At 70.3% G+C, this 45,625-nt stretch carries 50 protein-coding genes; 14 read left to right on the forward strand and 36 right to left on the reverse strand.

Features of this window, described 5'->3' with window-relative positions; genetic code table 11:
* Positions 1-42 precede the first annotated feature (42 nt).
* The 7 genes from AIIKEEIJ_RS19355 to AIIKEEIJ_RS19385 are packed head-to-tail and all read right to left on the reverse strand — an operon-like array spanning position 43 to position 6,438.
* Positions 43-861 carry a nitrilase-related carbon-nitrogen hydrolase gene (locus AIIKEEIJ_RS19355; RefSeq protein WP_161996375.1) on the reverse strand — a complete coding sequence of 273 codons (819 nt, stop codon included), beginning with the start codon at positions 859-861 and terminating at the stop codon, positions 43-45.
* Between the two features lie 10 nt (positions 862-871).
* Complete coding sequence (locus AIIKEEIJ_RS19360) at positions 872-2,128, reverse strand: MSMEG_0569 family flavin-dependent oxidoreductase (protein ID WP_029541279.1); 1,257 nt, start codon at positions 2,126-2,128, stop codon at positions 872-874.
* Positions 2,125-2,469: an MSMEG_0570 family nitrogen starvation response protein gene (locus AIIKEEIJ_RS19365; protein ID WP_044475640.1), complete on the reverse strand. Its 345-nt coding sequence runs from the start codon at positions 2,467-2,469 to the stop codon at positions 2,125-2,127. The genes AIIKEEIJ_RS19360 and AIIKEEIJ_RS19365 overlap by 4 nt, the downstream gene beginning before the upstream one ends.
* Positions 2,462-3,409, reverse strand: a complete 948-nt coding sequence (locus AIIKEEIJ_RS19370; protein ID WP_006931873.1) for a carbon-nitrogen hydrolase family protein — start codon at positions 3,407-3,409, stop codon at positions 2,462-2,464. Before AIIKEEIJ_RS19370 ends, AIIKEEIJ_RS19365 begins: the two co-directional genes overlap by 8 nt.
* Positions 3,406-4,839 (reverse strand): MSMEG_0567/sll0787 family protein, encoded by a 1,434-nt coding sequence (locus AIIKEEIJ_RS19375; protein WP_029541271.1) that lies wholly within the window; start codon positions 4,837-4,839, stop codon positions 3,406-3,408. The genes AIIKEEIJ_RS19370 and AIIKEEIJ_RS19375 overlap by 4 nt, the downstream gene beginning before the upstream one ends.
* 1 nt (position 4,840) lies before the next feature.
* Positions 4,841-5,902, reverse strand: coding sequence for an MSMEG_0568 family radical SAM protein (locus AIIKEEIJ_RS19380; protein ID WP_161996376.1), 1,062 nt, complete (start codon positions 5,900-5,902; stop codon positions 4,841-4,843).
* An 11-nt stretch (positions 5,903-5,913) separates the two neighbouring features.
* Positions 5,914-6,438, reverse strand: coding sequence for an MSMEG_0572/Sll0783 family nitrogen starvation response protein (locus tag AIIKEEIJ_RS19385; RefSeq protein WP_006931869.1), 525 nt, complete (start codon positions 6,436-6,438; stop codon positions 5,914-5,916).
* 245 nt (positions 6,439-6,683) lie between these two features.
* Here AIIKEEIJ_RS19385 and AIIKEEIJ_RS19390 point away from each other — a divergent pair, with 245 nt between their 5' ends.
* Both AIIKEEIJ_RS19390 and AIIKEEIJ_RS19395 read left to right on the forward strand, forming a co-directional pair.
* Entirely contained in the window at positions 6,684-7,190 is a 507-nt protein-coding gene (locus AIIKEEIJ_RS19390) for a MarR family winged helix-turn-helix transcriptional regulator (protein WP_029541264.1), read from the forward strand.
* Positions 7,191-7,439: 249 nt separating this feature from the next.
* A complete protein-coding gene (locus tag AIIKEEIJ_RS19395; protein WP_202917287.1) occupies positions 7,440-8,726 on the forward strand; it encodes an MFS transporter in 1,287 nt (428 codons plus the stop codon).
* Positions 8,727-8,798: 72 nt separating this feature from the next.
* Here AIIKEEIJ_RS19395 and AIIKEEIJ_RS19400 read toward each other — a convergent pair whose 3' ends face one another.
* Together AIIKEEIJ_RS19400 and AIIKEEIJ_RS33710 are read right to left on the reverse strand one after the other, a co-directional pair.
* On the reverse strand, positions 8,799-9,998 hold the full coding sequence (locus AIIKEEIJ_RS19400; protein WP_161996378.1) for a serine hydrolase domain-containing protein: 1,200 nt from the start codon (positions 9,996-9,998) through the stop codon (positions 8,799-8,801).
* Positions 9,999-10,057: 59 nt separating this feature from the next.
* Positions 10,058-10,384, reverse strand: coding sequence for an adenosine-specific kinase (locus AIIKEEIJ_RS33710; protein WP_338020987.1), 327 nt, complete (start codon positions 10,382-10,384; stop codon positions 10,058-10,060).
* Positions 10,385-10,420: 36 nt separating this feature from the next.
* Here AIIKEEIJ_RS33710 and AIIKEEIJ_RS19410 point away from each other — a divergent pair, with 36 nt between their 5' ends.
* Positions 10,421-10,609: a hypothetical protein gene (locus AIIKEEIJ_RS19410; protein ID WP_029541253.1), complete on the forward strand. Its 189-nt coding sequence runs from the start codon at positions 10,421-10,423 to the stop codon at positions 10,607-10,609.
* Between the two features lie 21 nt (positions 10,610-10,630).
* Here AIIKEEIJ_RS19410 and AIIKEEIJ_RS19415 read toward each other — a convergent pair whose 3' ends face one another.
* The 7 genes from AIIKEEIJ_RS19415 to AIIKEEIJ_RS19445 form a co-directional block, all read right to left on the reverse strand.
* On the reverse strand, positions 10,631-11,059 hold the full coding sequence (locus tag AIIKEEIJ_RS19415) for an HIT family protein (protein ID WP_006931860.1): 429 nt from the start codon (positions 11,057-11,059) through the stop codon (positions 10,631-10,633).
* Positions 11,056-11,634 carry a TetR/AcrR family transcriptional regulator gene (locus tag AIIKEEIJ_RS19420; protein WP_006931853.1) on the reverse strand — a complete coding sequence of 193 codons (579 nt, stop codon included), beginning with the start codon at positions 11,632-11,634 and terminating at the stop codon, positions 11,056-11,058. Before AIIKEEIJ_RS19420 ends, AIIKEEIJ_RS19415 begins: the two co-directional genes overlap by 4 nt.
* A 111-nt stretch (positions 11,635-11,745) precedes the next feature.
* Positions 11,746-13,167, reverse strand: a complete 1,422-nt coding sequence (gene purB / locus AIIKEEIJ_RS19425; protein ID WP_161996379.1) for an adenylosuccinate lyase — start codon at positions 13,165-13,167, stop codon at positions 11,746-11,748.
* A gap of 24 nt (positions 13,168-13,191) precedes the next feature.
* The gene (locus tag AIIKEEIJ_RS19430; protein WP_029541237.1) at positions 13,192-13,809 is read right to left on the reverse strand and encodes a TetR/AcrR family transcriptional regulator; all 618 of its coding nucleotides are present in this window, start codon (positions 13,807-13,809) and stop codon (positions 13,192-13,194) included.
* An 84-nt stretch (positions 13,810-13,893) separates the two neighbouring features.
* The gene (locus AIIKEEIJ_RS19435) at positions 13,894-15,072 is read right to left on the reverse strand and encodes an aminotransferase class I/II-fold pyridoxal phosphate-dependent enzyme (RefSeq protein ID WP_161996380.1); all 1,179 of its coding nucleotides are present in this window, start codon (positions 15,070-15,072) and stop codon (positions 13,894-13,896) included.
* Between the two features lie 50 nt (positions 15,073-15,122).
* Entirely contained in the window at positions 15,123-16,373 is a 1,251-nt protein-coding gene (purD, locus tag AIIKEEIJ_RS19440) for a phosphoribosylamine--glycine ligase (protein WP_029541231.1), read from the reverse strand.
* 10 nt (positions 16,374-16,383) lie between these two features.
* Complete coding sequence (locus tag AIIKEEIJ_RS19445; protein WP_050034606.1) at positions 16,384-17,124, reverse strand: nucleoside/nucleotide kinase family protein; 741 nt, start codon at positions 17,122-17,124, stop codon at positions 16,384-16,386.
* 53 nt (positions 17,125-17,177) lie between these two features.
* On the opposite strand from AIIKEEIJ_RS19445, the gene AIIKEEIJ_RS19450 reads away from it, so the two are divergent.
* A complete protein-coding gene (locus tag AIIKEEIJ_RS19450) occupies positions 17,178-17,603 on the forward strand; it encodes an HIT family protein (RefSeq protein WP_029541228.1) in 426 nt (141 codons plus the stop codon).
* On the opposite strand, the gene AIIKEEIJ_RS19455 is transcribed toward AIIKEEIJ_RS19450, so the two are convergent.
* Genes AIIKEEIJ_RS19455 through AIIKEEIJ_RS19465 form a run of 3 tightly spaced genes read right to left on the reverse strand, consistent with a single transcriptional unit; the run spans position 17,565 to position 20,865 of the window.
* Positions 17,565-18,668, reverse strand: coding sequence for an alpha/beta fold hydrolase (locus AIIKEEIJ_RS19455; RefSeq protein WP_161996381.1), 1,104 nt, complete (start codon positions 18,666-18,668; stop codon positions 17,565-17,567). The genes AIIKEEIJ_RS19450 and AIIKEEIJ_RS19455 overlap by 39 nt on opposite strands.
* 53 nt (positions 18,669-18,721) lie before the next feature.
* On the reverse strand, positions 18,722-20,131 hold the full coding sequence (locus tag AIIKEEIJ_RS19460; protein ID WP_161996382.1) for a sensor histidine kinase: 1,410 nt from the start codon (positions 20,129-20,131) through the stop codon (positions 18,722-18,724).
* Positions 20,128-20,865 carry a response regulator transcription factor gene (locus AIIKEEIJ_RS19465; protein WP_168579156.1) on the reverse strand — a complete coding sequence of 246 codons (738 nt, stop codon included), beginning with the start codon at positions 20,863-20,865 and terminating at the stop codon, positions 20,128-20,130. Before AIIKEEIJ_RS19465 ends, AIIKEEIJ_RS19460 begins: the two co-directional genes overlap by 4 nt.
* 109 nt (positions 20,866-20,974) lie before the next feature.
* Between AIIKEEIJ_RS19465 and AIIKEEIJ_RS19470 the strand changes: the two genes are divergently transcribed.
* The 3 genes from AIIKEEIJ_RS19470 to AIIKEEIJ_RS19480 all read left to right on the forward strand — a co-directional run bounded on the left by AIIKEEIJ_RS19470 (position 20,975) and on the right by AIIKEEIJ_RS19480 (position 23,373).
* Positions 20,975-22,159, forward strand: coding sequence for an Ig-like domain-containing protein (locus tag AIIKEEIJ_RS19470; RefSeq protein WP_006942990.1), 1,185 nt, complete (start codon positions 20,975-20,977; stop codon positions 22,157-22,159).
* 91 nt (positions 22,160-22,250) lie between these two features.
* On the forward strand, positions 22,251-22,457 hold the full coding sequence (locus AIIKEEIJ_RS19475; protein WP_006942989.1) for a hypothetical protein: 207 nt from the start codon (positions 22,251-22,253) through the stop codon (positions 22,455-22,457).
* A 61-nt stretch (positions 22,458-22,518) separates the two neighbouring features.
* A complete protein-coding gene (locus AIIKEEIJ_RS19480) occupies positions 22,519-23,373 on the forward strand; it encodes a hypothetical protein (RefSeq protein ID WP_029541220.1) in 855 nt (284 codons plus the stop codon).
* A 5-nt stretch (positions 23,374-23,378) separates the two neighbouring features.
* On the opposite strand, the gene AIIKEEIJ_RS19485 is transcribed toward AIIKEEIJ_RS19480, so the two are convergent.
* Positions 23,379-24,167: a nuclear transport factor 2 family protein gene (locus AIIKEEIJ_RS19485; protein WP_161996383.1), complete on the reverse strand. Its 789-nt coding sequence runs from the start codon at positions 24,165-24,167 to the stop codon at positions 23,379-23,381.
* 150 nt (positions 24,168-24,317) lie between these two features.
* On the opposite strand from AIIKEEIJ_RS19485, the gene AIIKEEIJ_RS19490 reads away from it, so the two are divergent.
* From AIIKEEIJ_RS19490 to AIIKEEIJ_RS19500, 3 genes are all read left to right on the forward strand, one after another.
* Positions 24,318-24,782, forward strand: a complete 465-nt coding sequence (locus tag AIIKEEIJ_RS19490) for a hypothetical protein (protein WP_050034604.1) — start codon at positions 24,318-24,320, stop codon at positions 24,780-24,782.
* Positions 24,783-24,826: 44 nt separating this feature from the next.
* On the forward strand, positions 24,827-26,431 hold the full coding sequence (locus AIIKEEIJ_RS19495) for a phytoene desaturase family protein (RefSeq protein WP_006942985.1): 1,605 nt from the start codon (positions 24,827-24,829) through the stop codon (positions 26,429-26,431).
* Between the two features lie 113 nt (positions 26,432-26,544).
* A complete protein-coding gene (locus tag AIIKEEIJ_RS19500) occupies positions 26,545-27,891 on the forward strand; it encodes a serine/threonine-protein kinase (RefSeq protein ID WP_050034603.1) in 1,347 nt (448 codons plus the stop codon).
* 98 nt (positions 27,892-27,989) lie between these two features.
* On the opposite strand, the gene AIIKEEIJ_RS19505 is transcribed toward AIIKEEIJ_RS19500, so the two are convergent.
* The 3 genes from AIIKEEIJ_RS19505 to AIIKEEIJ_RS19515 form a co-directional block, all read right to left on the reverse strand.
* The gene (locus tag AIIKEEIJ_RS19505) at positions 27,990-28,154 is read right to left on the reverse strand and encodes a hypothetical protein (RefSeq protein ID WP_238406470.1); all 165 of its coding nucleotides are present in this window, start codon (positions 28,152-28,154) and stop codon (positions 27,990-27,992) included.
* An 80-nt stretch (positions 28,155-28,234) separates the two neighbouring features.
* Complete coding sequence (locus AIIKEEIJ_RS19510) at positions 28,235-28,978, reverse strand: acyl-CoA thioesterase (RefSeq protein WP_050034601.1); 744 nt, start codon at positions 28,976-28,978, stop codon at positions 28,235-28,237.
* On the reverse strand, positions 28,975-30,369 hold the full coding sequence (locus AIIKEEIJ_RS19515; protein WP_029541203.1) for an MFS transporter: 1,395 nt from the start codon (positions 30,367-30,369) through the stop codon (positions 28,975-28,977). Before AIIKEEIJ_RS19515 ends, AIIKEEIJ_RS19510 begins: the two co-directional genes overlap by 4 nt.
* Before the next feature lie 55 nt (positions 30,370-30,424).
* On the opposite strand from AIIKEEIJ_RS19515, the gene AIIKEEIJ_RS19520 reads away from it, so the two are divergent.
* Both AIIKEEIJ_RS19520 and AIIKEEIJ_RS19525 read left to right on the forward strand, forming a co-directional pair.
* Complete coding sequence (locus tag AIIKEEIJ_RS19520) at positions 30,425-30,949, forward strand: winged helix-turn-helix transcriptional regulator (protein ID WP_006942980.1); 525 nt, start codon at positions 30,425-30,427, stop codon at positions 30,947-30,949.
* A gap of 62 nt (positions 30,950-31,011) precedes the next feature.
* On the forward strand, positions 31,012-31,257 hold the full coding sequence (locus AIIKEEIJ_RS19525) for a hypothetical protein (RefSeq protein WP_006942979.1): 246 nt from the start codon (positions 31,012-31,014) through the stop codon (positions 31,255-31,257).
* Positions 31,258-31,565: 308 nt separating this feature from the next.
* Here AIIKEEIJ_RS19525 and AIIKEEIJ_RS19530 read toward each other — a convergent pair whose 3' ends face one another.
* The 9 genes from AIIKEEIJ_RS19530 to camK all read right to left on the reverse strand — a co-directional run bounded on the left by AIIKEEIJ_RS19530 (position 31,566) and on the right by camK (position 39,617).
* A complete protein-coding gene (locus tag AIIKEEIJ_RS19530; protein WP_161996384.1) occupies positions 31,566-32,186 on the reverse strand; it encodes a TetR/AcrR family transcriptional regulator in 621 nt (206 codons plus the stop codon).
* A gap of 121 nt (positions 32,187-32,307) precedes the next feature.
* Positions 32,308-32,913 (reverse strand): TetR/AcrR family transcriptional regulator, encoded by a 606-nt coding sequence (locus tag AIIKEEIJ_RS19535; RefSeq protein WP_006942975.1) that lies wholly within the window; start codon positions 32,911-32,913, stop codon positions 32,308-32,310.
* A 20-nt stretch (positions 32,914-32,933) separates the two neighbouring features.
* Entirely contained in the window at positions 32,934-33,806 is an 873-nt protein-coding gene (locus tag AIIKEEIJ_RS19540) for an enoyl-CoA hydratase/isomerase family protein (RefSeq protein ID WP_065923017.1), read from the reverse strand.
* 41 nt (positions 33,807-33,847) lie between these two features.
* A complete protein-coding gene (locus AIIKEEIJ_RS34075) occupies positions 33,848-35,017 on the reverse strand; it encodes a thiolase family protein (protein WP_006942971.1) in 1,170 nt (389 codons plus the stop codon).
* 81 nt (positions 35,018-35,098) lie between these two features.
* Entirely contained in the window at positions 35,099-36,706 is a 1,608-nt protein-coding gene (locus AIIKEEIJ_RS19550) for an AMP-binding protein (protein WP_161996385.1), read from the reverse strand.
* A gap of 12 nt (positions 36,707-36,718) precedes the next feature.
* On the reverse strand, positions 36,719-37,105 hold the full coding sequence (locus tag AIIKEEIJ_RS19555) for a Zn-ribbon domain-containing OB-fold protein (protein ID WP_006942967.1): 387 nt from the start codon (positions 37,103-37,105) through the stop codon (positions 36,719-36,721).
* Between the two features lie 8 nt (positions 37,106-37,113).
* The gene (locus AIIKEEIJ_RS19560) at positions 37,114-38,340 is read right to left on the reverse strand and encodes a thiolase family protein (RefSeq protein WP_065923018.1); all 1,227 of its coding nucleotides are present in this window, start codon (positions 38,338-38,340) and stop codon (positions 37,114-37,116) included.
* 3 nt (positions 38,341-38,343) lie between these two features.
* A complete protein-coding gene (locus AIIKEEIJ_RS19565) occupies positions 38,344-38,847 on the reverse strand; it encodes a MaoC/PaaZ C-terminal domain-containing protein (protein WP_006942965.1) in 504 nt (167 codons plus the stop codon).
* Complete coding sequence (gene camK, locus AIIKEEIJ_RS19570) at positions 38,844-39,617, reverse strand: 6-oxocamphor hydrolase (protein ID WP_006942964.1); 774 nt, start codon at positions 39,615-39,617, stop codon at positions 38,844-38,846. The genes AIIKEEIJ_RS19565 and camK overlap by 4 nt, the downstream gene beginning before the upstream one ends.
* A 176-nt stretch (positions 39,618-39,793) precedes the next feature.
* Here camK and AIIKEEIJ_RS19575 point away from each other — a divergent pair, with 176 nt between their 5' ends.
* Positions 39,794-40,414, forward strand: a complete 621-nt coding sequence (locus AIIKEEIJ_RS19575; RefSeq protein WP_006942961.1) for a TetR/AcrR family transcriptional regulator — start codon at positions 39,794-39,796, stop codon at positions 40,412-40,414.
* On the opposite strand, the gene AIIKEEIJ_RS19580 is transcribed toward AIIKEEIJ_RS19575, so the two are convergent.
* Genes AIIKEEIJ_RS19580 through AIIKEEIJ_RS19595 form a run of 4 tightly spaced genes read right to left on the reverse strand, consistent with a single transcriptional unit; the run spans position 40,411 to position 45,006 of the window.
* Positions 40,411-40,863: a nuclear transport factor 2 family protein gene (locus tag AIIKEEIJ_RS19580; protein WP_006942960.1), complete on the reverse strand. Its 453-nt coding sequence runs from the start codon at positions 40,861-40,863 to the stop codon at positions 40,411-40,413. The two genes, AIIKEEIJ_RS19575 and AIIKEEIJ_RS19580, sit on opposite strands and share 4 nt — an antisense overlap.
* Before the next feature lie 29 nt (positions 40,864-40,892).
* The gene (locus AIIKEEIJ_RS19585; protein ID WP_006942957.1) at positions 40,893-42,077 is read right to left on the reverse strand and encodes an NAD(P)/FAD-dependent oxidoreductase; all 1,185 of its coding nucleotides are present in this window, start codon (positions 42,075-42,077) and stop codon (positions 40,893-40,895) included.
* 2 nt (positions 42,078-42,079) lie between these two features.
* Positions 42,080-43,813 carry a class I adenylate-forming enzyme family protein gene (locus tag AIIKEEIJ_RS19590; RefSeq protein WP_044476297.1) on the reverse strand — a complete coding sequence of 578 codons (1,734 nt, stop codon included), beginning with the start codon at positions 43,811-43,813 and terminating at the stop codon, positions 42,080-42,082.
* 17 nt (positions 43,814-43,830) lie between these two features.
* Entirely contained in the window at positions 43,831-45,006 is a 1,176-nt protein-coding gene (locus AIIKEEIJ_RS19595) for a CaiB/BaiF CoA transferase family protein (protein ID WP_006942951.1), read from the reverse strand.
* 154 nt (positions 45,007-45,160) lie between these two features.
* Between AIIKEEIJ_RS19595 and AIIKEEIJ_RS19600 the strand changes: the two genes are divergently transcribed.
* The coding region (locus AIIKEEIJ_RS19600; protein ID WP_161996386.1) for an acyl-CoA dehydrogenase family protein at positions 45,161-45,625 on the forward strand (465 nt) is incomplete at its 3' end.

Below are 45,625 nucleotides of genomic sequence, written 5' to 3' on the forward strand. Positions count from 1 at the left end.
CCGCCGGGTGCTGCACCACCTGGCCGAGCGGCGCGTGGACACCTATCGGGGACTGCTCGACGAGAAGGGGGACATCGGGTGAGGATCGCTCTGCTCACGTACTCCACCAAGCCGCGCGGCGGTGTCGACGACGGCGAGCCCGCCCTTGGTGCCCGTGCGGGCGAGCACCTCGCCACCCGGGCCGACGATCTTCGCCTGCCCGAGGAAGCGCATGCCGCCCTGCATCCCGGTCTGATTGGACGAGACGAGCACGACCTGGTTCTCGGCGGCGCGGGCCGCGTCGTACAGGTCGAACAGCCGGGACTGCCGGTCCTGCGGCAGCCGGGCCGCCCGGTCGGTGACGCTCGCGGGCCACGCCGACAGCGCGGCGACGATCCGTGCGCCGTCCAGCGCCAGCGTGCGGGCGGACTCGGGGAACGTCTTGTCGTAGTCGATCAGCATCCCCATGCGGCCCACCGGGGTGTCGAAGGCCTCGAACCGGTCGCCCGGCGCGTAGGCGAGGAATTCCCCGGCCGGCTGGTGCACCTTGCGGTGGGTGCCGAGAATCCCGTCGCCGGTGACGCAGGCGGCGGCGTTGTACCGCAGATCCCCGTCCCGTTCGGTGTAGCCGACGCACACGGTCATCTCGCCCGCCATCCGGGCGAGCGCGTCGAGTTCGGGTCCGTCCCGCCACAGTGCGGGCGGCAGGTCGTCCGGGTCGGGCCGGCGCAGGTCCGAGATGTACCCGCCGAGGCACGCGTCGGGCAGCACCAGCAGCTCGATGCGGTCCCGTCGCGCGGACTCGATCAGGGTCTCCAGTTTGAGCAGGGCCCGCGGCACGTCGCGTCCGAAGTGACCGGCCAGGGCGGCGATGCGCGTCATGCGGCGCCCGTCAGGCCGGGGCGCCGATCGAGGCCCGCAGTCCGGCCTCGAGCTCGATCCGGTCCGCGAGGTGTTCGGCGTCGCGCGCGATTCCGGCGAACCGTCCCGATCCCCACGTGTGCAGCCAGGGCAGGCCCAGGAAGTACAGGCCGGGCACCGAGGTCACGCCCCGATTGTGGCACGGCAGACCGGCACCGTCGAAGACCCCGGCGTGCAGCCAGCGGTAGTTCGTCCGGAATCCGATCGACCAGATCACCGAGCCGATCCCGGCGGTGTCCAGGTCCAGGCCGGTGGGTTCCTCGGCGGGTCGCCACACCGGGACGTACCGCTCCTCCGGCGGGGCGTCGATGCCCTCCCGCGCGATGTGGTCGTCGATCATGTCCTTGATGCTCTCGGCCACGGCGTCGGCCGCGTCGAGCGACGCGCCGAGGGTGGGCGCCACACGCAGCACTCCGTCGTCCACACCGAGCAGCCTGCCGTAGAGGCGCATCCCCTCGAGGGCGAAGGACCGCAGGTCGATGTCGCGACCGCCGTCGCGGCCCGTGACGTAGTGATTGGTGTTCTCCCGTTTGGCGGTTCCGCCGGGGTGTTCGGCGATGGGCACGTCATAGGTGCCCATGTCGTGCAGCCAGGCCACGCAGTCCCGCCCGCGGTAGAACCGCGCCACCCGCGGTGCGCTCCCGGTCACCAGGTGGACCTGCCGGCCGGCGAGCATGAGGTCCTCGGCGATCTGCGCGCCGGACTGCCCGTTGCCGACCACCAGCACCGCACCGTCCGGCAGCGCGGACGCCGACCTGTACCGCGAGGAGTGCAGCTGGGTGAGGTGCGCGGGCAGCTTCTCCGCGTACCGCGGCACCACGGGCTCGTGGTAGCCGCCGGTGGCGACGACGACCTGCCGCGCCCGGATCGGGCCTGCGGTGGTCTGCACATCGAAGCCGCCGCCGGCCGCCTGCGTCACCGACGTGACCGCGACGCCCTCGCGCACCGGCGGGTGGAAGGTGCCGGCGTAGCCGCGGACGAACGCGTACGTCTCGTCGCGGGTCATGAACCCGTCCGGATCGTCGCCGCGGTAGCTGTAGCCGGGCAGGTTGCATTGCCAGTTGGGGGTGACGAGGGTGAAGTTGTCCCACCGGCTGTCGCGCCACTCGTGGGCGATGCCGTCCCGTTCGAGCACCACATGGTCGATGCCCCGCTGCACGAGGTGCCAGCTGACGGACAGACCGGCCTGGCCCCCGCCCACGACGACGACGTCACGGTTCTCGATCATCGGACTGTTCCTTCCGGTCGGTGGGCTGCGCCGGCGCCGCCCGGCGCGGCGTCGACGGTGGGCGGATCCAGGGCCAGCACCCGCACGACGGCATCGGGTTCGTAACGACCGGCCGCCGCCTCGATCTCCGCGAGCGTCGCGGCCGCGGAGGTGCAGTACATGCCGAACTTGGCGCGCACGCGTTCGCTCGCCTCGGTGAGGGCCAGGCGAGTGCGGTCGACGAAGTCCCGGACGGCGTACTCCGCGCCCGCGGTCAGATGGTCGTGCATCACCAGGGACGGCGAGTAGTACTCGCCGGCGCGGCCGTCGGGCCACCGCACCGTGTAGGTCATTTCAGGCATGGGCCGGCACCCCTGCCCCGCGGAGGGACGCCGGCCGCTGCTCGCGGCTCAGCTGCGTCCCGGTCACCAGGTTGGGGGCCACCACGTCGCCGTAGACCTCGGGCCGCCGGTCCCGCAGGTTGTACATGCCGCCGCCGCGGATCGCGTCGAGTTCGGCGCGCACGTCGAGCCGGGCGGACGCGAGGCCGGGGTCGGTGCCGGTGGTCGCCAGGATCTCCCCACCCGGCCCGACGATCTTGGCGCTGCACACGAACCGCAGCGACCCGAAGGTGCCGGCCTGGTTGGACGCCACCCACACCACCTGGTTCTCGGTGGCCCGGGCCCGGTCGTAGATGTCGAAGCGCTGCGTCCACCGATCGTCCGCGAGAGCGGCGGCCTGCGCGGTCCGGGCCGTCGGCCAGGCGGACAGCGACGTGACGATCTCCGCGCCGTCGAGCGCCAGGGCGCGGGCCGCCTCGGGGAACGCCTTGTCGTAGCAGATCTGCATGCCCATCCGGCCGATCGGCGTGTCGAACGCCGCGTAGCGGTCGCCGGCGTCGTAGCAGAGGTTCTCGCCCAGCGGCTGGTGCACCTTGCGGTAGGAGCCGAGGATGCCGTCGCCGTGCAGCGTCACGGCCGCGTTGTAGCGGGTCGGCCCGTCGGCTTCGCAGAAGCCCAGGGTCACCACGAGGTCGCCGGCGAGGTCCACGACCCGCCGCAGTTCCGGTCCGTCGAGTGCGAGCGCCGGCGGCAGCGCGCGCAGGCGCCGCTCCCGCGCCGCCTCGCTCTCGTCGCCACCGCCGAGGCTCGGCAGGTACCCGCCGAGGCACGCTTCGGGCAGCACCAGCAGGTCGCTGCCGCGGGCGCGGGCCTGGTCGATCAGTGCCGCGATCGTCGCGTAGGACTGCTCCATGTCGCGGCCGAATTCCGCCGCCGCGACCGAGATTCCGATCTCGCTCATGCTCTTCCCAATCCTGTGACGGTGCCGTGCACCGCGTTCGTGATCATGCCGTCGGGCCAGCGCAGGCCGACCCCCGGTCGTGTGGTCAGTTCCCCGCACACCGCGGACACGGCCGGTCCGCTCGGCGGCGTGGGGCGTCCGGGCCGGTCCGCGGTCACCATCGCGAAGCCCGGGAAGCACGCCATCCAGTCGCCCATCGTCGGGCCCGCCGGCCGGGGAATCCTCGCGACGTCGAGGACGGCGCCGACGCCGCTCGCTTCGGCCAGCATCCCGACGGTGCCGGCGAGTCCGGCCATGCTCACGTCCTTGGCCGCCGCCGGCCGCGCGCGGCGGACGAAGGACCCGAGCAGCGCGAGCTCCTCGGACGTGCACGTCGAGGTGGAATCCCATTGCTGTCCGGTGTATCCCGGTCGCCACCGGCCGCGCAGGTCCACGGTGAGGCGGAGGTCGTGGCCCGCGGAGCCACCGCCCGCCGGGATCGGCTCGGCCGCCGCGCCGAGCGCGGTGACCGACAGCGCGGCGGGGACGCCGAGCTGGGTGTGGCCACCGAGGATCGGCACGTTCCACATCCGGCCGGCGTGCGCCAGCCCGCGGAGCACGCGGGTGAGCACCGAGCGGTTGGGGGCGCCGACGGCGTCGAGCATCCCGACCGGCGTCGCACCCATCGCGGACAGGTCGTTGAGGTTGACCAGGGCCGCGCACCAGCCCGCCCACTCGGGATCGCGCTGGACCATCGCCGGCACGATCGCGTCGCACGCCGCGACGAGGTCGCTGCCGGGGACGGGCGCACCGTCGTCGCCACGAAACCCGTTGCCACCGAGCCCGTCCGGATCCCGGTCCAACGGCGCCAAGACCTGCGCCAGGACCGATTTCGTGGACCGGACGAGCCGTTCGATGCGGTCGAGCGGCCACTGCATCAGCACATGCGGGGCACCGGCGACGACGACGTCGTCCCGGCGGACCCAACCGAGTCGGGTGAACATCGGCTCGTTGGGTGCCTGCACGGTCGCGTCGAAGCGCAGCACGCCGTGGGACTCGGCGTACGCGCAGGCCGCGCGGACGAGGGCCCGGCCGATGCCGCCGCCGTGGCGGCTGCGGCTGTCGACGACCAGGCGGCTGCCGGTCCACCAGCCGAGGTCCACGCCGTCGGTGGCCGGGGCGAGCCGCACCCCGCCGAGGACGGCGCCGTCGGGTGCGGCAGCGACCAGGACGACGGTGCGGGGATCGTCGTCGAGGTCGTCCCGGTCGCTGCCCGCGAACAGTCCCTGCTCGAGCACGAACGTCTCGCGGCGCAGCCGGTGGTAGGCGGCCACGTCGCCGGCGTGGGCCGCCGCGCGCACGAGGAAGCCGGGCGGCGGCGCCGGTGCGGGACCGGCGAGCACCGCGGGGTCGAACAGTTCGGTGGTCCGGGAACCGGATTCGGATGTCATGTCAGCCTCCCGCGTTCTGCAGCACGCTGCACGCGCCGCACGCGGCGCATCCGGCCTTCTGGTCGGAGCCGGCCATGCCCGCCGCCCGCAGCTGCGCGGCGACGCGCCGGGTGACGTCCTCGAGCAGCGTCGCGTCGGGGGCCGTCGCCCCGTCGACGTCGACGGCGAGGGTGCCGGCGAGGGGTCGGAACGGCACCACGAACGGGTAGACCCCCATCGCGATGAGTTCGGCTGCACCGGCGACGAGTTCGTCGGCGTCCTCGCCGAGTCCGACGAGCAGGTAGGTGGAGACCTGGTTGCGCCCGAAGACGCGCACGGCCTCGGCCCACGCCGCCCGGTACTCGGCGAGCGGAACCGTCGCCTTGCCCGGCATCCAGCGCCGGCGCACGCCGTCGTCGAGGGATTCGACGTGGATGCCGATCGAGTCGGCGCCCGCCCGGCGCAGATCGGTGAGGGTGGCGAGATCGCCGGGCGGTTCGCACTGCACCTGGACGGCGAGGTGCGGCACGGCCGCCTTGACCGCGCGCACGCAGCGGGCCAGGTGGCGGGCGCCCCGGTCCGTCCCGGCGGAGGTGCCCGTGGTCATGATCATCTGGGTGACCCCGTCGAGGCGGACCGCGGCCGCGGCGACCTCGGCGAGCTGCTCGGGACGTTTGACCGCGACCGTCGAACCCGCCGCCAGCGACGCCTCGATCGAGCAGAAGCGGCAGCGCTGGTCGGGGTCGTACCGGATACAGGTCTGCACCACGGTGGTGGCCAGGACGTCGGCGCCGTGCAGGCGGGCGATCTTCTCGTAGGAGACGCCGTCCGCGGTCTGCAGGTCGTAGAACCTGGGCCGGCGCACCGGCTCGACGTCGAGGCCCGTGTCCGTTCCGTCCAGCAGCAGCCGGGTGCCGTCCACCGTGTACGGGCTGTCGGACCGGATCGGGATCGCGCCGCCCACCCCGCCGATCAGGACGTGCCCGTCGTCGCTCGGGCCGGCGCCGGAACGCCTGTGCACCGGCGCCTCGAGGGACCGGATGCCGCGGACGGCCAGGTCGACCCGGGTCGAGAGACCGCTCATGGTGTCACCCTTCAGACCATGTAGGTGGAGTTGATGATGGCGCCCTTGCGGGCGTAGTGGATGATCGCGTCCTGCACGTCCAGGGGGTGGGCGGGAATGGCGCCCTCGATCAGGTCCTCCTCCCGGTGCCCGTGCAGCGCGAGGCCGAACCGGCACACGAAGACCTTGCCGCCCTCCGTGATGAAGGTGGTCAGCGCGTCGTTGATGTTCTGCTCACCCGGGAACCCGTTGTCACCTGTCGTCGGGAAGCCGCGTGTGGCAACGGCATTCATCGCTCCGGTGCCGTAGAAGTAGATGGCCGACTCGAAGCCCTTGCGCAGCGCGCGCGTGGCCTGCAGGACCGCGACGAAGCTCACCGACGACTCGTGGGCGATGCCGTGCACGAGGGTGAAGTAGCACTCGCCGTCCTCGGCCCGATAGTCGGGGAAGATCTTGGTCGAGCCGTAGAGGTTGGTGCCCTTGGGCAGTGCCGGATGGGGGATCTCGGCCAGGGACCTGGCGATGTTGTCGGCAATGGTCTGCTCGATGTCGGTCACTGAGTTCTCCTCGGAGATCGGTGGATTCGGCGGGCGCGCCGGTGATCTCGCCCGGCTGCGGCCTGCAATCAGTAGACGTGCAGTCGATTTCGCGTTGGTCATCCCTGGAACAACGCCGCATTTCGTGGAGCTCACATCGGCCGGAATCCCGTCATCGCCGCGTAACACCGCCGCCGGGAGGGGGCGCGGCAGCGGGTGCGAGGCGACGGCAATGGGCAGGTCACCGGTTGGGTAGCATCGAGACCATGAGCACGGAGGCCCGCCCGCAGTCGGCCGGGGTCGAAGCCGGGTCGGCGAGGGCGACGGACGACCCGCTCGCCCTGGACCGTCAGGTCTGCTTCGCGCTCGCCGTCGCCAACCGGGCGGTGCTCTCGGTGTACCGGCCGGTGCTCGAGCCGCTCGGCCTGACCCACCCGCAGTACCTGGTGATGCTGGCCCTGTGGGGCGACGCCCCGATGTCGGTGAAGGAGATCGGCCGGGCCCTGCAGCTGGACTCCCCCACCCTGTCGCCGTTGCTCAAGCGGCTCGAGTCGACCGGGTTGATCACCCGCACCCGCAGCCCGCTGGACGAGCGGCAACTCGTCGTCGACCTGACCGACGAAGGCCGGGCCCTGCGGGCGCGGGCCGCGACGGTCCCGGAGACGGTCGTCCGCAAGCTCGGCGTGAGCCTGGCCGAGCTGGAGGAACTGCACGACGTGCTCACCCGCATCAACGCCGCGGCGCTAAAGGCCGGCGCGCTGGACCACGACTGAACCGCTCGCACCCCCCACCCCCGTGCGCGGCGGCGTCCACCATGCGGGAAACCCCAGAAGAACAATTACGGAACAGTAACGAACTCTCTCCATCGTCGCATCGACCGGATCCCGCGTGCGCTCTGTGGGTACGCAGGGACGGTTGTCCGAACGAAGGGAAGTGTCGTGAGCACCACCAACGCCGGCCGGAAGGGTGAGCCCCAGGAGGTCCCACCGGGGCATCTACGGCGCGCCATCAGCGCCTCTGCCATGGGGAACTTCACCGAGTGGTTCGACTACGGCGTGTACGCCTACACCGCCACCTACATCGCCGACGCGTTCTTCCCCGACGATCTCGAGTCGGCAACCCTGCTCACCCTCGGCGTCTTCGCCGTGTCCTTCCTCGTCCGTCCCCTCGGCGGGCTGGTGTGGGGCCCCCTCGGCGACCGCCTCGGCCGCCGGCAGGTGCTCGCGCTCACGATCATCCTGATGGGCACCGCGACCGTCCTGCTGGGCGCCGTCCCGTCATACGCGTCCATCGGGTTCTGGGCGCCGCTGCTGCTGGTTCTGCTGCGCATGATCCAGGGCTTCTCGACCGGCGGCGAGTACGGCGGCGCCGCGACGTTCATGGCCGAGTACTCCCCCGACCGCAAGCGCGGGTTCTTCGGCAGCTTCCTGGAGTTCGGCACCCTCGGCGGGTTCTCGTTCGGCGCGCTCATCGTGTTGTTCGTCGACCTGGTCTCCACCGACGCGTTCATGAGCACGTGGGGCTGGCGTCTGCCGTTCTTCGTCGCCGGACCGCTCGCCCTGGTGGGCCTGTACCTGCGGTCCAGGCTCGACGACACCCCGGTGTTCCGGGAACTCGAAGCCGAGGGCGCCGTCGAGCACGACACCGGCACGCAGTTCAAGGACCTGCTCGTGCAGTACCGGCGGCCCATCCTGACCCTGATGGGCCTGGTCGTCGCCCTCAACGTCTGCAACTACACCCTGCTGAGCTACATGCCCACCTACCTCGAGAACCGCATCGGACTGTCGAACACCGCGTCGCTGTTCCTCGTCGTGATCGGCCAGCTCGCGATGATGGCCGTCATCCCGTTCGCGGGCGCCCTGTCCGACCGGATCGGCCGCAAGCCGATGTGGACGATCTCGATGGGCGGCCTGCTGCTCTTCGCGGTTCCCATGTACAAGCTCATGAGCATCAGCTTCGGGTGGGCGATCGTCGCGTTCACCGTCCTCGGTCTGCTGTACGTCCTGCAGCTGTCGACCATCTCGGCGACATTCCCGGCCATGTTCCCCACCCACGTGCGCTTCGCCGGCTTCGCGATCGCCTACAACGTCTCGACGTCGCTGTTCGGCGGGACCGCACCGGCGGTCAACGAGTGGCTGGTGGAACGGACCGGCAACGACCTGGTGCCCGCCTTCTACATGATGGGGGCATGCGTCGTCGGCCTCGTCGCGCTGTACTTCGTGGCAGAGACGGCCGGGGCTTCCCTGCGCGGGCGCGGCATCCCCGGCGTCGACACCGAACCCCACTCGACGGCGCTGTCGAAGGCCTGACATCCGCCGAACACCTTCTCCGGAGGGGTCTTTCGATCGACCCCCCGGGGCCGGGTACGCGACCGCCCCGGCTCAGGTCGACGTTACGGCGCGGGTCATCGCGGCACGTAAAGCGACGTCGCGCGGATCGTTTCGAGACTTGCCCATGCGGTTGCAGACGTAGCCGTAGCCGATCCCGGCATCCGGATCGGCGTAGCCGAAGGAGCCGCCGGCACCGGGCGCGCCGAACGACCGGGGCCCGCCGAAAGACCAGTCGGGACTCGGGCGCATGAAACCGAGGGAGAACCGGATGTCCCCGAGCATGCACGCGTCGTGGAATCCGTTCCGGGGCGGCACCGGCGGGGCCGTCAGTTCGTGCAGCGTGTCCGGGCGCATGCCGAGTTCCGCACCGCCGGTGGCCAGGACGCCGTAGGCGTGCGCCAGGGCGCGTGCCGTGCCCACGCCTCCGCCGGACGGTGCCTCCAGATCGCGTGCGTAGATCGTGTCCGCGTCCATTGCCACGAGCGTTCCCGGGTTGGCGACCAGCGAGCGGTAGAACACCGACCGCTTGTTCAGGAACGCCGGAAACAGCCGCGGCGACAGCTCAGCGAGGTTCAGGAAGGGGTTCCGCATCACCAGCGGGGCAAGTCGGGCGTCGGGAACGGAGGCCGGGAGACGGATGTAGAACTCCAGCCCCAGCGGGGTCGCGATCTCGTCCTGGAAGACCTGCCCCAGCGTGCGGTGCTGCGGGTCGACCCGGCGAACGAGTTCACCCTGATAGAAGCCGAGGCTGATCGCGTGGTAGGCCTGCCGCGCCCCCGGCTCCCACTCCGGTCTCTGGCGAGCCATGATCGCGGCCAGCCGGTCCGGATCGGCGATGACCCCGACATCCACCGGCTCGTCGAAACCGAACAGCCCGGCCTGGTGGGCCAGCAGTTGGCGGACGGTGATCCGTTCCTTGCCGTTCTGCGCGAACTCGGGCCAGTAGGTGCAGACGCGCTCGTCGAAATCGAGCCATCCACGGGAATGGGCCAGCGCGACGGTCATGGCGGCCATCCCCTTCGTGGCGGAGAACACCAGCGTCATGGTGTCCCGTTCCCAGGATTCGCCGGTCGCCTTGTCCCGTACCCCGCCCCACAGATCGACCACCTTCTCGCCGCGGTAGTAGACGCAGCAGGCAGCGCCCAACTCCCCACGGCGGGCGAAGTTCTCGGCGAACGCCTGCCGTACGGCCGCGAAGTCGCCGCGCGCGTATCCGTGAATCCCCGGATGTACGGACTTTCGAGCGGACACGGTCGTCTCCTCTCGCGCGGGCTCGGCACCCGGTTACCGACGGTCCGGCACGGGGCCGCTCACAGCTTGTAGCCGATCGTGCGCAGCAGGGCTTTACGGTCGGCGACGTCGGAACTCGACTCCACGCGGGCAGGCGGCCGCCCGTCGATCATCCCGGCGATCTCCCGGCCGAGTTCCGTCTCGGCGACGATGATCTCGACCGGTCTTGACGGCCGGTCCGACGACGACGTTCGTGTCGTCCGACTCGTCGACCGCCACGATCTGCAACTCCACGACCGCCTCCTCGAACGCCTGCGACTCGCCGGGTCGCCGTCCACAGACAGTCTCCCGCGCCCGGGAGACGAGGGCAATGCAGTCGCCGGCCGGGGCAGGCGCCCATCGGGCACATGTCCGCCGCATCAGGGATGAGGGAGGATGGTGCGGTGACCGATTCCTCCCGTTCCCCGGTGAGCCGGCTCCGCAGGCGCGGACGTTCCGGCCGCGCTGTCGTCCTCGTCGGCTCGCTCGCCTCGGCCCTGACCGTTGGCATCCTGTGGCTGCGGTCGGGCCAGGGCGTCAGCGCGTCGGCGTGGCGTGACGACGAAGTGGGCCCGGACGATCTGGCCGGGTGAGTCCGGAGGATTCACCCGGCCTCAATCGGAACCCACACTCAGCGCCGCGCGGATCGTCTCGGCGGTCCCGTCGAGCACGGTGCGGTTCGGGGTGCGCGGCACCGCCCGCAGCCCGAACCCGTCGCCGCGACGCCGCGGAACGACGTGCAGGTGCACGTGGAACACCTCCTGGCCGGCGGCGACGCCGTCGGCCAGGAAGAGGTTGACCCCCTCGATCGGGAGCGAACTCGCGCGCAGTGCGGTGGCGATGCGCCGGCCCGCGTCGAACACCCGCGCGCCGTCCTGCGGATCGAGGTGCGCGAGACCGGACGCGTGACGCTTCGGGATCACCAGCAGGTGTCCCGGTGTGAACGGGCGAATGTCCATGAACGCCAACACGTCCGGTTCGTCCAGCACGATGCTCGCCGGCGCGGTGCCGGCGACGATCGCGCAGAACACGCAGTCGCTCACGCACTCTCCTGGACGGGTGCCGGCCGCCGGACGCCCTCGAGGAGCTGCAGCAGCTGCGCCTGCACCTCCGGCCGTTCGCGGACCGGGTCGTCGCTGTGGGCGAGGTAGAGCATGGCCTCCTCGACGGCCGCGACGATCATGTGCGCCAGCGCCGAGGACTGCGGGGCCGGCTCACCGCTGCGCCGCGCGATGGCCCGCAGCGCGCGCTCGGTGATCATGATGGTGTTCTTGCGGTGCCCCTCCCGCACCTCCGCCCAGCCCAGCACCGCGGGAGCCTCGATGAGCAGCAATCGGCGGATCGCCGGGTCGTACACGACGTCGAGCGAGGCGAGCACCGCCGCGGTGAACGAGTCCCACGGATCGTTCCCCTCGATCGCCGCGAGCGTCTCCTCGGTCTCCACCTGCATCCGTTCCACGACGCCGCGGAACAGGTCCCGCTTGTTCGCGAAGTGGTGGTAGAGCGCCCCGCGGGTCACGCCCGCGACAGCGACGATCTCCTCGGTCGCCGCCGCGGCGTATCCGTCGCGGAGGAAGACCTCCGTCGCGGCGTCGAGCAGCGCGGCTCGTGTCCGCACCGCATCCCGAATTCGTACGGCATTACCCGGCTTCCCAGCCAACATCTTCTCCCCTGCACTTCGGCTACCCCCATCTGACAAATCCCCCTGGCAGCCCGTTCCGGACGATCCCTACAGGATCGGCGCCGGCGTGTACTTCGCGGCGTCCGGGTACTGCTCGACGAGGTCCTGCACCGCCGCAACGACGGTGGCGACCTGCGCCTCCGCGGCCCCGACGAACGCCGACCGGTCGGCCAGCGCGGCGTAGAGGGCCGCTCGATCCAGTGGCAGCCGCTCGTCGGCGGCCAGCCGGTCCAGCAGGTCCGGCTCGCGGCCCTGCTCGCGCATCGCCAGCGCCACGGCGACCGCATGCTCCTTGATGACCTCGTGGGCCGTCTCGCGGCCCACGCCCGCGCGCACCGCCGCCATGAGCACCTTGGTGGTGGCCAGGAACGGCAGGTAGCGGTTGAGCTCCTTCTCGATCACCGCCGGGTACGCGCCGAACTCGGCGAGGACCGTCAGGAACGTCTCCATCAGGCCGTCGAGGGCGAAGAAGGCGTCGGGCAGTGCGACGCGCCGCACGACCGAGCAGAACACGTCGCCCTCGTTCCACTGCGCGCCGGCGAGCTCGGCGGCCATCGACGCATACCCGCGCAGCACCACCTGCAGGCCGTTGACACGCTCGCAGGAACGGGTGTTCATCTTGTGCGGCATCGCGGACGAGCCGACCTGGCCCGGCTGGAAGCCCTCGGTGACGAGCTCGTGCCCGGCCATCAGGCGGACGGTGTGCGCGAACGACGACGGCCCGGCCGCGACCTGCACGAGCGCGGAGAGCACGTCGTGGTCCAGCGAGCGCGGATAGACCTGACCGACGCTGGTGAGCACGTTCGCGAACCCGAGGTGCTCGGCGACCGTCGCCTCGAGACGCGCGAGCTTGTCGGCGTCGCCGCCGAGCAGGTCCAGCATGTCCTGCGCGGTGCCCATGGGGCCCTTGATGCCGCGCAGCGGGTACCGGGCGATCAGCTCGCGCAACCGGGTGAGCGCGATGAGCAGCTCGTCGGCGGCGGACGCGAACCGCTTGCCGAGGGTGGTGGCCTGCGCGGCGACGTTGTGCGACCGGCCCGCCATCACCAGCGCCGAGTACTCGGCGGCGCGGTCGGCCAGCCGCGCGGCGATCGCGACGCCGTGGGCGTGCACGTGCTCGAGGGAGCGCAGGATCTGCAGCTGTTCGACGTTCTCGGTGAGGTCGCGGCTGGTCATGCCCTTGTGCACGTGCTCGTGGCCGGCGAGGGCGTTGAACTCCTCGATGCGGGCCTTCACGTCGTGGCGGGTGACGCGCTCGCGGGCCGCGATCGACTCGAGGTCGACCTGCTCGAGCACCCGCTCGTAGTCGGCCAGGGCCTCCTGCGGGACGTCGATCCCGAGTTCCGCCTGCGCCCGGAGGACCGCCAGCCACAGCTGGCGCTCGAGCACGATCTTGTGCTCCGGCGACCACAGCGCTGTCAGGTCCGGGCTGGCATAACGGGTGGCAAGAACGTTCGGGATGCGACTCACAGGACATCAGTTTACGGCGCCCCGTCACGCCTCCTGTTCGGCAGGCGGTGCCACCCGCTCCACGACGTCGGGCAGGATGCCCCGCGCGAGGGCCCGCGGATCGGGCTCGAGATCGCCGAGCGCGCCGAGCACGGCCCCGTCGACAACCGCGACGAGCCGCCGCAACTGCGGCTCGTGCACCGACCGCCCGCACCGCTGCAGCAGGTCCGTGAGCAGCTGATCGATCTGCACGCGCAACTCATGCTGGACGTCGCGCAGTTCGGGGTGCCGGGCGGTGGCGACGCACCGTTCGTAGCGGGCGATGAGGCGCTCGCGTTCGATCTCGCCGACCCCGCCGGGGCCGACGAGCAGGTCGACGATCAGGTCCGCGGTGGACTCGGGGCTGCGGTCGCTCGGCGGGACGCACTGCACCCGCGAGCGCATCGCGTCGAGCTCGCGCCGCCCGTTGTGCTGCACCGCGCTCGCGATCAGGTCGTCGAGGGAATGGAAGTAGTAGGTGGTCGAGGCGAGCGGAAGTCCGGCGCGGTGCGCGACGGCGCGGTGCCGGACGGCATCGATCCCGCCCTCGAGGATCAGGTCGGCCGCCGCCTCGACGAGCGCCTGGCGGCGCCGTTCGCCCTTCGGGGTGGCTGCGATCGACACCCTTGTCATGGTGCCAGTCCCGGTGGTCACGCCTGAGGGAAACGGCCCGAATACTCGCAGGTAGGACCTATCTGTCGGGTTTCGTCACGGTGTGGGCAACCAGGCGCGCAGCCGTTCCAGCGCCGCCCGCACGTCCGCCGTGGAACCGGCGAAGGACAGCCGGACGGTCCGGTCGCCGTGCACGGTGTCGAAGTCGACGCCGGGCGCGAGCGCCACTCCGGTCTCCTGCAGCAGCCGGGCGCACCAGCGGGTGGAGTTCTCGCCGGCCGGGAGCAGGTGACCGATGTCGGCGTAGACGTAGAAGGCGCCGTCGGCGGGCGCAAGCTCGGTGATCCCCAGCTCCGGCAGGCCCCAGAGCAGCAGCTCGCGGTTGGCCGCGTACCGCGCGACGTGGCCGTCGAGTTCGGCCCGGGCCTCCGCGCCGAACGCGTCGACGGCCGCGTACTGGGAGATCGTCGGCGGGCACACCGTCATGTTGGAGGCCAGCCGCTGCAGCGGCGGGCGCAGTCCCTCCGGCACGAGCATCCAGCCGAGCCGCCATCCCGTCATCGAGAAGTACTTGGACACGGAGCCGATCACCACGGCTTCGCGGGAGGTCTCCCACGCGCAGCTCGTTGCGGGCGCACCGTGCGTTCCGAACTCGATGCCGTGGTAGATCTCGTCGGAGATGAGCAGCGCGCCGTGGTCGTCGCACCAGCGGGCCAGCGCGGCCAGCTCGGCCGGTTCGATCATGGTGCCGGTCGGGTTGGCGGGGCTGGCGACGACGAGTCCGGCGATCGGACCGTCGAGGGCCTCGAGCATCTCGACGGTCGGCTGGTAGCGGGTGTGCGGCCCGCAGTCCAGCTCGACGACCGTGCAGCCGAGCGCGGCGAGGGTGTTGCGGTAGGCGGGGTAGCCGGGCCGGGCGACGAGGACCGTGTCGCCGACGTCGAAGGCGGCCAGGAACAGCAGGGTGAACGCCCCGGAGGATCCGGTGGTGACGACCACGTCGTCGGCGTCGGCGTCGATGCCGTAGCGGTCGCGGTGGTAGCCCGCGATCGCCGCGCGCAGCGGCAGGATCCCGAACGTCTCGGTGTAGCCGAGCAGCTCGTCGTCGAGCGCGCGGTGGGTGGCGCGCAGCACCGGGGCGGGTGCCGGCGTGGACGGCTGACCCGCCGCCAGGCTCAGCACGTCGCCGTGGGTGCGCTGCCGCTCGGTGGCGGCCTTCCACACGTCCATGACGTGGAAGGTCTGGATCCGGGATCGCTGCGATTCGCTCCGCACGTCACCAGACGGTAGTCGCGGGCCCGGGGGCGACCGGCGGCCGGGGACGGTCAGACGGTGATCCGGCCCTCGACGGCGGCGAGGCCGATGTCCTTGCGGAAGTGCCCGCCCGGCAGCTTGATGCCGGCGAGCGTGGCGTAGGCCTCGTCGCGGGCGGCGGTCAGGTCGGCGCCGGTGCCGACGATGCTGAGCACGCGGCCGCCGGCGGAGACCAGCGATCCGTCGGCGAGCCTGGTGCCGGCGTGGAGGACCCCGTCGGCGTCGGCCCCGGTGATGACGTCGCCCGTGCGCGGGCTGGCCGGGTAGTACTCGGCGGCCAGCACCACGGTGACGGCGGCGCCGTCGCGCCAGCGCAGCGGCGGCAGCTCGGCCAGGGTGCCGGTCGCGACCGCGTTCAGCGCCTCCCCGAGCGGCGACTCGAGCAGGGCGAGCACGGCTTGGGTTTCGGGATCGCCGAAGCGGCAGTTGAATTCGACGACGGCCGGGCCGTCCTTGCCGATGGCCAGGCCCGCGTAGAGCAGGCCCGAGAAGCCGCATCCGCGGCGGACCATCTCGGCGGCGACGGGCCGGACGACGTCCTCGACGATCGTGTCGACCATGCCTTCGGGCAGCCACGGCAGCGGCGTGTAGGCGCCCATGCCGCCGGTGTTGGGGCCGGTGTCGCCGTCGCCGACACGCTTGTGGTCCTGCGCGGGCAGCAGCGGCACCACGGTCTCGCCGTCGACGAGGCAGAACAGCGAGACCTCGGGGCCGTCGAGGAACGATTCGAGCAGCACCGGGTGCCCGTTCTCGAGGATCTCCGCCGCGTGGTCGCGGGCGGCGGCCCGGTCGGTGGTGACGACGACGCCCTTGCCGGCGGCGAGCCCGTCGTCCTTGACCACCCAGGTGGGTCCGAAGCGGTCGAGCTTCTCGTCGAGCTCGGCCGGATTGTCGACGACCTCGCTGTGCGCGGTGCGGACCCCGGCGGTCTGCATGACGTCCTTGGCGAAGGCCTTCGAGCCCTCGATGCGGGCGGCCGCGGCGGACGGGCCGAAGCAGGCGATGCCCGCGGCGCGGACGGCGTCGGCGACACCGAGGACGAGCGGAACCTCCGGGCCGATGACCACGAGGTCGACGTTCTGTTCCTTCGCGAGCGCGACGACCTCCTCGGCGGAGGCGGCGTCGACCGGGAACTGCTCGGCGATCCGGCCGATGCCGGCGTTGCCGGGGGCTGCCAGCACGGCCGTCACGCCGGGATCGCGGGTCAGGGCCAGGACGAGGGCATGTTCACGGGCACCGGAGCCGATAACGAGTACGCGCACGCAGCACAGGTTACGGGACCGGTCCGGGGCCTCGGACCGACGCATCCGCGCGGCTCCAGCGGGCCGCTCCCGCGCCTCGGTCGTTCCCCTCCACCGGGCACCACACGAGGTCGGCGCGGTCGCGGGTCCGCGCGACGGTGCGCGCGTTGGGCATATCCACCGTGCGGACCCACTCGGCGGCCTGCTCGGCGGTGGATCCGGTGGCCCGATGGCGTCGGATGAGCCGGGCGGCGAGCTCGTCGCCCGGTGCGTCGAGGTAGACGACGAGGTCGAGCAGCGGGCGGATCCGCTCCCACCCGCCGTCGCCGAGGAGCAGGTAGTTGCCCTCGGTGACGACGACGCGGGTCTCGGGGGTGATCTCGTGGAACGCGGCGATCGGTTCGTGGAGGCGGCGCGAGTACTCGGGGGCGTGGACGGTCTCCGTGCGGTCGTCGCGGATGCGGCGCAGCAGCGCCGCGAACCCGGCGACGTCGAACGTCTCCGGCGCACCCTTACGGGATCGGGTGCCGCGGGCGTCGAGCCGGTGGTTCGACAGGTGGAAGCCGTCCATCGGCGCGGCCGCGGCGGGTATGCCGGCGTCGCGGAGGAGGCCGACGAGCAGGTCGGCGGCGGTGCTCTTGCCGGCGCCGGGTGGGCCGCAGAGCCCGACCACGCGCCGCTCCCCCGCCGCGACGATGCGCAGGTGCCGGTCGATCAGGTCGGCGACGAGCGCGCGCAGCGGGCCCGTCCGGGGCGGCTGCGGCGACGACATGCGACGAGGATACGAGAGGCGGCGCGCGCGGCGGTCCGCCTATTCTCCCCGGTATGGCTTCCGTGTTCAGCATGATCATCGCCGGCGACCTGCCGGGCCGGTTCGTGTGGCAGGACGACGACGTCGTCGTCTTCCTGACCATCAACCCCGTGAACCAGGGCCACGTGCTCGTGGTGCCGCGTCAGGAGGTGGACCACTGGCAGAGCGTCGACGCCGACGTGTGGGGCAAGGTCGGCGACGTCGCCCGCATCATGGGCCGGGCGGTGTGCTCGGCGTTCGACGCGCCGCGCGCGGGCCTGCTCGTCGCGGGCCTCGAGGTGCCGCACCTGCACCTGCACGTCTTTCCGGCGTACGACCTCGGCGACTTCGACATCAGCAAGGCCGAGAAGGACCCGTCGCCGGAGTCGCTCGACGAGGCGCAGGCGAAGCTGAAGGCCGCGCTACGAGAACTCGGGTACGCGGACAACGTCCCCGACTGACGCGCCGGGACCCGTCGGCACCGGCGCCGACGGGTCGTCGAGGAACGCGGTGAAGTGCGCCCACGACGTGCCGCAGGCGGTGAGGCCGGCGAGCAGCCCGAGGTGACTGCCGGGCACGACCTCGAACCGCACGTGGGGCGAGCCGGGCAGCACCCGGCGGATCGCCTCGACCGCCGGGACGGGCGCGAGCACGTCGTCGCTGCCGCCGAGTGCGAGCACGGGCACGGAGACGTCGGCGAGGTCGATCGTCCGGTCGTCGAAGCGGACCCGGCCCGTCGCGAGATCGTTCGCGACCGTGATGCGCATCGCCATCTGATGGAACAGCCTGCCGGGGTAGCCGGGCATGTCGGCCTGGAACCGGTCGATCGCCTCCATCCGGGCCAGGGTGTCGGCGTCGGCGAGGTTGCAGGCGACGAACCACGGCCGGGTCAGTTCGCGTTCGAGGGCGGTGGCCCGGTAGCCGATCTGCACCAGCGGGGCGGGCACGCTGCCGAGCAGGTGGGTCACGGCGGTGAGGGCGGGCTCGCCCACGGCGCGTCCGAGGTGGCGGGCCGGCCCCAGGAAGGGGATGCGCGCGTAGTCGATCGGCGTGCCGAACGCGGTGATCGAGCGGATCGGCAGCCCGGGGTGGGCGGCCGCGGTGAGCAGGCACAGGGTCCCACCGAGGCTCCAGGCGCCCAGGTCGACGTCGCGGCCGCCGCACAGTTCGGAGACCCGCGCGATCGCCTCGGGCACGATGTCGTCGACCCAGTGCTCGAAGCCGAGATGCCGGTCGGAACGGTCCATGGTGCCGAAGTCGAGGACGTGGACGCTGCGGCCGGCGTCGACGAGGTGCTGCACGAGGCTCTGCCCGGGCCGCAGGTCGTAGCAGCGTGCGGGCGCGGCGAGCGGGGGCACGAGCAGGACGGGGGCACCCGCGTCGGGCTCGCCGTAGCGGCGCAGGGTACGGTGCGGTCCGTCGGCGACGACGGCCGACGCGGTGGCGTGCGGCGGTTCGATTCCGTCGCCGACGAACAGCGCCCAGGCGTTGCGCAGGGCGCGCTGCGCCGTCCCCGACAGTCCCACGACGTCTCCTTACTCGAAAGTCAGTTACGTCACCGTAGCCGAGGGCTGGATCGTCACTCCACCGGCATCCGCGGGATGAGCACCCGGAACGTGGAACCGGCGCCCACGGCCGACTCCACCTCCACGTGGCCGCCGTGGGCCGCCACCAGCGCCGCGACGATCGACAGTCCGAGACCGCTGCCGCCCGACGATCGGGTGCGCGACGTGTCGGCGCGATAGAACCGCTCGAAGACCCGGGCACGGTCGGCCTCGCTCAGGCCGGGGCCGGTGTCGAGAACCTCGAGCACCGCATCGGATCCGATCGTGCCCACCCGTACGGTGATGCGGGCGTCGGCCGGGGTATGGGTGAGGGCGTTGGTGACGAGATTGCCGAGGACCTGCCGCAGCCGCGCGTCGTCGCCGAGCACCTCCGGGGTACCGGGACCGTCGAACACCTCGAGCCCGACGGCGCGATCGGGCGCGACGGCCCGCGCATCGTGCACGGCGTCGGCGGCCAGGGCCAGCAGGTCCACCGGCTTCCGCTCGAGCGGCCGCTGCGCATCGAGGCGGGCCAGCATGAGCAGATCCTCGACGAGGAGCCCCATGCGCCGGGACTCGCTCTCGATGCGGTCCATCAGCATCGCGATGTCGCTGCTCGCGCCCTGGCGGTAGAGCTCGGCGAATCCTCGGATCGTGGTGAGCGGGGTGCGCAGCTCGTGGCTGGCGTCGGCGACGAACCGTCGCATCCTCTCCTCGGATCTGCGCGCGGATTCCTCCGACGACGCCGTCGCCGCGAACGCAGACTGGATCTGGCTGAGCATGACGTTCAGCGCCACCGACAGCCGGCCGACCTCGGTGCGCGGATCCCGTTCGGGAACCCGCCGGTGCAGATCCCCGCCCGCGATCGCCACGGCGGTGCGCTCGACCTCCACCAGGGGCCGCAGGCTGCGCCGCACCACGAAGTAGCCGGCCACCCCGAGAACGAGCAGCACCGCGGCGCCGATGCCGACCTGCAGCACGACGAGCCGATCCACGGTCTCCTCGATCGAGGTCAGCGTGACCCCGACGGTGGTCACGATGCCCGCGGTGCTGCGGGTCGACACCACCCGCCAGCGCACGTCGGAACCGTCGACGGAACCCACGGTCACCGGCTCCCCCGCCGGCTCGCCGGGCAGCGCCGGCGACGTGGACTCGTCGTTGACGACGAACCGCTCCACCCCGTCGGGGCCGACGACCCGCACATAGAACGGGCTCGGCGGGCGATTCGAACTCGGGGCGTCCGGCGGCGGCAGCTCGCGGCCGGCACCGGGCGGCTTGGCCCACGTCTGCGCCGCGGTGCGCAGATCCTGATCGGTGCGGGCGAGGAGCGAACCCTGCAAAGCGGACGTCACCGCCACCCCGGACGCCAGCAGCCCCAGCCCCGACAACGACACCAGCGCCGCGACCAGCGCCAACCGCAGCGGCAGCGCCCGCATGCGGCTCACTCGCGGGGTTCCCGCATGACGTACCCGACCCCGCGCAGGGTGTGGATCAGCGGCTTGTCCCCGGTGTCGACCTTGCGGCGGAGGTAGGAGACGTACGACTCCACGACGCCGACCTCCCCGCCGAAGTCATAGCTCCACACGTGGTCGAGGATCCGCGGCTTGCTGAGCACCGTGCCCGCGTTGACCATGAAGTACCGCAGCAGGGTGAACTCGGTGGGTGAGAGCGACACCGGCCTGCCGGCCTTCCACACCTCGTGGGTGTCGTCGTCGAGTTCGATGTCGGCGAAGGTGATACGGGACGAGCGTTCGTCCTCGGACACCTTGCCGGCCCGCCGCAGGATCACCCGCAGCCGGGCGATGACCTCCTCGAGGCTGAACGGCTTGGTGACGTAGTCGTCCGCACCCAGGGTCAGGCCGGACACCTTGTCCTCCACGGCGTCCTTCGCCGTCAGGAACAACACCGGCGCGTCCGAACCGTCGGCCCGGAGCCGGCGCAGCATCCCGAACCCGTCCATCCCGGGCATCATGACGTCGAGGATCACCGCGTCCGGCCGGAAGGCCCGGGCCCGGTCGAGTCCCTCGGCGCCGTTTCCCGCCGTCTCGACCTCGAAACCCTGGAACTTCAGGCTCACCGAGAGCAGTTCGACGATGCTCGGCTCGTCGTCGACGATCAGGATCCGCGCTTCGGGGGTCTTGTCGGTCACGGCGTCGATTCTCCCGGAGGGCTCTGGCATGCCGCTGCGAGAATCCTGGGAACTTCCTGTATGCCGGCCCTGCCGAATTCGGGCCGTCGGAGTACGGCGATCGGGGATCATGGACGTGTCCGCACCGGGAGGAGCCGCCGTGTCGCCGAAGTGGGTGCGCCGCGGGGCGGCGTCGGCCGCAGCCGTCGCCGTGTCCCTGATCGCGGTCTGCCCGCCCGCGGCCGCGGAGGCGGTCGAGGTCTCGTTCGGCATCGCGTGCCGGGTGCGGTCGGTGATCGACGTCGACGAGCTGCTCGGGTCGTCGGCCACGGTGGACGCGCCCGCCCGGGTTCGTCCCGGCGAGCGGTTCACCTACCGCATCCAGACGGCGCCCGTCGCGTACCCCGACTCGAGCCGCGGCGCCACCACCCGCAGCGTCTCCCGCCTGAAGAACGACTTCGCCATTCCCGCCAACGCGACGTTCGTCGACGCCGCTGTCGTGCCCGGCACCGCCTTCAACCTGGACAACGTGCCGCCCGGTGTGCTGCGGGTGAACGAGGACGGCGTCCCCGACCCGGCGGGCACGATCCTGCGCCTGTCCGGAAACAACGAGGTCATCGGCAACAGCCCCACGTCCGGTGCCGACAGCGAGGCCGGGATCCGGGCGCCGAAGACGCAGCTGCAGCTCGACGGCTCCCCCAGCCCCGTCGGCGACAGCTGGTTCCGGCTGCCGGCGGTGGAGGTGACCATGATCGCGGGCGACGCGGGCGTGATCACGCCGATGCTCCGCACGGCCGGTGCCGCGGGCCTGGTCGACGACGACGCCAACTACAACACCTCGCTCACCCAGGCCACGTTCCTCGGCACCAACCAGTGGGGACCGACCCGCTGCTCGCCGCGGGACACCATGACCGGTCCGCTCAACGCCGGCGCCGGCCCGCTGGCGACCATCACCATCTCCGACACCGCCGAGGTGCCCGCCACGGTCACCGTCGACGCCCCGGACGTGGTCGACGACGGGACGGTCGTCACGCTCACGGCGACGGTGTCACCGGACGTCGACGGCGGCACGATCCTGTTCCGGGACGGCGGCACCGACCTGGGTCCACCGGTGGCGGTCGTCGACGGCCGCGCCACCACCGAGCACCGCGTCTCCGGCGCCGGGAGCCACACGATCACGGCGGTCTACTCGGGCGCGCCCGGCGCGGCGGGCGCGACATCCGAACCCGTCGCCGTGACGGTTCCCGGATCCGACAGCACACCCGGCTGGTGGGTCGCAGCCGGGATCGGGGTGATCGCCGGCGCGCTGGCCGTCGCCCTCGTCGCCCGGCGCAGGCGGCGCTGATCCGGCGTAACACGCCCCGCACGTCCACCACCTTGTCGGCGCGTGATGCTATTACGGGACGAAGACAGCCACCGCGAAGGAGGTCCCGCCCATGACGTGCCGGGCGTGCCGATCCGATCTCGACCACTGTCACGGCACCCTCGTCGTGCACGCGACGGTGCCCGTGGAATGCACCGAACCCGACTGCTTCGACACCTCCCGCGTGCGGCACATGCTGGTGGTCGACTGCTCCGACCTCGCCCACGGCTGCGGATGCACCGAGACGTACGTACGGGTCGGAACGCTCCGCGTCTCCTGACGACCTTCGGTAACGGCTCGTCCCGCCGAGCCGGACTGTTGTGCCGGTTACAGTGACAGGCATGAGTCTGGCGTCCGCGCTCGCGTTTCCCGTCCGCCTCGGATTCGCCGCAGCGGACTCGGCCCTGGGCGTGGCGGAGGGCGCGATCGCCACCGTCCGCCTGGCGATTTCCCCCCGGACGTACGCGGGGTTGAGCGCGGTCGGCGTGGCGAATCCGCGGGGACCGCTGGGCCTGCTGCAACAGGTCTCCGTGCTCGCCGCCGACGACCGTCCTCTCGGCCAGGCGCTGCGCCCCGACGGACCGCTGGACCGCCTCCTCGCCCCCGGCGGGCCGGTGGACCGGCTCACCGCACCCGGCGGCCCCCTCGACCGCCTCCTCGAGCCCGGCGGCGCCCTCGACCGCGTCACCGCCCCCGGCGGTCCGCTCGAGAAGATCCTCGCCGAGGACGGGGCGCTGGACCGCCTGCTGTCGAACGGCGGCCTCCTCGACCGTCTCACCGCACCCAGCGGCCCGCTCGAGCGCCTGCTCGCCGAGAGCGGGCCCGTCGAACGCCTCACCGCCCCCGGCGGCATCGTCGACATCGCCCTCCAGCCCGGCGGCCTGCTCGAGCGGGCCCTCGAGCGGGGTGGAGTGCTGGACACCCTCCTCGCCGAACAGGGCGCCCTCGAGCGCCTCCTCGCCAAGGGCGGTCCGCTCGATCAGATCGTGTCGCTGTCCGAGACGCTGGCGCAGCTCACCCCCAGCATCCTGCGGATGAGCACCAGCATCGACGTGCTGCAGGAGACCGTCGAACTGCTCCGCGGGGCGGTGGGCCCACTGGGCGACCTCGCGGGCAAGCTGCCCGGTCGGTGGCTGCGCAGCAACTCGGGCGGCACGGGCAACAGCGGCAGGCACGAACTGCAGCCACCGGACTGAGCCGGTCACTCCTGCAGGTCCGTGACGGCCCGGAAGGAACCGTCCATATGGAACGGGGTGGACTCGTGCTCGTGCGCGATCCGCCACGACCCCTCGACGCGGCGTAGACCGAACGTGACACGGAACCACATGTCGAATCGCGGTCCACCGAGCTGTGTCGCTCCCAGCCGCGACAGCGCGTGGCAGAACGCGACGTCGCCGGCCGCCTCGACGCGCAGATCCCGCACTTCGCAGTCGAGAGGGCCGTCGAACCCCGCGAACCACGACGCCCAGGCCTGCGGGTCGGGAGCGGACTTGCGCAGCGGCGGCGCCAGATCGAACACCGTCGCACCGGGGATATAGCACGCGGCGAGCCGATCGACGTCCTTGGCGTTGCGGGCCGCGGTGTGTTCCTCGATCAGCGCGCGGATCTGTTCGTCGGCCAGGGCCTCGTCCACCTCGAGGAGGGCGAGGATGTTGCCCGCCGGGTCCCGGAACCAGGCGATCGGCGGACCCACCCGACGGAAGATGCCCTTGCCGTCGACACCCTCGTAGCGCTCGAACCGGATTCCGCGCGCGGCGAGTTCGTCCACCGCCTTCTCGATGTCGCGAACCGGGAAGTTGAGGATCGTGTAGGTGGCCGGGGTGTGGTCCTCCTTCGGATAGATCAACGTGTCGCGGCCGCCGTCGAGGTGCAGGTGGAGCATTCCGTGCTCCTCGGACACGGAGACGCCGAGGACGTCGCCGTAGAACTTCGCGGCCGCGGCAACGTCGTCGACGGCGAAGCCGGAAAAGGCTGGGGAACGGTCGAACATGGTGCTCACTCCTCCGCTGCGAACGATGCTGCACCTGTTCCGACCGCCGAGCGACGGCAAACTCATCGGCCGGCCGGGGACCTTCTTCCCTGACGCGGATCCGTACGCCGGGGCTAGCGTGGAAGACGGTCCTGCCCGAGGGAGGTCGCCATGACACCCACCACGACCCGTCCGCGCTCCCCGGTCGCCGCCCGGCGATTCGGGTATCTCGTCGCGGTGCTCCTCAATGCGGCGGTGCTGTACGCCGCCAACGTGTGGCCGGGCTGGGAAGCCGTACCATTCCTCACCGACGGCACCCGGTCGGTCATCGGCTTCGTCAATGCCTCGATCCTGGCGAGCTTGATCGCCAATCTCCTGTACTTCGTGTGGGATCCCGTCTGGTTCAAGGCGCTGGGAGACGTGGTCACCACTGCGGTCGCGCTGCTGGCGCTGCTGCGGATCTGGCAGGTGTTCCCGTTCGACTTCGGCGACGCCTCGTTCGACTGGCCGCTCGTGGTGCGCATTGCGCTGGGACTGGGAATCGTGGGCAGCATCATCGGAATCGTCGCCGCGTTCGTCACCTTCGTCCGCAACGTGGCGGGCCACCCGTCCACCCGCGAGATCCGGCACCACTGAACGGCGCCCCGAACCGGCGATTTCCCCGCAATCCGGAGGTCAGCATGGAAGAGCGTTACGACTACGACGTGATCGTCATCGGGGCCGGACCCGGTGGGCTCACGGCCGCGGCATATCTGGCGGCCGCCGGGCGCCGGGTACTGGTGGCCGACGCCCGCAACCAGCCGGGTGGGCACATGTCCGCCTTCACCCACGACGGATACGAGTTCGACATCGGGCTGCATTACACCTCCGAGGCGCCGGTGCGACACGCACTCGGACCGTTGGGTGTGGACGTGACGTTCCGGGAGTTCGATCCCGCAGGAATGTTCCGGCTGCTGAACGGCGACCGCGAACTGGCGGTCCCGAAGGGCATGGATGCCTTCAAAGCCACTCTGTACGAGGCATTTCCGGCAGAGCGTCACACGATCGACGAATTCCTCACCACCGTCGAGCTGCTCACCGAGGAGCTGGGACGGATCGCGGAGCGGCCGCACCTGCGTGAGCTGCCACAGCTGCCGTGGCGGCTACGCGGCCTGCTGCGCTACGGACGCGCGACCGCCGGTGGCTACCTGCGCCATCTGCACGCCTCCCCGCAACTCACCACCGCACTTCTCGGCTGGACGACAGGCAGTCTGGCCGTGGCGCCGTCGCGGCTGTCGCTGCCGGTGGCGGCCCGGATGATCCACACCTATCTCGAGGGCCTGTCGTACCCGCAAGGCGGATCGCGGGTCGTCTCGGAGGGCCTGGCAGAGGTGGTGCGCGGCCATGGTGGCGACGTACTGCTCGGCACGGAGGTGAGCCGGATTCTCGTCGACGACGGCAGAGTTCGCGGCGTACGAACACAGGACGCATCGCTCGACACCGTTCCGGGGGCCGGACGCGAGATTCTCGCCCCCGCGGTCGTGTCGGCGGTCGATATTCAGCAGACGTATCTGTCGCTGCTGCCGCCGGATCGTGTGCCTTCCCGGCTCCTCCGGCGGGTACGCAGCTACGAACTGGCCCTGCCGCTCGCCGTCGTCTATCTGATTCTCGACCGGGACCTCGCCGCCGAGGGCTATCCGAACGCGACCCGTCTCGTCACCGACACGGACGACTTCGATGCGGAGTACGCCGCGCTCCGTGCGGGTGAGCTTCCCTCGTCCACGTCCGCCGGCCTGTGGATCGCGAGCCTCGCCGACCCGGAGAACCCCCGGCTGTGCGCGCCCGGGCAGACCAACGTTCAGCTGATCGGCCCGGCCCCGGCACAGCACACCTGGTGGGGAATAACACCGGGAAGCGGTTCGACAGCGCGCTACGACGCGAGACGACGCGAGCTTCGCGACCGGCTCGTGAGGTCGGCCGAACGCACGGTTCCCGGCCTGGCCGACGCCATCGTCCACGAGGAGACGGGGACTCCCGTCACCGACGAACGCTTCATGCGCTGCACCGGCGGCGTGTCGTACGGCCCGGCGTTCACCCCGAGCCAGACGTTCACCCGCCTCGGCGCGACGGGACCGGTCGAGGGCCTGTTCCACGCCGGTGCGGGGGTGCGCCCGTCGCACGGGCTGGTCGGCACCCTGTTCGGTGGGGTGGCCGCCGCAGCGGCGGTCGCGGGAGTATCCGTCGACGACCTGCGGGACGCCGCAGCAGCCGGATGCGGCGCGGCCGCGGCCGGCACCCCCACCTGACCGGTCACGGGACGGCGGCGTCCCGCCGCGCCACACGACTCGGACCGCATGACGACGGCCGTCCGGCGAGGCTTGCCTGGTACCACCCCCGGCACCGCACTAGCGTTGGAACCATGCCCGTTCCCGAACTGCTCGCCGGCCGCTACGAGTTGCGCGGCCTGCTCGGCTGCGGCGGCATGGGCGAGATCCACGACGGCTGGGACACGCGGCTGGGGCGGCCCGTCGCGGTGAAGGTGCTGCGCGGCGAGTTCGGCCGCCAGCCCGACGTGCGCCGGCGCTTCGAAGCCGAGGCGCGAGCCGCCGCGAACCTCACCGATCCGCACATCGTCGCGGTGCACGACAGCGGCGAGGACGCCGGAGTTCCGTACATCGTGATGGAACGCCTGCCCGGCCGCACCCTCGCCGACGAGATCGCCCTCGGCCCGATGCCGGAGGACCGAGTGCGCGCGATACTGATCGCCGTGGTGGCTGCGGTCGCCGCGGCGCACGACGCCGGGATTCTCCACCGCGACATCAAGCCCGGCAACATCCTCTTCACCGAGACCGGAACGGTGAAGGTGACCGACTTCGGTATCGCCAAGAGCGCCGGCGAGGACTACACCCGTACCGGTGAACTCGTCGGCACCGTCGCCTACCTGAGCCCCGATCGGCTCTCCGGCACACCGGCGAGCGTGACGGACGATCTGTATGCCGCCGGGGCCGTGGGGTACGAGGCGCTGACCGGGCGGAAACCCTACGACTACGACAACCTGCTGGCCCTGGCGCGGGCGATCACGCAGGGGCCGCCGCCGCCGCTGGCCACCGCGCGACCGGACGTCGACCCCGCACTCGTGGCCGTGATCGAGCGTGCGATGGCACGCGAACCGGAGCACCGCTTCGGGAGCGCCCGGGACATGCTCGCTGCACTGCGGGAACCGCACCTGGCCGCACTGCGGGAACCGCACCTGGCCACACTGCGGGAACCGCACCGCGCCGATCCGGTGACCGAGGTGATCCACGCGCCGACCCGGGGGTTCACCGTTGCCGGGCCGCCCGTGCCGGCACCCGTCCCGACGCGGTCGACGTTCGACGCGGCGCCCGACTCCGGTCGCCGCCGGATCCTGCTCGCAATCGGCCTCACCGCCGCGGCGGTGGTCGCCCTCCTCCTGCTGGCCTGGGGTCAGGGCGGCGACACACCGCCGGTCGCCACGCCGGGGACGAGCAGCGTTCCCGCCACCGCCCCGACACCGGTCGGCAGCGTGGGTTCGCCCACCCCCTCGGCCGTGGACACCGGGCCCGTCTTCACCACCCTTCCCGTGCCGGCCCCGGCGCCGGCGCAACCGCCGGCGGAGGAGAAGCCTCCCAAGCCCGAAAAGCCCAGCAACGACAACGGAAACGGCGGCGGAAACAACAGCAACAGCGGAAACAACGGGGGCGGCAACAATGGAGGCGGCAACAATGGAGGCGGCAACGGCCGCTGACCGTCGGCCGTCGAGACAGGCCCGGCACGAGCCGGGACCGCGCGCCGCAAGCGCTCCCGCTTCGAGGCGGAGCGCTTGCGGCGTGGGTCGAGCGTGGGTCAGAGCAGGATGCCGAGACCGGCGAGCAGCGTGAACAGCGTTGCAGCGAGGGAACCGAGAACCATGTTTACCTCCGTTGTGTCGAGTGACGATCCTTCCGTCCTCGCATGAGCGGGGACGAACGACGCTCCCGCAGCAGCAGGGTGCACCACGGGGGACGTCATCAAGATCATCGAGCGGTACGTTCTAGGTGTTACCCGCGGTTCGCCGTCCCACTCCGTGATGTGCATCACCGACGCCTCCGTCAGCCTCCGAGGATGCGGCGCAGCTGCCGGGCCTGACCGACGAGGTGGCCGTCGCCGTCGGTCAGCTCCGCCTCGTCGACGCACAGCATCTCGGTGGCCCACACCGTTCGGTGCCGCAGGTGATACCAACCGTCGGCGGCTGCACGCGACGGGGCGAAATGCGCCGCGAACTCCACCGTCGGAACCGGGACGGGTGCGGACATCGTCGCGAACAACCCCGGCGGCAGCGCATCGAGGAGGATCGCGGCGCGCTCGACCGGAGCGAACTCGACCGCGGACATCAGCCGTATCCACACCTCGAATTCCGGGTCGTCGCCCCGGCCGAAGGGCCGGGCCGCATTGATCGGCCGGATGTCGAGGTACTGCGAGAACGGCACGAAGTCGACCGGGATCTCCAGGGGCGGCAGCGTCACGGGATCCGTGCCGCCGAAATCGCTTCCCGTACGCGGCCAGGTCGTTTCACCCACCGTCCGGGCGAGCCGGACGAGGGCGGTGACCGAGTCCGGCATCGATGCCCGGGCGCTCACGGTCCGGCCGCCGCGGACGTCGTCGACCGCGACGTCGACGGGGCCGGGCTGCACAGGGCCGGTGAAGTGCGCCGAGACGGCGAGCGGCGTTGCGCCGGTTTCCACGGCGGCCGCGCGAATCAGGGCCGCGACGACGAGTCCGCCGTGCACGCCACCGAATCCCAGCCAGCTGGAATCGAATTCGATCGGGAAGGGGGCGGGGGCGAGATGGGTCATGCCAGGACCTTCACTTCCGGTGTGGACGGGCGGGGGGTCATACCTCCGGCGGCGAGGGCGGCGACGACGGCAACCGCCGCGATCGTCCACCAGGAGAATCGGAAGGCGGACACCGCATCGTCACCGGCCCCGAGGATCGCGACGAGCACGCTGATCCCGAGCACGGTGCCGAGCTGCCGGCTCATGGTGACGATCGCGCTGCCGGTGGCGGTGCGTGCCGGGGGCAGTTGCGCCGTGGCGGCCGAGAGGATGGTCGGCAAGGCCAGCCCCACGCCGACGCCGCCGATCAGCCAGCCGGGCAGCAGCGCGGTCGCATACTCCGGCTCCGGCCCCACCGTCGCGAGGACCAGGCCGGCGCCTGCGCCCCACAGCACGCATCCCGCTGCGGCGATCGCGCCGGGGGTGAAACGTCGCGCGAGCACCTGCCCGACGGCGGCGAAGAGCGGCACCATCAGCGGCCCGGGAGCCACGGCCAGACCCGTCCGCAGCGCGGAGTATCCCCAGACCTGTTGCACCCACAGCACATTGGCCAGGAGACCGGCCGCGAACGTCGCGCTGAAGATCAGGGCGGTCACGTTCGACCAGGAGAAGGAGCGCACCGCAAGCAGACTCGGCTCGATCAGCGGCGCGGGGTGCCGGGCGTTGACGTGCGCGAACAGCAGCAGGGCCCCGGCGGCGACGACGAACGCGGCGAGGATGCGGACGTCGGCCCAGCCCCACTCCGGCCCCTGGACGAGTCCGAGCGCGAGTGCACCGATGCCCAGCGTCAGCAGAGCGGCGCCGGCCAAGTCGAGGCGGGTGCCGGAATCGACCGGGCGGATGTCCGGCACGACGCGCCGCGCGACGGCGAGGAGCAGGATCCCGATCGGGACGTTGATCAGGAACGCCCAGCGCCACGAGACCTCGACCAGAAGCCCGCCGACCACCGGGCCGAACGCCGCCGCCGCAGCACCCGTGGCCGCCCAGATCCGCACGGCACCGGCACGTCGCGCCTCCGGCACCGCGCTCACGAGCAGCCCCAGGCTGGCCGGCGTCAGCGCCGCGGCTCCGACGGCCTGGAACAGCCGGCAGATCACGAGCACCCACAGCGACGGACTCAGCGCACATGCCGCGCTCGCGACGGTGAACAGCCCGAGGCCTGCGAGGAAGCCGCGCCGGCGGCCGATGCGGTCGGCCCAGCGACCGAGCGGGACCAGCAGCGCCGCGTACACGATCGCGTAGCCACTGAGCACCCAGCTGAGCTCTCCCAGCGAGCTGCCGGGGTAGCTGGTCCCGATGTCGCCCAGTGCGACGTTGAGGACGAACAGATCGAGGCTCGCGACGAAGGGCGCTCCCGAGAGGACGGCGAGGAGCGGGCCGATCCGGACCGAGACCTGACTTTGGCTTTCCATAGCCAGAGAGGTTAGAAGCTGACTATGGCCTTGGCAAGTCAGATAGGATGGGGGCATGCATGCGGCACGGTTGGACGGCTTCCTCGCCGATCGCGACGCCTGGCAGGCCTCCCAGTGCTCGATCGCCAAGGCGATGGACGTGGTGGGGACCCGCTCGGCGATGCTGATCCTGCGCGAGGCCTACTACGGCACCACCCGGTTCGACGACTTCGCGCGCCGCGTCGGCATCACCGAGGCCGTCGCGGCCGCACGCCTGCGCGAACTGACCGCCGAGGGCCTGTTCGAGCGCCGGCCCTACAAGAAGCCCGGGCAGCGGACACGGTACGAGTACATCCTCACCGAGAAGGGCCGCGACCTGTTGCCTGCGGTGCTCGCGCTGATGCAGTGGGGCGACAAGTACCTCCAGGGCGAGCGCGGCGGCCCCCTCGGCCTGTCCGACGACGCCACCGGCGACCCCGTGCGCGTCGAGGTCCGCAGCACCGAACGTGAAGTCCCCCTGGAGGAATTGCGCCTGACACCGAACTTCACCGAGGAGCAGGCCCGGCGCGCGATGCGTCGCACCGACCCCGCAAACCGATGACTCGCCGTCACGCGCTCTGAGACAATCGCATCGGTCGATGCGTTTCCACGAGCGTGCCGGGGGTGGTCACGGTGACAAAGATCCCGGAAGACGGTGCCGGGCCCGATCTCACCCGGGTGCCTACCGACTTGCTTCTCGCCGAGCTCCGCCGGCGGATCGAGTCGTCGACGGCCCCCTCCGCGGCGGCAACGCCCGGACGGAACGAGGGCACCCCTCCCCCGAACACGCCCCTGCAGGTGTTCGAGGTCTCCGAGGGCGACGAGAGCGAGCTGCGCACGTCACCGATCCACCCGGACAGCGAGACCTGAGCCGAGCACATTCCCACGCTTTGACGGTCATGCGCATGATCAAGCCGGTAGTTGCCACTCTGCTCGAGACAGGCGGGTGTTGCGGCCAGTGAGCCCGGACAGGGCCGGCGCCGTGGGGCGGCGGAACCGCTCGGAGTGTGCAGCCCAGTACTCGCCGAGCGGCTGCCGACGATGCACCTCGGCGGCGGTCCCGTGGTGCACTCCCGTCGGGGCGTGCCGGCCCGGTGCGCTGTGCCGGCGCTCGGTCGCGACCCGACTAGCAGTGTCGCTCAATATGCACCACGGAGTTGGAACCCGTCCTCGGCCGGTCAGCTCGTCGCGACGAGCCCGTCCACTGCGGCTTCGGCCAGGGCTTCACCGAACTCGTCGGCACCGAGCCGACCTTCGGGTGAATACCACTCCGATGCGGAGGTGAGCATGCCGATCACCGCAAGCACTGCGATGCGCTCGCTGCGCGCCTTCCGGAAGGTGCCCTCCGCGACCCCCGCCCGATAGATCTGCAGAAATACATTCTCGTACTGCTTACGCAGCTCGACTACTTGCTCTCGGGCACCGTCACCGAGGAACCGCCATTGATGAAAGGCGACCCGGGTCTGTTCGAGGGTCTTCGCCAGCACCTTCACGTGGGCCTTGACGGCGCCGCGCATCCGATCGGGAGCCGGATCCTGGGATTCGAGGAAGGGGCGGAGTTCTACCAGATAGTTCGTGATGCCCTCGGTGACGATGTCGGCGAGCAACTCTTCCTTGCTGCTGATGTGGGCGTACAGACTACCGGGCAGCAGCCCGACCGCCTCAGCGATGTCTCGCATCCCGATGACGGGGAACGTCCGCTCGCTGAACAAGGCCAAGGCGGCTGCACGGATCTCCGCAGCCGAAACCGGGCCGCTCTTTGCGGAACGGCTGTTGTTACGCCGTTGTCTCGGTGGCATGCCTCCCCCTTCCCCGTCCGGGACGGTCAGTTCTTCTTACGAATGTAACCCAAACAAACAGTCGTTACCAAGGCGACAGCATCGGGTTCGTGCCGCTTCCCGGCTGCTGCGACATCGACCGCTACGGTGCATTCTCGTCGAATGGACGCAGCCCGGCGAGAAGGATGTCTGCCAGCTTCCGCCCGCTGTCCGCACGCGCTGGATCGTCGGCGTGGATCCATTCCGGCGCCCAGTTCAGCGCGCCGAGAACCGTCAAGGTTGCGTAGCGAACGTCGAGGTCAGGGCGGAATACCTGGGTCTCGGCGCCCTCGCGGATGGTGGTGCGGAAGAACTCTTCGTAACGGCGCCGGGCTGCGATCACCTGGGCACGGGACTCGTCGCCCAGATACCGCCATTGATGGAAGACGACGAGGGCCCGTTGCGGGTTTTCGGCGACGATGTCGATGTGGGCACGGATGGCTTGTTCGAGTCGTTCGTCCGGTGCGGTGGCGGGGTCGATGGATTCGACCGCAGAGACGAACCGGTCGATCCCGGTGGAGACGATCTCGTACAAGATCGCCTCTTTGCTCTCGACGTAGGCGTAGATACTGCCCGGGAGCATGTCGACCGCCCGGGCGATGTCGCGGATGGAGGTGGCCGGGTAGTCGAGGTCACCGAACAGTGCCGTCGCCGCGGCGAGGATCGTTTCGCGCGTGGCGGCGGCAGGTGCCCGTTCCGAAGTGCTCACAGTGTCACTGTAGTGAGGCGTCACTGTAGTGAGGCGTGAGCGGGCGCCGATGCCGCCGGATCCGCGGTGGGCGAATCCGCGGCGTGTGTCCGATCCTCGTTGAAGCGTGGTGGACGCTTGTCGAGGAAGGCCGAGACCCCTTCGAGCAGATCCGGCCCGTAGTGCAGGGCCGAGACCGCCCAGAAGCTGTTGGTCATCGAGGTGGCCAGGTCGACTTGCCACGTCGAGCGCAAGGCTTGTTTGGTGGCCTCGACCGCGCGCCAGGACTTGGCTGCGATCTTGCCGGCCAGCGCCACCGCCTCGGGGAGCAGGTCCTCGGGTTCGACTACACGGTTGACCAGCCCGATCTCGAGAGCGCGCTGCGCGTCGATGACGTCCCCGGTCAGCGCCAATTCCGCCGCCATGCCCGATCCGAGGAGTCGCGGCAGGAAGTAGGAGCCACCGTTGCCAGGGGGAAGACCCATGTTGATGTAGGTCTCCCCCATTTTCGCTCTGGTGGAGCAGATGCGGATGTCGCATGCCAGGGCGAAGTCGAGGCCCCCGGCGGTGGCGCCCCCGTTGATCGCCGCGATCGTCGGCAGCCGGGATGCGACGACACGCTGGGTCAGGGGGAAAAGTACCCGGGCGTTGTAGGGTTCGTGCTCGACGCGGTGCTGATGTTCGAGGTAGTCCTTCATCGCCTTCAGATCGGCACCGGCGGAGAACTGCTTCCCGGCGCCGGTCAGGACGAGGGCACGGACACTCTTGTCGGCCTCGAGCCGCGTCAAGGTCTCCACGAAGTCCCGGACCAGTTCCGGCACGACCCCGTTGCCCCGATCCGGGCGGTTGAGTGTCAGTACGACGACGCCGTCGTCGGCCTGCTCGTAGTACAGCGTTTCCAGGTCTTGCCGCACTGGTGTCTCCTTGGGTGCTGGATGGACGGTGCCGACGACGGTCACCGCGTGAGGAGGGTGGCGACGGTGGTGGCGTAGGCGCCCGCCAGCCATCCGCCGGCATTGACTGCCAGCCCTACGCCGGCGCGTTCGACCTGCCGGGCTCCGGCTCGTCCGCTCAGCTGGTCGAACAGTTCGACGATCTGGGCGCAGCCGGTGGCGCCGAGGGGATGTCCCCGGCTGAGCAGACCGCCGCTGACGTTGACGGGGGTACGGCCGCCGAGGGCGGTCTGACCCTTGCGCAGCAGCAGGTGTCCTTCCCCGTCCTCGCACAATCCGATTTCGCTGTACTGCAGGATCTCCGACGGTGCTGCGGCGTCGTGAACCTCGATGACGTCGAGGTCGTCGGGGCCGATGCCGGTGGCGTCGTAGACGGCGCGGGCAGCGCGGGCGACCGGTTCCGAGCCGGCGCCGTGGCCGGAGGCCAGGTCGATTCCCCGGATCTGACACGTGCCTGCCCCGTTGCGGTTGCGGTAGCGCTCGGACACGAGCACGACGGCGGCGGCGCCGTCGGTGGTCGGTGAGCACATCGGCAGGGTCAGTGGGTCGACGATCATGCGGGCGGCGAGCACGTCGTCGATCGTCTGCGGGGTGCCGAACTGGGCCCGGGGGTTGAGGGCGCCGTGAGTGCGGTTCTTGACCGCCACGGCGGCGAAGTCTTCGACCGAGGCGCCGTAGGTGTCGATGTACTCGCGGGCCTCGGCGGCGTAGACGTCGAGCAGGGCCGAACTCTTCAGTTCCTGGGCAGCAGCATCGGTGTCGAGTTCGGCGACATCGGTCGCGCCGCGGATGGCGGCGAAGGTGCGGTGTTTCTCGCTGTGGGAGAGTTTTTCGACGCCGATGGCCACGGCCACGTCGCAGCGGCCGGCGCGGATGGCGTCGTATGCCCCGAGCACCGCGCTGCTGCCGGAGGCGCACGCGTTCTCCACATTGACCAGGGGTATTCCAGCCAAGGGGGTGTGGCGAAGCGCCACCTGGCCTCGGATCATTTCCTGGCCGGTGAGCAGGCCGGCGGCGCCGTTGCCGAAATACACCCGGCCGACGTCGCGGGGCTCGATGGCGGCGTCGGTCAAGGCTTGCGCGGCGGCCGCGGCTGCCATCTCGCCGAGGGTCTGGTCGGTGCGGCTGACGAACGGTGTCATGCCGACGCCGGCGATGAAAACTCTGTCCACGGCAAACTCCTGGTTCTGTGAGGCGGCCGGGCCACCGCGAGGGTCGTGGCGCCGTCGCGGCGGCCCGGCATGCCAAGGTCGTTACGGCGTCGCGGTCGCCACGCCGCGTGCGCCGCCGCCGACCTTGCGGTCGTGGCCGGCCCAGTAGCGGTCGCGGACCTCGCGGCGCAGGATCTTCCCGTAGGCACTGACCGGGAGTTCCGGTACGAACTCCACGGCTTTGGGTTTTTTGTATCCGGCCAGGTTCTCCCCGCAGAAGCGGATGAGCTCCTCGGCGGTGACCTGGTGGCCCGGTTCGGTCACGACCACGGCGTGCACGGCTTCGCCCCAGTACTCGTCGGGGATGCCGAAGACCACCACGCTGGCCACCGCAGGGTGGGTGATCAGCACTTCCTCGACCTCTCGGGGGTAGACGTTGTTGCCGCCCGAGACCACCATGTCCTTGGTCCGGTCCAGAAGGTAGAGGTAGCCCTGGTCGTCGAAGGTGCCCACGTCGCCGGTGTAGAGCCATCCGTCGCGCAGCGCCTCGGCGGTGGCCTCGGGATTGTTCCAGTACCCGCGCATGACGACGTCGCCACGGACGATGATTTCGCCGGCTTGGCCGGGAGCGACGGGAGTGCCGTCGGCATCGACCACCCGCACCTCGACGTCGGTGCGGGCTATGCCGGCCGATCCGAGGCGGGGATCGTCGGTGGCCGCGAACCGGGCGTGCATCTCCCGGGTCAGTCCGGTGACCGTGATCGGAGCTTCCCCCTGGCCGTAGATCTGCGCGAAGATCGGGCCGAAGGTTTCGACAGCGGCCTTGAGGTGCTCGAGGTAGATCGGGGCTCCCCCGTAGCACACTGCCTTCACGGTGCTCAGATCGAACCGGTCCGGGTCGTACTTGTCGAGGATCGCGACGATCTGGGTGGGGGCGAGGAAGGCGATGTGGGAGACCTTGTGCCGGGCGACGGTGTCGAACAGCAGTTCCGGGGAGAAGCTCAGCGCATCGAGGATGACGTTGGTTGCGCCCCGGGCGATGGTGGGCAGAGCGACGATTCCGCTACCGTGCGACAGGGGTGCGGCGTGCAGCACGACATCGTCATGGTCGATGTTGTAGACGTCGGCGAGGTAGTTCATCACTACCACGCGGCCGGTCCGGTGGGTCCAGGTCGCGCCCTTGGGGCGTCCGGTGGTGCCGGAGGTGTAGAACAGCCAGCTCGCGTCCTCGGCGGTCACCTCCACAGGCGCCTCGAGCGGCGTGCCGGAGTCGAGGAGGCGGTCGTACGGTTCGATGCCCGCGGTGCCCCCGACCTCGAAGCGCCACTGCATGCCGTCGCATTCGCCCAGGTGCTCGTCGATCTGGGCGGTGAAGGCGGTGCCGTGGATGAGTACCTTCGCTCCCGAGGAGCGGACGATGTAGCCCATCTCCTTGGGGTGCAGCCGGGCGTTCATCGGAACGGCGACCAGCCCGGCGGCCAGGCACCCGAAGACGGTCTCGAGGACCTCGGGACTGTTGTGCAGCGCGAAGGCGACCCGGTCTCCGCGACGCAGCCCGCGGGCGAGCAGTTCGCCGCCGATGCTCAGGGCACGACGGTAGAACTCGCGGTAGGTGACGGTCCGGGCCCCGGCCACGATGGCCGGGTGATCCGGGTGGTGGGTTGCGGACTTGGCGAGGAAGGTCGCGATGTTCATCTCGGGGATAGACACGGCACCGGCTTCCTATTCCGCCCGGAACCAGGCGATATGGCGGCCTTCGTCCGGGGTGGTGTCGAACTGGACCCGCATGTCGCAGCGATAGGCGTCCCAGCCGCCGTTCGCATCGGGACGGAGACGGGCGAGGAGCTGGACGCCCTCATCGAGCTTGACCACGCCGACGGCGTACGGCAGGTCGTCCTCGAATCCGGTTGGAGCCCCCACTCGCTGAATCGCGAAACTGTGCAGCTGTCCCGCGCCGGGAGTGGGCGTCCATCCGAGATCGGTGCTGCCGCAGGAGGGGCACACGTACTTCGGGTACATGATGGGGTTGTGGCATCCACCGCACTGCTGGATCACCAGTTCGCCTCGGCTCAGCGCGGCGTAGTACTCGTCGGTCAGAGAAGTCGTCATGTTGTCCCTCACTTGTCCACGCGCTCGAGCAGGAGCACCTGGCTGTCCATATAGGTGCCGCCGGAGCCGCCGCAGACGGCACGCCGGCAATCGGAAATCTGGCGGGCGTCCTCGGCGCGGCCGAGGAGCTGGCGGATGCCCTCCACCAGCAGGGCGGTGCCGCCGCCGACGCCGGTGTGCCCGGCCGAGAGCAGACCGCCGTTGGTGTTGACCGGCAGGCGGCCGCCGGGAGAGAACTCCCCGGCGGCGAACAGCCGGGCGCCCTCATGCAGCTTGCACAGGCCCAGGCCCTCGAGGCCGATGGTCAGCACGGCCGCATAGGAGTCGTAGACCTGCGCGATGTCGGCGTCGTCGGGGCCCCAGCCGGCCTGTTCGTAGGCGCGTTCACCGGCCCGCCGCCATCCCATGGTGGCCAGGTCGTTCTCCTGACCGATGCTGTAGTGCGACACGCAGCCGCCCGAGCCGGCGATCCGGACCCACCGGTCATGCGTCTTGCGGGCATTCTCGGTACTGGTCATCACGTACGCGGTGGCGCCGTCGGCCAACATCGGGCACTCCATGGCATGGATCGGATCGCACACCATCTTCGAGCCGAGCACCTGCTCGACGGTCAGGTCCTTGTCCTTGTACATCGCATTCGGATTGAGTCGGGCCCACTGGCGCAGGGCGACGCATACCGCGGCCATCTCTTCCGGAGTCGAGCCGGACGCTGCCATGTATCGCTGGGTGATCAGGGCGCCGACCGCGTTGAAGGTCAGGCCGGTGGGGCGCTCCCACTCGCGGGGGATGCCGTAGCCGCTGAGCATGTCGACCATGTCCGCGACGGGGGCGGAGCCCCACTTGTCGGCCTGGACCACCAGGATGTTCTTGGCCTGTCCGCTGGCGATCAGGCCGGCGGCGGTGCGGGTGATGTTGTCGCTGGTCGATCCGCCGGAGTGCAGCATGGCGCTGGCCTTGGCGCGGCCGTGCAGGCCGAGTTCCTCCACCACACGGGAGAAGATGAGGTCGGCCTGATCGTCCGCGGAGTGCAGGCACGGGATCAGCAGCACCGTGTCGATGTCGGAGATCTGCATGCCGGCGTCGCGGACCGCGGCGACCGCGACCTCGACGAGGGAGCCGATGAAGGGGCGGTTCGGATAGCGCCCGGAGGGGATTTCGGCGATACCCACGAAAGCTGCTTCGAGAGGGCTTCCCGCCATGGGGTTGAAACCGAGATCGGTCGAAGAGAGTGTCATGTGTCAGCCTTCCAAGGGGCTACGTCGCTTGGCCAGCAACACCATTCGGACGGTCATCACCGTCTCGTCGTGCTGGTTGACCACGGTGTAATCGAGGGAGAGGATGCCCTGGTCGGGCTTTCGTGCGGGTTCGGCAGCCACCACTTCGACCCGGACGTGCACGGTGTCGCCGGGACGCACCGGCTTGAGGGCACGGATCGACTGGACCTCGCGCATCGCGACGATGGCTTCGCCGTAGAAGCCGGCCAGGGCCACCAGACCCACCGCGATGCAGAAGGTGAAGGGCCCGTGCGCGATTCGGGTACCGAACTGGGTTCGGCTGGCGTACTGTTCGTCGGTGTGCAGGGGATAGTGGTCGCCGGTCAGGCCGGCGAACATCGAGATGTCGGACATGTCCACGGTGCGACCGCCGGTGACGCAGACCGTGCCGACCGGGAAGTCCTCGAAGTAGCGGTCGACGTGGAAAGTCCCCGTCTCGGCTACGGTCGAGGGTGCTGTGCTGGTCACTGTTCGGACTCCATTCCCAGATCGATGGCGGCGAGCGCTTCGTGCGCGAGGCCGAGACTCAGGTCGGCTTCCATGACCCGCCGCAGCTGACGGGTCAGCACCTTGCGGGCGTACCGGCGGGCCAGGAGCGGTTTCTCGGCGATACCGCGGGCGAGCTCCCAGGCGCGGGGCAGCAGCTCCTGCTCGGACAGGACCTCGTTGACCGCGCCGTAGTCGAGGGCGGTGCGAGCATCGAGTTCCTGGCCGGTCAGCAGGAAGTAGCGTCCACGGTTCGAGCCCAGCACGTGCGGCCACACCACGTGGGCGCCGTCCCCGGGCACGATGCCGGAAGGGAAGTGCGGTCCGTCCTGGAAGGTGGCGGACTCCGCGGCGAGGACGATGTCCGACATGACGGGGATCTCCGGGTGGTTGGTCACCGGTCCGTTGACCGCCGCGATGACCGGCACCTCGATACTCAGCAGGTTGTTGAGCAGACGCTGGCCTTCGAAGATGATCTCGTCCCAGTCGTGCGGGGTGCCGAGGTTGAACGAGGTGAAGTCGATCTCGTTGCAGAACGAGGGGCCGGTGCCGGTGAGGATGACGACCTTGTTCTCCCGGTCGCACGCGATGTCGTGGAAGCAGTAGGCCAGCTCGTCGTGTGCGGTTGAGGTCCACACCAGGCTCTTGCCTTCGGTGTGGACGGTGACCAGGAGGACGCCGCCGTCTCGTTCGAGGCGGATGTTCTCGTACTTCTGTGAGTACTCCTGGAAGGGGGTGGCCAATTGCTTCATCGAACTTCCTCCGTTCGAGTCACCGAGGAGCGGTGAACAATCATTTGTTTTTTGAATGTAACATCAGGTGAGGCCGGTAACAAGACCGCTGTACTCGTCGGAAACCGGGTAGAGAACAATCAGGTGTCATGCCGTGGTGTCCGCACTGCACGGCCACCCGTTCGAAAGGAGGCGCCATGCCCCGGCAGTCCCGTGCCCGCGCTTCGGCACCGAAGAAACCGACCAAGCAGGAACGGCTCATGGCGGCAGCGGTGCGTCTGTTCAGCCGGCAAGGCTATGCCGGTACCTCCGTGCGCGACCTCGGCGAGGCGCTGGGAATCCAGCCGGGCAGCGTGTACGCCCACATCGACAGCAAGCACACGATGCTGGTCAGTCTCGTCGAGAGCGGCATCGACCAGTACCTCGACGCTGTGGCCGAGTTGCCCGGCACTCCGACCGAACAACTGCGGCACTTCGTCGAGGCCCACGTGCGGGTCGTGGCCGAAGACGTCAACCGCGCCCGAGTCGTCTACCACCAGTGGCGCCACATCCAACCACCGGAGCGCACCCGGATCGTGGCCAAGCGCTACGCCTACGAACACCGGCTCCGGGACATCATCGACGCCGGGGTAGCGGCCGGCGAATTCGCCCCCGACCTCGATCGTCCGACCGCCGTACGCGCCGTCCTCGGCATGGTGAACTGGTGCCCGGAATGGTTGCCCGCGGACGGCTCGGAGCCGGCCGAGGCGGTCGCTGCGGGCGTGGCCGAGATCGTGCTGGCGAGCGTGCGCGTCGGCCACGGCGCAGCCCACGCCTAGTCGGGCCGGACGACGACGGCGCCGACGAGCGAGTCCGGCACACCGGAGTCGACGCACCGGGTGTGGATCAGCCAACGGCCGTCGACCTTGGCGAACTCGTCGCGGTACCGCCCCAGGGCGGCCAGACGCACGGTCTCGCCGTCGACCCGCAGTGCCAGCACGCGCGCGCTGCCCCGCGCCCGATCCGTGGACATTTTCTCCACCAGGATGTTGCTGACGATGTGATGGGTGCCGGCGGACCGTTGGGCCGCGGCGGCGAAGAACTGCGCCAGTGCCGCTGTGCCCGCCACCGGTTCCCGCCCCGTAACGGTGAATGTGCCGTCCTCGGTGAACAATTCGATGCATCCTGGGACGTCCCCGGTGTCGAAGGACGTCGAGTAGCGCGCGTACAACTCGGTGATCGCCACCCGGTCCGCTACGGGGAGGGTGCGTTCGATATCGATGCTCACAGGTACCTCCTGATCGTAAGAATTCGCCGTCAGCCGACGGCGCCGGCCGCGGCCTGCTTCTGAAAGGCCAGACGCGCCTCGAGGAATTCGCGGGGACTGTTGGAGGCGAACACCCCGGTGACGGTGCTCCCGCAGCGCAGGTGCGCGACGAACTTCCCCTCGTCGATCGATCCACTGAGCACGTCCACTTCGGCGTCGGTGCCGCCGGCACCGACGAACTGCAATCGGTGGCCGTGCTGCTCGGTCCAGAAGAACCCGTCGCCCGGGTCGTGGGAGTGCTCGGCCTCCATCAATGCGTGGGCGGTGCGGCGGGCGCTGTCGGCGGCGGCCGTCCAGTGCTGCAGGTCCTCGTGCTCGGGACCGATGTGCATGCACACGATGTCCCCGACACCGAAGACGAACGGATCGCTGGTGCGGCCGTCGACGTCGCACACCAGGCCTCGGTCCACCTCGAGCCCGGCCTCGCGCAACCACTGCAGCTCGCGGCCGACGCCCACCCCCACGGCCACGATGTCCGAGGAGCGGGAGGTGCCGTCGTCGAGGGTGAGGGTCACCCCCGTGGCGGACTCGTCCACCGACGACACCACGACCGAATTGGTCAGGCGCACCCCGTGCGCGGTGTGCAGCTCTGTCAGCCACTGGGACAGCCGGCGACCGACGATGCCGATCATCGGTCCTTCGTCGGCGGCCACGACGTCGACCTCGAGACCGAGGTGGCGGGCCGACGAGGCCACCTCGAGCCCGATGAAGCCGGTTCCGACGACCGTGATCCGGGAGGCGTCGGCCAACGCCGTGCGTAGCGCACGGGCATCGTCGACGGTACGCAGGTAGTGGATGCGCGCTGAGGGCGACAACCCCGGCAATCGGCGGGCCTGCGCCCCGGTGGCCACCACGAGGCGTCCGTAGGGCACGGTGGTGCCGTCGGCAAGGGCCAGACGGCGGCCGGCCGGATCGAGCGCGACGACTTCCGAATCCAGATGGATGTCGAGGTCGAGTCTCGCCAGGGCCTTGTCGTGGAGCAAATGCAGGCCGTCGGTGTCGAGTTCACCGGTCAGAAAGTCCTTCGACAGCGGCGGGCGGTCGTACGGCGGTTCGGACTCGTTCGAATACAGACGGATCGGCCCGTCGTAGCCCAGGGTCCGCAGCCCCTGCGCGGTCCGCACGGCGGCCAGGCCACCGCCGACGATGACGATGTCGTTGGAGGGTTGGGCCATGGTCATCTCACCGTTTCGACGCGTTGGGCCAGCACTTGGGTCGCCCGCTGCACCAGGCGGAACTTCTGCACCCGGCCTGTCACGGTGACCGGAAGCTCGTGCTCGGCGACCACCAGGACATGGGCCGGCACCTTGAATCGGGCGAGCAGATCGCTGCAATAGGCGATCAACTCGTCTTCTTGGATCGAGGCGCCGTCGGCAGGCACGACGAAGGCACATCCGACTTCGCCCATGCGCTCGTGCGGAACGCCGACCACGTGTGCCACCTTCACCGCCTCGTGGCGGTTGAGCACGGCCTCGATCTCCGACGGGAGCACCAGCTCACCACCGCAGCGGTACGACTCCTTGATCCGACCGGTCAGCGTGAGGTAACCGTCTGCGTCGAGGCGACCGAGGTCGCCGGTGCGCATCCACCCGTCCGCGGTGAACAGCGCCGCGGTCTCGGCGGGCTTGTTGTAGTACCCGGGGGTGACCGCCGGGCCTCGCACCACGAGCTCACCGATCTCTCCCACCGGCAGATCGGCGCCGGTGTCGGTCGCGATGACCTTGTACACCGCCACGGCAGCGCCGAGGCCGGGGTCGCCGGCGGCGCCGGCGGGCTTGACGGTGCCGTTGGTGGTCTGGAACCGGATCAGCGCGTCTCCCGGCAGCGTGCACATCGTCGACGCGGTGGTCTCACTCTGCCCGTACGCGGTGAACAGTTCCTCGACGCCGAGCACGTCGAGCATGCGCTGCCACATCTCCGGGCTGTGGGCGGTGCCCGAGGAGAACATCGTCGACAGGGGTGAGAGGTCGTAGGTTCCGTCGGCGGCCGCGTCGAGCAGCCGGGAGGTCATCGTCGGCACGCAGATGAGTTCGTCGATGTCGTGGCGTGAGACCGACGCGAGCATGGCCGCCGGATCGAACGTCACCTGTGGTGCCACGGCACCACCGACGAACATCGCCGCCACCATCGCCTCGATGTAGCCGAAGACGTGGTACATCGGCAGGGCGTAGCCGATGCGACGCCCGTCCTGGAAGGCCCGCGTATAGGCCGAGCTGTAGGCGGTGCGGGTCACCGCATCGTGAACGAGCATGACCCCCTTGGGTTTGCCCGTGGTCCCGGACGTGTACAGGATGTCCGAGACGGTCCGCGCGCCGACCCCGCGGGTGACCATGAGCACCTGCTCGTCGGGGATCGAGGCACCGGCGGCCTCGATACAGGACAGCGGAGCGCCGCGGCGGGGCAGGTCCGAGGTCACGGCGCGGACGAAGACGTGCCGCAGCCGCGGCAGGGCCTCTCCCCCACCGTTGTCCTCCCAGCCCGGAGCGATCCGGTCGAGGCAGTCCAGATAGTCGAGCCCTCTGAACTCGTCCATCGTGATCAGCACGCTCGCGTCGGACTGGCGCAGCACGTAGGCCAGTTCTTCGTGCCGGAGCAGGTAGTTGACCGCGACGGACACCGCGCCGATCCGGGCGATTGCCAGCTTGAGTGCGATGAAGTCGGCGAAGTTCGCCATGTCCACGGCGACATGGTCGCCGGGCCGCACGCCGACCGCCATCAGTCCGGCGGCGAGTCGAAGGGTCCACCGGTGCATGTCGGCGTAGGTGTAGGTGCGGTCGTCGGTCAGGACGAAGGGGCGCTCGGGGTACTCGGCGGCGACCTCGTCGAACAGTTGGGCGGTGGTACGCGGCCGCCACGGGGCGTACCGTTGCTCCAGCGCCAAGCGGCGTTCGGTCGTAGTGTCAGGATTCATCTCGGCGGGTCTCCGGTTCACGGGAGGGTGTTCTCGGCGGATACGAGGGCACGGATCTCTTCGGGGGCGAAGCCGGCCTCACGGAGGATGTCCTCGGTGTGCTGGCCGAGCGGCGGTGGAGAGACGAGCGGCAGGTCGCGGTCTTGGTCGAGCGGCAGGCGCACCTGTGCGGCAGCGGGGTCGTCGACCACCAGTGCGCGTTCCTTGGTCAATGGGTGGGCGAGGGCCTCCTCGAGGGAGTGGACGGGACCGACCGGCACCCCGGCGGCTGCGATGCGCGCGAGCCAGTAGCCGGACGATTGGGTGACGAACACCTTCTCGAGTTCGGTGGTGAGGTCCTCGCGGTGGTGCACCCGATCGGTGACGGTCGCGAATCGCGGATCGTCGACGAGTTCCTCGGCTTCCATTGCAGAGCAGAGTTTTTGGAAGAGTCGGTTGGTGGCGGCGGCGACCATGATCGATCCGTCGGAGGTGGGGAACTCCTGGTAGGGCGCGGTGCTGGGGGCGGCCGATCCCAGTCGTTGCGGGTGGAAGTCGGCGGCCACGAGGCCGATGATCTGGTGGCACATCATGAACAGGCCGCTGTCGATCAGGGTGGATTCGAGGCGGACCGGACCGTCCTGACGGGGCCGGTTGGCCAGCGCGGCCATGATCGACATGCCGGCCCACATCCCGGTGGAGATGTCGACGAGGGAGGGGGCGGTGCGGGCCGGGCGGCCATCGGGGTCACCGGTCAGACTCATGATCCCGGTGAAGGCCTGGACCAGCGCGTCGTAGCCGGGGCGGTCATGGCCGAGTCGTCCGCGGCCGAAGGCGCTGATCGAACAGTAGATCACTCGGTCGTTGACGGCGGTGACGTCGTCGAATCCGAGGCCCAGTCGCTCGGCGACACCGGGCCGGAACGACTCGACCACCACATCGACGTCGCGGGCTAGGCGCAGGACGGCGTCTCGCCCCTGCCTGGTGGCGAGGTCGAGGGCGACGCTGCGCTTATTGCGGTTGACTGTGGAAAACACCGTTCCGGTGCCTTCCCGTTGCGGCGGGAGCAGCCGGGTGGAATCGCCACCGACGGCGCGTTCGATCTTGATCACGTCGGCGCCGAGGTCGGCCATGATCATGCACGCGAGGGGACCGGCGATGTTCTCGCTGAGGTCGAGGACTCGTATGCCCTGGTACGTGTGTTGCAGACCCATCTACGCTCACATCTTTCCATGGTGCCCGACTGAGAACACCGGGGCGGACGGTGCTGAAAAAACAATCACTTGTTTATTGCTATCAGATGCGGTTAAGGTGGTCAAGACCACAGCGTCCTCCGAATATCACCCCCGTCACACCCCAGGAGAACTCATGGATTTCCGTTTCACCGACGAGCAGCAGATGTGGCACGAGACCGTCCACGCCTTCATGGAGCGTGAGGTCGGGATCGAGTACATCCGCAAGCACGACGAGGCCCGCGAGTTCCCGGAGGAGGCGTACCAGAAGATCGCCGACCGCGGCTGGCTCGGGTTGCTCATCCCGGAGCAGTACGGCGGCCTCGAAGCCGACCCGGTGATGTACGCGATCTTCTGCGAAGCCATCGCCAAGTACAGCCTCGACTTCGCCGCGGCGATCATGACCTCGATGTTCACCGCCACCAACATTGCGTTCCACGGCACCGACGAGCAGCGCCAGAAGTACCTGCCGGACTTCATGGAAGGCAAGATCAAGTTCAGCATCTCCATCACCGAACCCAATGCCGGTTCCGATGCCGCCGGCCTGCGCACCCGCGCCGTTCAAGACGGTGACTCGTGGATCATCAACGGCAACAAGGTG

Source organism: Rhodococcus sp. YH1, assembly GCF_009939605.1.
Taxonomy (GTDB): domain Bacteria; phylum Actinomycetota; class Actinomycetes; order Mycobacteriales; family Mycobacteriaceae; genus Rhodococcus; species Rhodococcus aetherivorans.

Excerpts from the sequence above, each read along its gene's own strand:
- AIIKEEIJ_RS19355 (WP_161996375.1), bottom strand. The coding sequence starts at position 861 with ATGACGCGCATCGCCGCCCTGGCCGGTCACTTCGGACGCGACGTGCCG.
- AIIKEEIJ_RS19360 (WP_029541279.1), bottom strand. The coding sequence starts at position 2,128 with ATGATCGAGAACCGTGACGTCGTCGTCGTGGGCGGGGGCCAGGCCGGT.
- AIIKEEIJ_RS19365 (WP_044475640.1), bottom strand. The coding sequence starts at position 2,469 with ATGCCTGAAATGACCTACACGGTGCGGTGGCCCGACGGCCGCGCCGGC.
- AIIKEEIJ_RS19370 (WP_006931873.1), bottom strand. The coding sequence starts at position 3,409 with ATGAGCGAGATCGGAATCTCGGTCGCGGCGGCGGAATTCGGCCGCGAC.
- AIIKEEIJ_RS19375 (WP_029541271.1), bottom strand. The coding sequence starts at position 4,839 with ATGACATCCGAATCCGGTTCCCGGACCACCGAACTGTTCGACCCCGCG.
- AIIKEEIJ_RS19380 (WP_161996376.1), bottom strand. The coding sequence starts at position 5,902 with ATGAGCGGTCTCTCGACCCGGGTCGACCTGGCCGTCCGCGGCATCCGG.
- AIIKEEIJ_RS19390 (WP_029541264.1), top strand. The coding sequence starts at position 6,684 with ATGAGCACGGAGGCCCGCCCGCAGTCGGCCGGGGTCGAAGCCGGGTCG.
- AIIKEEIJ_RS19395 (WP_202917287.1), top strand. The coding sequence starts at position 7,440 with ATGGGGAACTTCACCGAGTGGTTCGACTACGGCGTGTACGCCTACACC.
- AIIKEEIJ_RS19445 (WP_050034606.1), bottom strand. The coding sequence starts at position 17,124 with ATGTCGTCGCCGCAGCCGCCCCGGACGGGCCCGCTGCGCGCGCTCGTC.
- AIIKEEIJ_RS19450 (WP_029541228.1), top strand. The coding sequence starts at position 17,178 with ATGGCTTCCGTGTTCAGCATGATCATCGCCGGCGACCTGCCGGGCCGG.
- AIIKEEIJ_RS19465 (WP_168579156.1), bottom strand. The coding sequence starts at position 20,865 with ATGCCAGAGCCCTCCGGGAGAATCGACGCCGTGACCGACAAGACCCCC.
- AIIKEEIJ_RS19475 (WP_006942989.1), top strand. The coding sequence starts at position 22,251 with ATGACGTGCCGGGCGTGCCGATCCGATCTCGACCACTGTCACGGCACC.
- AIIKEEIJ_RS19480 (WP_029541220.1), top strand. The coding sequence starts at position 22,519 with ATGAGTCTGGCGTCCGCGCTCGCGTTTCCCGTCCGCCTCGGATTCGCC.
- AIIKEEIJ_RS19485 (WP_161996383.1), bottom strand. The coding sequence starts at position 24,167 with ATGTTCGACCGTTCCCCAGCCTTTTCCGGCTTCGCCGTCGACGACGTT.
- AIIKEEIJ_RS19490 (WP_050034604.1), top strand. The coding sequence starts at position 24,318 with ATGACACCCACCACGACCCGTCCGCGCTCCCCGGTCGCCGCCCGGCGA.
- AIIKEEIJ_RS19495 (WP_006942985.1), top strand. The coding sequence starts at position 24,827 with ATGGAAGAGCGTTACGACTACGACGTGATCGTCATCGGGGCCGGACCC.
- AIIKEEIJ_RS19500 (WP_050034603.1), top strand. The coding sequence starts at position 26,545 with ATGCCCGTTCCCGAACTGCTCGCCGGCCGCTACGAGTTGCGCGGCCTG.
- AIIKEEIJ_RS19505 (WP_238406470.1), bottom strand. The coding sequence starts at position 28,154 with ATGACGTCCCCCGTGGTGCACCCTGCTGCTGCGGGAGCGTCGTTCGTC.
- AIIKEEIJ_RS19510 (WP_050034601.1), bottom strand. The coding sequence starts at position 28,978 with ATGACCCATCTCGCCCCCGCCCCCTTCCCGATCGAATTCGATTCCAGC.
- AIIKEEIJ_RS19515 (WP_029541203.1), bottom strand. The coding sequence starts at position 30,369 with ATGGAAAGCCAAAGTCAGGTCTCGGTCCGGATCGGCCCGCTCCTCGCC.
- AIIKEEIJ_RS19520 (WP_006942980.1), top strand. The coding sequence starts at position 30,425 with ATGCATGCGGCACGGTTGGACGGCTTCCTCGCCGATCGCGACGCCTGG.
- AIIKEEIJ_RS19530 (WP_161996384.1), bottom strand. The coding sequence starts at position 32,186 with ATGCCACCGAGACAACGGCGTAACAACAGCCGTTCCGCAAAGAGCGGC.
- AIIKEEIJ_RS19555 (WP_006942967.1), bottom strand. The coding sequence starts at position 37,105 with ATGACGACTTCTCTGACCGACGAGTACTACGCCGCGCTGAGCCGAGGC.
- AIIKEEIJ_RS19560 (WP_065923018.1), bottom strand. The coding sequence starts at position 38,340 with ATGACACTCTCTTCGACCGATCTCGGTTTCAACCCCATGGCGGGAAGC.
- camK (WP_006942964.1), bottom strand. The coding sequence starts at position 39,617 with ATGAAGCAATTGGCCACCCCCTTCCAGGAGTACTCACAGAAGTACGAG.
- AIIKEEIJ_RS19575 (WP_006942961.1), top strand. The coding sequence starts at position 39,794 with ATGCCCCGGCAGTCCCGTGCCCGCGCTTCGGCACCGAAGAAACCGACC.
- AIIKEEIJ_RS19585 (WP_006942957.1), bottom strand. The coding sequence starts at position 42,077 with ATGGCCCAACCCTCCAACGACATCGTCATCGTCGGCGGTGGCCTGGCC.
- AIIKEEIJ_RS19590 (WP_044476297.1), bottom strand. The coding sequence starts at position 43,813 with ATGAATCCTGACACTACGACCGAACGCCGCTTGGCGCTGGAGCAACGG.
- AIIKEEIJ_RS19595 (WP_006942951.1), bottom strand. The coding sequence starts at position 45,006 with ATGGGTCTGCAACACACGTACCAGGGCATACGAGTCCTCGACCTCAGC.